43 protein-coding genes and 1 pseudogene are annotated in these 46,649 nt (G+C 63.0%); 20 read left to right on the forward strand and 24 right to left on the reverse strand.

Going from position 1 to position 46,649, the window contains the following annotated elements:
- From Q1V51_RS05865 to gmk, 5 genes and pseudogenes are all read left to right on the forward strand, one after another.
- Positions 1–96: pseudogene (locus Q1V51_RS05865) on the forward strand (acyl carrier protein); the annotation flags it as partial.
- A gap of 11 nt (positions 97–107) precedes the next feature.
- Positions 108–1,391: a beta-ketoacyl-ACP synthase II gene (gene fabF, locus Q1V51_RS05870; RefSeq protein ID WP_300554104.1), complete on the forward strand. Its 1,284-nt coding sequence runs from the start codon at positions 108–110 to the stop codon at positions 1,389–1,391.
- A gap of 18 nt (positions 1,392–1,409) precedes the next feature.
- Positions 1,410–2,450 carry an endolytic transglycosylase MltG gene (gene mltG / locus Q1V51_RS05875; protein WP_300554105.1) on the forward strand — a complete coding sequence of 347 codons (1,041 nt, stop codon included), beginning with the start codon at positions 1,410–1,412 and terminating at the stop codon, positions 2,448–2,450.
- Positions 2,450–3,331 (forward strand): YicC/YloC family endoribonuclease, encoded by an 882-nt coding sequence (locus Q1V51_RS05880; RefSeq protein WP_300554107.1) that lies wholly within the window; start codon positions 2,450–2,452, stop codon positions 3,329–3,331. The genes mltG and Q1V51_RS05880 overlap by 1 nt, the downstream gene beginning before the upstream one ends.
- Entirely contained in the window at positions 3,321–3,977 is a 657-nt protein-coding gene (gene gmk / locus Q1V51_RS05885; protein WP_300554108.1) for a guanylate kinase, read from the forward strand. The genes Q1V51_RS05880 and gmk overlap by 11 nt, the downstream gene beginning before the upstream one ends.
- Here gmk and rsmA read toward each other — a convergent pair.
- From rsmA to Q1V51_RS05915, 6 genes are all read right to left on the reverse strand, one after another.
- Complete coding sequence (gene rsmA / locus Q1V51_RS05890) at positions 3,964–4,821, reverse strand: 16S rRNA (adenine(1518)-N(6)/adenine(1519)-N(6))-dimethyltransferase RsmA (RefSeq protein ID WP_300554110.1); 858 nt, start codon at positions 4,819–4,821, stop codon at positions 3,964–3,966. The two genes, gmk and rsmA, sit on opposite strands and share 14 nt — an antisense overlap.
- Complete coding sequence (pdxA, locus tag Q1V51_RS05895) at positions 4,818–5,837, reverse strand: 4-hydroxythreonine-4-phosphate dehydrogenase PdxA (protein WP_300554112.1); 1,020 nt, start codon at positions 5,835–5,837, stop codon at positions 4,818–4,820. Before pdxA ends, rsmA begins: the two co-directional genes overlap by 4 nt.
- Positions 5,837–7,105 (reverse strand): peptidylprolyl isomerase, encoded by a 1,269-nt coding sequence (locus Q1V51_RS05900; protein WP_300554114.1) that lies wholly within the window; start codon positions 7,103–7,105, stop codon positions 5,837–5,839. Before Q1V51_RS05900 ends, pdxA begins: the two co-directional genes overlap by 1 nt.
- Before the next feature lie 72 nt (positions 7,106–7,177).
- Positions 7,178–9,364 (reverse strand): LPS assembly protein LptD, encoded by a 2,187-nt coding sequence (gene lptD, locus Q1V51_RS05905; protein WP_300554117.1) that lies wholly within the window; start codon positions 9,362–9,364, stop codon positions 7,178–7,180.
- Positions 9,365–9,444: 80 nt separating this feature from the next.
- Positions 9,445–10,539 (reverse strand): LptF/LptG family permease, encoded by a 1,095-nt coding sequence (locus Q1V51_RS05910; RefSeq protein WP_300554120.1) that lies wholly within the window; start codon positions 10,537–10,539, stop codon positions 9,445–9,447.
- The gene (locus Q1V51_RS05915; RefSeq protein WP_300554123.1) at positions 10,536–11,663 is read right to left on the reverse strand and encodes an LptF/LptG family permease; all 1,128 of its coding nucleotides are present in this window, start codon (positions 11,661–11,663) and stop codon (positions 10,536–10,538) included. Before Q1V51_RS05915 ends, Q1V51_RS05910 begins: the two co-directional genes overlap by 4 nt.
- 124 nt (positions 11,664–11,787) lie before the next feature.
- Between Q1V51_RS05915 and Q1V51_RS05920 the strand changes: the two genes are divergently transcribed.
- The 3 genes from Q1V51_RS05920 to Q1V51_RS05930 all read left to right on the forward strand — a co-directional run bounded on the left by Q1V51_RS05920 (position 11,788) and on the right by Q1V51_RS05930 (position 14,236).
- On the forward strand, positions 11,788–13,266 hold the full coding sequence (locus Q1V51_RS05920) for a leucyl aminopeptidase (RefSeq protein ID WP_300554126.1): 1,479 nt from the start codon (positions 11,788–11,790) through the stop codon (positions 13,264–13,266).
- Positions 13,267–13,317: 51 nt separating this feature from the next.
- Positions 13,318–13,770, forward strand: coding sequence for a DNA polymerase III subunit chi (locus Q1V51_RS05925; protein ID WP_300554129.1), 453 nt, complete (start codon positions 13,318–13,320; stop codon positions 13,768–13,770).
- 67 nt (positions 13,771–13,837) lie between these two features.
- A complete protein-coding gene (locus tag Q1V51_RS05930) occupies positions 13,838–14,236 on the forward strand; it encodes a hypothetical protein (protein WP_300554131.1) in 399 nt (132 codons plus the stop codon).
- A gap of 59 nt (positions 14,237–14,295) precedes the next feature.
- Here the strand turns inward: Q1V51_RS05930 and Q1V51_RS05935 are convergent, their stop codons facing one another.
- Positions 14,296–16,173, reverse strand: coding sequence for an ABC-F family ATP-binding cassette domain-containing protein (locus Q1V51_RS05935; RefSeq protein ID WP_300554134.1), 1,878 nt, complete (start codon positions 16,171–16,173; stop codon positions 14,296–14,298).
- 164 nt (positions 16,174–16,337) lie between these two features.
- Between Q1V51_RS05935 and Q1V51_RS05940 the strand changes: the two genes are divergently transcribed.
- Together Q1V51_RS05940 and ndk are read left to right on the forward strand one after the other, a co-directional pair.
- Positions 16,338–17,063 (forward strand): DUF2268 domain-containing putative Zn-dependent protease, encoded by a 726-nt coding sequence (locus Q1V51_RS05940; protein ID WP_300554136.1) that lies wholly within the window; start codon positions 16,338–16,340, stop codon positions 17,061–17,063.
- A 121-nt stretch (positions 17,064–17,184) separates the two neighbouring features.
- The gene (gene ndk / locus Q1V51_RS05945) at positions 17,185–17,607 is read left to right on the forward strand and encodes a nucleoside-diphosphate kinase (protein WP_300554138.1); all 423 of its coding nucleotides are present in this window, start codon (positions 17,185–17,187) and stop codon (positions 17,605–17,607) included.
- 197 nt (positions 17,608–17,804) lie between these two features.
- Here ndk and Q1V51_RS05950 read toward each other — a convergent pair whose 3' ends face one another.
- On the reverse strand, positions 17,805–19,235 hold the full coding sequence (locus Q1V51_RS05950; protein ID WP_300554140.1) for a S41 family peptidase: 1,431 nt from the start codon (positions 19,233–19,235) through the stop codon (positions 17,805–17,807).
- Positions 19,236–19,361: 126 nt separating this feature from the next.
- Between Q1V51_RS05950 and Q1V51_RS05955 the strand changes: the two genes are divergently transcribed.
- The 3 genes from Q1V51_RS05955 to Q1V51_RS05965 all read left to right on the forward strand — a co-directional run bounded on the left by Q1V51_RS05955 (position 19,362) and on the right by Q1V51_RS05965 (position 22,431).
- A complete protein-coding gene (locus Q1V51_RS05955; RefSeq protein WP_300554143.1) occupies positions 19,362–20,585 on the forward strand; it encodes a winged helix-turn-helix domain-containing protein in 1,224 nt (407 codons plus the stop codon).
- A 63-nt stretch (positions 20,586–20,648) separates the two neighbouring features.
- Positions 20,649–21,350, forward strand: a complete 702-nt coding sequence (locus Q1V51_RS05960) for a DUF4197 domain-containing protein (protein WP_300554145.1) — start codon at positions 20,649–20,651, stop codon at positions 21,348–21,350.
- 67 nt (positions 21,351–21,417) lie between these two features.
- Entirely contained in the window at positions 21,418–22,431 is a 1,014-nt protein-coding gene (locus Q1V51_RS05965) for an adenosine deaminase (RefSeq protein ID WP_300554150.1), read from the forward strand.
- Here Q1V51_RS05965 and arfB read toward each other — a convergent pair.
- From arfB to purM, 3 genes are read right to left on the reverse strand one after another with little or no spacing between them, the layout of a single operon-like run.
- On the reverse strand, positions 22,428–22,847 hold the full coding sequence (arfB, locus tag Q1V51_RS05970; RefSeq protein ID WP_300554153.1) for an alternative ribosome rescue aminoacyl-tRNA hydrolase ArfB: 420 nt from the start codon (positions 22,845–22,847) through the stop codon (positions 22,428–22,430). The genes Q1V51_RS05965 and arfB overlap by 4 nt on opposite strands.
- Positions 22,848–22,854: 7 nt before the next feature.
- Entirely contained in the window at positions 22,855–23,505 is a 651-nt protein-coding gene (purN, locus tag Q1V51_RS05975) for a phosphoribosylglycinamide formyltransferase (RefSeq protein ID WP_300554156.1), read from the reverse strand.
- A gap of 17 nt (positions 23,506–23,522) precedes the next feature.
- Positions 23,523–24,563 (reverse strand): phosphoribosylformylglycinamidine cyclo-ligase, encoded by a 1,041-nt coding sequence (purM, locus tag Q1V51_RS05980; RefSeq protein ID WP_300554159.1) that lies wholly within the window; start codon positions 24,561–24,563, stop codon positions 23,523–23,525.
- Between the two features lie 135 nt (positions 24,564–24,698).
- Here purM and Q1V51_RS05985 point away from each other — a divergent pair, with 135 nt between their 5' ends.
- From Q1V51_RS05985 to Q1V51_RS06000, 4 genes are read left to right on the forward strand one after another with little or no spacing between them, the layout of a single operon-like run.
- Complete coding sequence (locus tag Q1V51_RS05985) at positions 24,699–25,796, forward strand: DUF2066 domain-containing protein (RefSeq protein WP_300554162.1); 1,098 nt, start codon at positions 24,699–24,701, stop codon at positions 25,794–25,796.
- 25 nt (positions 25,797–25,821) lie between these two features.
- Positions 25,822–26,514: a hypothetical protein gene (locus tag Q1V51_RS05990; RefSeq protein WP_300554165.1), complete on the forward strand. Its 693-nt coding sequence runs from the start codon at positions 25,822–25,824 to the stop codon at positions 26,512–26,514.
- On the forward strand, positions 26,511–28,685 hold the full coding sequence (locus Q1V51_RS05995; protein WP_300554168.1) for an RNA degradosome polyphosphate kinase: 2,175 nt from the start codon (positions 26,511–26,513) through the stop codon (positions 28,683–28,685). Before Q1V51_RS05990 ends, Q1V51_RS05995 begins: the two co-directional genes overlap by 4 nt.
- A 3-nt stretch (positions 28,686–28,688) precedes the next feature.
- Complete coding sequence (locus Q1V51_RS06000; protein ID WP_300554170.1) at positions 28,689–30,212, forward strand: Ppx/GppA family phosphatase; 1,524 nt, start codon at positions 28,689–28,691, stop codon at positions 30,210–30,212.
- Here Q1V51_RS06000 and rnd read toward each other — a convergent pair.
- The 6 genes from rnd to Q1V51_RS06030 form a co-directional block, all read right to left on the reverse strand.
- Positions 30,209–31,366, reverse strand: a complete 1,158-nt coding sequence (rnd, locus tag Q1V51_RS06005) for a ribonuclease D (RefSeq protein ID WP_300554172.1) — start codon at positions 31,364–31,366, stop codon at positions 30,209–30,211. The two genes, Q1V51_RS06000 and rnd, sit on opposite strands and share 4 nt — an antisense overlap.
- A 37-nt stretch (positions 31,367–31,403) precedes the next feature.
- Complete coding sequence (locus tag Q1V51_RS06010; protein ID WP_300554174.1) at positions 31,404–32,708, reverse strand: MFS transporter; 1,305 nt, start codon at positions 32,706–32,708, stop codon at positions 31,404–31,406.
- On the reverse strand, positions 32,705–33,430 hold the full coding sequence (locus Q1V51_RS06015; RefSeq protein WP_300554176.1) for a lysophospholipid acyltransferase family protein: 726 nt from the start codon (positions 33,428–33,430) through the stop codon (positions 32,705–32,707). Before Q1V51_RS06015 ends, Q1V51_RS06010 begins: the two co-directional genes overlap by 4 nt.
- Before the next feature lie 45 nt (positions 33,431–33,475).
- On the reverse strand, positions 33,476–34,246 hold the full coding sequence (locus tag Q1V51_RS06020) for a lysophospholipid acyltransferase family protein (protein WP_300554178.1): 771 nt from the start codon (positions 34,244–34,246) through the stop codon (positions 33,476–33,478).
- A 47-nt stretch (positions 34,247–34,293) separates the two neighbouring features.
- Positions 34,294–34,923 carry a TetR/AcrR family transcriptional regulator gene (locus Q1V51_RS06025; RefSeq protein ID WP_300554180.1) on the reverse strand — a complete coding sequence of 210 codons (630 nt, stop codon included), beginning with the start codon at positions 34,921–34,923 and terminating at the stop codon, positions 34,294–34,296.
- Between the two features lie 340 nt (positions 34,924–35,263).
- Entirely contained in the window at positions 35,264–35,686 is a 423-nt protein-coding gene (locus Q1V51_RS06030) for a hypothetical protein (RefSeq protein ID WP_300554183.1), read from the reverse strand.
- Between the two features lie 173 nt (positions 35,687–35,859).
- On the opposite strand from Q1V51_RS06030, the gene aspS reads away from it, so the two are divergent.
- A complete protein-coding gene (gene aspS / locus Q1V51_RS06035) occupies positions 35,860–37,671 on the forward strand; it encodes an aspartate--tRNA ligase (protein WP_366522714.1) in 1,812 nt (603 codons plus the stop codon).
- 76 nt (positions 37,672–37,747) lie between these two features.
- Here aspS and Q1V51_RS06040 read toward each other — a convergent pair whose 3' ends face one another.
- The 4 genes from Q1V51_RS06040 to Q1V51_RS06055 form a co-directional block, all read right to left on the reverse strand.
- Complete coding sequence (locus Q1V51_RS06040; RefSeq protein WP_300554188.1) at positions 37,748–39,154, reverse strand: pentapeptide repeat-containing protein; 1,407 nt, start codon at positions 39,152–39,154, stop codon at positions 37,748–37,750.
- A gap of 63 nt (positions 39,155–39,217) precedes the next feature.
- Positions 39,218–39,712, reverse strand: coding sequence for a pentapeptide repeat-containing protein (locus Q1V51_RS06045; RefSeq protein ID WP_300554191.1), 495 nt, complete (start codon positions 39,710–39,712; stop codon positions 39,218–39,220).
- 61 nt (positions 39,713–39,773) lie between these two features.
- Positions 39,774–39,959: a hypothetical protein gene (locus tag Q1V51_RS06050; RefSeq protein WP_300554194.1), complete on the reverse strand. Its 186-nt coding sequence runs from the start codon at positions 39,957–39,959 to the stop codon at positions 39,774–39,776.
- Positions 39,960–39,973: 14 nt separating this feature from the next.
- Positions 39,974–42,916, reverse strand: a complete 2,943-nt coding sequence (locus Q1V51_RS06055) for a hypothetical protein (RefSeq protein ID WP_300554197.1) — start codon at positions 42,914–42,916, stop codon at positions 39,974–39,976.
- Between the two features lie 154 nt (positions 42,917–43,070).
- Between Q1V51_RS06055 and Q1V51_RS06060 the strand changes: the two genes are divergently transcribed.
- The gene (locus tag Q1V51_RS06060) at positions 43,071–43,481 is read left to right on the forward strand and encodes an NADH:ubiquinone oxidoreductase subunit NDUFA12 (RefSeq protein WP_300554200.1); all 411 of its coding nucleotides are present in this window, start codon (positions 43,071–43,073) and stop codon (positions 43,479–43,481) included.
- A gap of 75 nt (positions 43,482–43,556) precedes the next feature.
- Complete coding sequence (locus Q1V51_RS06065; protein WP_300554202.1) at positions 43,557–44,015, forward strand: DUF2155 domain-containing protein; 459 nt, start codon at positions 43,557–43,559, stop codon at positions 44,013–44,015.
- On the opposite strand, the gene aat is transcribed toward Q1V51_RS06065, so the two are convergent.
- From aat to accB, 3 genes are read right to left on the reverse strand one after another with little or no spacing between them, the layout of a single operon-like run.
- Positions 44,012–44,659 (reverse strand): leucyl/phenylalanyl-tRNA--protein transferase, encoded by a 648-nt coding sequence (gene aat, locus Q1V51_RS06070; RefSeq protein ID WP_300554205.1) that lies wholly within the window; start codon positions 44,657–44,659, stop codon positions 44,012–44,014. The two genes, Q1V51_RS06065 and aat, sit on opposite strands and share 4 nt — an antisense overlap.
- 15 nt (positions 44,660–44,674) lie before the next feature.
- Entirely contained in the window at positions 44,675–46,021 is a 1,347-nt protein-coding gene (gene accC / locus Q1V51_RS06075; protein ID WP_300554207.1) for an acetyl-CoA carboxylase biotin carboxylase subunit, read from the reverse strand.
- A 30-nt stretch (positions 46,022–46,051) separates the two neighbouring features.
- Entirely contained in the window at positions 46,052–46,552 is a 501-nt protein-coding gene (accB, locus tag Q1V51_RS06080; RefSeq protein WP_300554209.1) for an acetyl-CoA carboxylase biotin carboxyl carrier protein, read from the reverse strand.
- Between the last annotated feature and the right edge of the window lie 97 nt (positions 46,553–46,649).

The raw sequence follows: 46,649 nt of genomic DNA on the forward strand, positions 1-46,649 counted from the left end.
GAAGAAGAATTCGACATCGAAATTCCGGACGACGCAGCTGAACACATCCAGACGGTCGGTGCTGCCGTCAAGTTTATCTCCGAGAAGGTCGGCTAAAGACTTTTTCGATGCGCCGTGTCGTTGTAACGGGCATCGGTCTGGTCACACCGCTTGGCACCGGTCAGGAAACGGTCTGGAACCGTCTTCTGGCCGGCGATAGCGGTCTCGGCCTGATCGAGCACTTCGAGACCGAGGATCTGGCCTGCCGGATCGCGGGTCTGGTTCCACGTGTCGACGGCCGCGGCGGCGGGCATGCTGATATGCCCGGCGTCTTCGATCCTGACGAGACCATGTCTCCGCGGGATCAAAAGCGCGTAGACGATTTCATCATCTACGGCATTGCAGCTGCCGATCAGGCGATCGCGGACAGCGGTTGGACCGCTGCTGACGTAGAGGCGCAGGAACGCGCCGGCGTGCTGATCGGATCAGGTATTGGTGGTCTTCAGACCACTTATGACGCCTCCATCCTGCTGCATGAGAAGGGCCCCAAGCGCCTCTCTCCCTTTATTATCCCCGGCATGCTGATCAACCTCGTTTCGGGGCAGGTTTCGATCAAGCATGGCCTGAAAGGGCCCAACCACGCCGTGGTCACGGCCTGTTCAACCGGAGCACATGCCATCGGTGACGCTGCGCGCCTGGTGGCCCGCGGCGATGCCGACATGATGGTCGCCGGCGGCGCAGAAGCCGCTGTCTGCCGCCTGGGCTTTGGCTGTTTCATCGCAACGCGTGCCCTGTCGACGGGTTTCAATGACAATCCGCAAGCTGCCTCGCGGCCCTATGACAAGGACCGTGATGGTTTCGTCATGGGCGAGGGCGCCGGTGTCGTCATTCTGGAAGAATACGGGGCCGCCAAGGCTCGCGGTGCCAAAATCTATGCCGAAGTGAAGGGTTATGGCCTGTCCGGGGACGCCTTCCACATCACCGCGCCGGCCGATGATGGTGATGGCGGTTTCCGCTCCATGCGCGCCGCGCTCAAGGATGCGGGCCTCGCGCCCTCCGATATCGGCTATGTCAATGCGCACGGCACGTCGACGCCCAAGGGTGACGAAATCGAGCTGCGAGCGGTCGAGCGCTTGTTTGGTGATGCTGCGGATGGGCTGGTCATGTCCTCAACCAAATCGGCAATCGGCCACCTTCTGGGCGCCGCCGGTGCGGTGGAGGCAATCTTCTCCATCCTCGCCATGCGTGACGGCGAATGTCCGCCGACGCTGAATCTCGACAATCCGTCGGTTGAAACGGCGATCAACCTGGCCGCCAACACGTCGGTGAAGAAAGACGTCGACGCTGTATTGTCCAACTCGTTTGGATTCGGCGGCACGAATGCTTCCGTGGTATTCGTCGCAGCAGACTAACAAACCGGGGAATTGGGTATGAGTGAGCCAGAGGCACAAAAAGCGCCCGGCGGCTGGCAGCGTATTCTGCTTTGGATCGGCCTTGCCATTATCACCCTCGCACTGATCGGTGCGGGCGCGCTCTATGGCGGCTATCGCTGGCTGCAAAACGAGTTCGCAGCACCGGGGCCGAGCCTTGCTGCCGAAACCGTGCTTTTACCGCGCGGCGCCGGCCTTATCCGTATCGGCGAGCAGCTGGAAAGCGAAGGCCTGATTTCCGACGCGCGCATTTTCCGCGTCATGATCACGCTGGACGAAGGCGACCGGTCCCTGCGCGCGGGAGAGTATGAAATCCCTGCCGAAGCCTCCATGGCACAGATCTATGAACTCCTCAGGTCCGGCCGCACGGTGCAGCATCCGATCACCTTCGCCGAGGGTCTGACCAGCGCGATGATCGTGCGTACGTTGGAAGGCGCGGACGTGCTGTCCGGCGAAATCGCCAATGTGCCGCCCGAAGGTTCGCTTCTGCCGGAAACCTATCTCGTTACCCGAGACACCGACCGCCAGAGCCTGGTCGACCGCATGACGCGGGCCCAGGAAGAGCTGCTCGATGAGCTCTGGCCCCTGCGCCAGGACAATCTGCCCTTCGAGACCCGCGAAGAAGCCATCATCCTGGCCTCTATCGTCGAGAAGGAGACCGGTGTGGCGGCGGAGCGTCCGGAAGTCGCAGCCGTCTTCGTCAATCGCCTGCGCCGCGGCATGCGGCTGGAGAGCGATCCGACCATTATCTACGGTATTTCCCAGGGCGAGCCGCTGGGTCGGGGCCTGCGTCGCTCGGAAATCGACAATGAAAACAATGCCTGGAACACGTATCAGATCCCGCGTCTGCCCCCGACGCCGATCGCCAATCCGGGGCGTGAAAGCATCGCGGCCGTGCTCAATCCGGCCGACATTACCGCGCTCTTCTTCGTCGCGGACGGCACGGGCGGCCATGCCTTCGCCGAGACCTATGCCGAGCATCGCCGCAATGTGGCGCGCTGGCGCCGTATTGAACGCGAACGCCGTCAGGCGGGCCGTTAATGGCTGCTGTGATGGGCATGACCGGCTTCGGCCGGTCCTCCGGCAGTGCATCGGGAATGGTGTGGAGCTGGGAGGTCCGCTCGGTCAATGGCCGCGGGCTGGAACTGCGCCTGCGCCTGCCTTCGGGCTATGACCGACTCGACATTCCGGCACGCGACAAGCTGAAAAAGGCGCTGTCGCGCGGCAATGTGCAGGCGTCGCTGACTTTGAAGAGTGAGGCCGGCGCCATGCCGGCCGGGCTCAATTCGGAGCGGATCAATGGCTTGCTCGACGCGGCAAGCCCATGGCTGGCCAATGGCAGCATCGCCGCACCACGGTTGGACGGGCTGCTGGCGGTGGATGGGGTTCTGGAAGGCCAGGCCGAGCGCTCCGAGAGCGAACAGGCGGTGCTAGACAAGGCCTGCGTGGACGGGCTCGGCGAGGCGATTGATAGCCTGCTTGAGGCCCGTGCCGTCGAGGGCCAGGCCATGGCCGCGCTATTGGCCGGTCATGTCGACGAGATTGAACGGCTGACCGGTGAGGCGGCGTCCAATGACAGCGTCCGCCTTGAGGCCATCCGGGACCGGCTGGCGGTGAAGTTCGAGGAGCTGGTCGACGGCGGGATTGATCCGGAACGGCTGGCCACGGAGGCGGCTGTGATGGCTGTGAAGATGGATGTCCGCGAGGAGCTGGACCGGCTGCGGGCCCATATCGAGGCGGCCCGCGAACTGCTCGCCAAGGGCTCGCCGGTGGGGCGCAAACTCGACTTCCTGTCACAAGAGTTTAATCGTGAGGCGAACACCTTATGTTCGAAGTCCTCCGATTCTTCTCTGACCCAGACGGGCTTGGCCTTGAAGAACACCATCGATCAGTTCAGGGAGCAGATCCAGAATGTCGAGTGACGGTTATTCCGGTCCGATTTTCCGGGGCCGCCGGCGTGGCGTTCTGATCGCATTGTCCAGCCCGTCCGGCGCCGGCAAAACGACTCTGTCCAAACGCCTGTTGAGCCAGAATCCCGATGTCGTGCTCTCGGTGAGCGCAACGACGCGGCCGGCCCGGCCGGGTGAGATCAATGGCCAGGATTATGACTTCGTCAGTGTCGACGAGTTCAAACAGCGCTGCGAGGAAGATTATTTCTTCGAGTGGGCGGAAGTCTTCGGCCGTTATTACGGCACGCCGAAAACCCCGGTCATGGAAGCCATTGATGAAGGTCGCGATGTGATCTTCGATATCGACTGGCAGGGCGCCCAGAAAGTTGCGGCCCAGGCGCCGGACGATACTGTGCGCATCTTCATCCTGCCTCCTTCGCTCGAGCTTCTGGAAGACCGTCTGCGCAAGCGCGGACAGGATACCGAGGAAGTCATCAAGAGCCGTATGGACCGGGCCAAGGACGAGATCTCGCACTGGCACGAATATGACTATGTCATCGTCAATGATGATTTCGCCCGGGCGCTGGAAAAGCTCAACGAGATTCTCCATGCCGAGCGCCTGAAGCGCAATCGTCACCCCTGGCTGGGCGATTTCGTCGACGCGCTTATGGATGAGTAGCGCGGCGCCAGGCCTGCGCTAGCTCCTGAAACGCCTCAATCCCCACGGTTTCCGCACGTACGCCGGGGTCGATACCGGCTTCGGCCAGCAGCTCTTCGCTGCTTTGGCTGGTTTGTGACGCGGCCTGGGCCAGGCTTTTGCGCAGCGTCTTGCGGCGTTGGCCGAAAGCCGATCCGGTAACGATGCCCAGCGCCTTGAGATCCTCGAAACGCTCCGCTTCCGGCTTCGGCGTCAGCACCACCACGGCACTGTCCACCTTGGGCGGCGGGGTAAAGGCGCGGGCCGGCACTTTCAGCCCCATACGGGCCTCACAGACCGATTGAGCGAGGATGGCGAGGCGGCCATAGGCCTTCTCGCCCGGCTGGGCCACGACCCGATCGGCAACTTCGCGCTGGAACATCAACACGGCGCGAGACCACCAGAGCGGGGTCGCTTCAAGCCATTTTATGAGTAGGAGTGTGCCGACATTATAGGGCAGGTTGGAAAGGATCACCCGGCGACCTTCGGCCAGGGTCTCGGTTTCACGAACCTCAAGGGCGTCGGCTTCAACAATATCCATCTGCCCGGGATAGGCCGCGCGGATATCCTCCAGGGCGCCCAGAAAACGGGCATCCTTCTCGACTACGGTGAGGTGTTTGACCCCGTGCTCAAGAATACCGCGCGTCAGGCCACCGGGGCCCGGACCGATCTCAATGGCCTGGGCCTCGCTCATATCCCCGGCGAGGCTCGCAATCTTGCGAGTCAGGTTGAGGTCGAGCAGGAAATGCTGGCCGAAGCTCTTCTTGGCGCCCAGATCATGCGCGGCGATGACCTCGCGCAGGGGAGGAAGCCGGTCCGCACTCATGCGGCCCGGTGTTCGGCGATCTCGCCGGCTGTGCGAATAGCTGCGATCAGGCTGTCGGGCCTGGCGGTCATGGAGGCGGCAATATCGAAGGCGGTGCCGTGATCGGGCGAGGTGCGCACGACAGGCAGGCCAAGGGTGATATTCACCCCGCCGTGGAAGTCGAGCGTCTTCACCGGGATCAGGCCCTGGTCATGATAGAGGCAGATCGCCGCGTCATAGCTTTCGCGGGCTTCAGCGTGGAACATTGTATCCGGCGGTAGCGGGCCGGCGATCATCAAGCCCTCCGCCCGCAATGTCTCGGTCAACGGCTTGAGCAGGTTTTCCTCCTCGTCTCCGAGTGTCCCGCCTTCGCCGGCATGCGGGTTGAGACCGGCCAGGGCAAGGCGCGGCGCGCTGAGCCCGAAATCACGCTTGAGCGCGGCATGGGTGAGGCGGGCAATCTCTTCCACCCGGTCCGCCGAGAGCTCTTCGATCGCTTGTCGGAGCGGCACATGGATCGAGGTCAGAACCACGCGCAGTCCGCCCCCGGCCAACATCATGGCCGGACCGCGCGGGCCCGTGACTTCCGCCGTTGCGGTCAGGGCCGCGAGGAATTCGGTGTGGCCGGGAAAGTCGAACCCGGCTTCATACATCACCGATTTGGCGATCGGTGCGGTCACCAGGGCACGGGCCTGGCCTGACAGGCACAACCTGACGCCATCCTCGATCGCCGCCTTGACCGCCGGTGCATTGGCGCTGTCGGGCTGACCGGCAATGGCCGGGCGGTTAAGGTCTGTGTGGGCCGGAAACACGGTCAGGCGATGCGGGAAGATCTCCTCGGGACCCGGTGGCCCCTCGGCAATATAGGGCAGGGCCAGGCCTAGATCGCGGGCGCGCCGGGTGAAGACGTCCGGCGAGCCAATGGCGAAAAAGGGTGGCAGGTCGGCGCGGGCATAGGCCCAGGCACGCAAGATGATTTCCGGCCCGATGCCGGCCGGATCCCCCATGGTGACACCGACCGGAGCGGGCTGTGTCATCAGTTACGGATCTCGATCGTGCTTTCCCGGCGCAGATCTCGCAGCCAGCGGCGCGAGAGCAGGGAGAGTTGCTGGCCGCGCAGCTGGAATTCCAGGTCTTCGCGCGAAGGCACGCCCGGACCGGCAATGCGGCGGTCACATACGACCATGGCCTGCAGGCCGATGGCGGACTCGATAACGCCGGTATTCTCGCCGCTGTTGAGCGGAGCGAGGGCTTCACGGATTGCCGGAAGCAGGGCGTCAGAGGCGATCGAACCCAGCGGGGTCACAATGGAACCCGGGATCTCGGCCGCGATCGCGTCGAGGGCCTCACAGGTTGGCTGTACGTTCATCGCATCCGCCAGGTCGCTGCGCGTGGTCTCGGTCAGGGCGCTGGACGGGATGGAAATCTGCGACAGGTCGTATTGCAGCGACGTCGTACCATCGCGGACGCCGACAAGGGCCACAACCATGAAGCCGCCCGGTACGCGGATCGGCCGCGACAGGGCGCCGCGATTGCCGCTATTGGTATATTCCTGTGCCAGTTGCGGGATGATGGCCGCGACTTCCGGCTGCAGCTGCGAAGCGACGATCCAGCCCATATCACCGCCATTGGCAGCGGAGGGCGCGTCGGAGAATTGGCGCGCCAGTTCCGGGAAAGCGCCGCCCTGCTGCAAGCGGTCCATCACGCCGATGACACGCTGGATGGTGGCGTTCTCGGCGGAGGCATTAGGCAGTTCGAAGAAAATCTCGAACATGCGGAATTGCGGTTGCGATGCGCTGGCTGCAAGGCGTTCGAGCGCCAGGTCGATCTGCTGTTCGGAAACACGAACGCGCGATCCATAGCGGCCATTGACGATAATGCCCCAAGCCGTCTCGGACTCGATCTGGTGACGCAGGGTGGAGATGTCGACACCGGAACGCTCCAGGTCGGCGATCACCTCGTCGATGGTGGAATTGTTGCGGGAGGCGAGGTCCAGCAGGTTCTGATTGATCTCGTCTTCCTCGACGACCACTTCGTATTCGCGGGCGGCCTGCAGCTGCAGGTGCTCGTCGATCAGGCCTCGGATGGCCTGGTCTCGGATCTGCTCAAGAGCGGCTTCGTCAAGCTGCACCAGGCCGGTCGAGGCGATGATCAGACGCATGCGATTACGCACATCCACCGTCGTGATCGGCTCGTCATTGACCAACGCGGCAACGCCTTCCGTGGTCTGTGCGGAGGCCTGCGGCGCGACGAGGCCGACCAGGCCGATCAGCGCCGAGATAACAAGATTACGGGTCAGTTTCATGGGCATCATGCTTCCGTTCCGGCCGGAACATTACTCAAACTCGCCGCGTGCGCAATCATGCGGCACCGTTACTTACTCTTCCGCCACACTGCCGAGGGTGAACAAGGCGATACGGAACTGGATCGACTCCGAGGGACCGAGGCGGTCAATGCCCAGATCCTGGCGCTCGTAGACGATCTCCATCCGGGTGCAATCATCCTCATAGCGGAAGCCGGTTTCCTGGCGCCGCGAGGTGTCGATATCGAGATCGCGGACGACATTGGCCACCATACTCCAACGTTCAGTCAGCTGGTAGGCGAATTCAGCCGTGATCTCGCGTTGCGGGGCGCGCGGGCTGTCATCATCGCTGACATCGACATAACGCAGTCCGGCGCTGACCCGCCCGCCGGTGTAGTAGGCGGAGGCGTCGATCCGGTCGACATCGTAATCCGCGCTGTCGAGACGCGCCTGCATCTCGCTCCGGAAGGCGCCCCAATTTAGCTGCCCGGAGACGACATAGTCACTGTCCTCGGTCGCCAGGCCGCTGGACGGGTCATAGGGATTTTCACCGTCGATACGGTGGCTTTGCCCCAGGAAAATGCCGGCGCTGTTATCTTCACCCCAATAGGCGGTCGTGCGCATGCCGTAGCTGATGCGCTGGCCTTCTTCCCACAGATCATAGCCCGGAGTCCGGATCGGGTTGAACAGCCAGCTCTCATCGAGGTCGAAAGACAGGCTGTCTTCGTTGATCAGGCGGTTCTTGACCGGATCATCCGTGGCGATTACCGCGGAAACCACCGGCTCTAGGACGATATCGAAACGCTCGCCACCGCGATGCAGCGGCCAGCTGACTTCCGTCCCGGCGAGACCGAGCTGGCGATCAAACCCGTCGCTGCCCGTGCCACCGCCCGTCAGCGGAATATCGCTCAGGTGATAGGCGTCGACACGGCCATAGGCGAACGGCTCGACGACAATGCCAGCCGGTCCGATCCAGCGGGTGCGCCAGTCAAACGTGGTGCTCAGACGCTGGTAGTCACTGCCCTGTTTGCGATCCAGGAAAACACCGTTGACGTCGAGATTGACGCGGCCCCAGCCCTCCGGTGCATTGAAGACGCGGCGGTATTGCAGCATGGGCAGGATATCGGGGATGGTGTCGTCGTTCTCATTGGTCCGCAGAGACTGGTAGGACGCGGTGATGATGGAGCCGTAGCTGTTGGGCGTACGGCCCTCGACATAAAGCTGGCTGACCAGCCGGCGTGTGTCGGCTTCGAGCGGGGTGCCGCGGTCATCATCGATCTCGGAGAAGTCGTAGCGCCGCAGATGCAGATCATCGGAGGTGCGCTGCACGCCGAAACCCCAGCGCCACTCGTCGGAAATGTCGAAACGGCCACCACCGAACAGGTGCCAGCGGTTTTCCTTCTCGCCGAAGCGCTCGCCATCACTGTCGATTTCGAATTCGTCGGTCCAGCTGCCTTCCAGCGCCATGGTGCCGGACCAGAACCGCTTGCGGTAATCTGCATAGAGCAGCGGATTGACATTGGTCATTACGCGCGGGGCAACAACCAGGTCCTGTGAAGGCGAAATCGCCCAGAGATAGGGTTGCTGATAGACTCCGCCGAGGCGGGAGGACGCGCCGACATCGGGGAAGAGGAAGCCGGAACGGCGCTCGGAAGAGGGGTCCGGATGGGCGAATACCGGCGCGTAGAGCACGGGCAGACCGAGCACTTCGAGCTGGGCGTCGCGGTAATAGATCATCTGGTCATCCGCATCCTGGATGACCTCGCGGGCGCGGACGCGCCAGGTTGGCTCGTCTTCACCATCCTCGCACAAGGGGCAGGCGGTGTAGTAGGCATTTTCCAGCTGCACCGAGCCATTGGCCTGGCGGATCGCTGAGGCGGCTGCCATACGGCCGTCATTTTCCAGCATGGTGGCGAAACCGAGCGCGATTCCGGTGGAAAGTTCCGAATCAAGCTCGATCTCGTCGGCGTATTGCGGATAGGCGCCGGGGCCGTGGATCTGCACATTTCCGCGCGCGATGACGCGGTTGATGGCCGGGCGGTATTCCACCTCGTCGGCGAAAAGCGTTCGCTCGCCCTGCTGGGCGCGAACCCCGCCACGAGCCAGGTAACCGTCCGCATCACCCAGCTCTACAACGCTATCTGCTTCCAGATAGACCGGTAGCGTCTCCGGCGCGGTGTCCTGAGCCAAGGCCGGTGCGGCCAAGAAGAGTGCTGTTGTGCTGATTAACGCGGCCGCGAAACGGCTGAACTGCGACGCCATACGCGTCACTCCCTCACTGATCCGGGCCCCACCCGTTAAGCATCAATCACTAGCGGATGCGGGCTCCGCCGTCCACGGTCTCATCCGTCTTCGGTTGAGGCGATATAGGTCAGCGCCAGGAGTGCGGTGATGGCCGGGGCAGACCAGGCCGCGGTCGCCGGGGGCAGCGAGCCCGCGGCGCCCACTGAAGAGAGCAATTCCTGCAGGAAGAACATGATGAAACCGGCGAGCCCGCCGGCTGCGGCAAAGCCGGCCGCACCACCCAGCCTGTGCAGGCGCATGGTCGCCGCTGCAGCAATCAGCGTTGCCGCCAGAAGTGTCAGCGGCAGGGCCATAAGACTGTGAAAGCGCAGTTCATAGCGCTCGGTCGCCAGACCGGCCTCGCGGGCGGAGGCGATCAGCGCCGGGAAATCCCAGAAGGACACACCGTCGGGCGAACGGGCCCGTTCAAACAGGGCCTGGCGATTAATTCCGGTGGGAATGGTGACGCGGCCGAGATTGGTTGCTGCGGCTTCCGGCACACGTTCGACTGCCTCTTCCATATCCCAATAACCGTCGTGCAAAGAGGCGGTAGGCGCATCGATACGGCGCGACATGGAGGGCACACCGTCCGGGCCGACATCGAAATAGAGGAAGGCTGTCTCGATCAGCAATTGCTGATTTTCGCGCAGATCCTCGGCGACAATCACCGTGTAGCCGTCGACATTGGCTTCGCGCAGCCAGACCGGCTGCACACTGTCCTGGTCGCGTTCGACATTCATAAGGATATCGCGCTCGCGCTCAAACACCGCATTGCCGGCAGCGCCGAGCGGGTTGAGCACCATCGCACCAAAAAGCCCGATGACGACAGACAACACCATCGGGGCCGCCAAAATACGCCAGGCCGACACCCCAGAGCCGCGCATCACCACGATCTCGCTTTGCCGGTTGAGACGGAAGAGCGAGGTCAGAACGCCGAACAGCAGAATGAAGGGCAGGGTGGTTTCGATCAGAGAGGGCGCCCGAAACGAGGTCAGCCGGATCAGTTCCAGCGCGGAGATGTCGACGCGGGTTGAGATGTCGCGCGTCTGCTCCACGAAATCGACCAGCAGGATGACGCTGGAAATGATCGCGGTAGCGACTCCGAGGCCGGCCAGCGTCTGGGTCAGCATGTAGCGCTGCAGGATACTGATCATGCCGTCACCGCCTTGCCGTCCTCGGCCGGTCCGGTCGGGCGCGCGCGGCGCGGCCAGTAGATATAGGCGATGGCAGCCGCGATCCCGGCGATCGGGACCAGGTACTGCATGGCATTGAGCTCGGGTACGTCGGTTGCGGCCGATTGCATGGAGAAGCCGAGCAGGCGCAAGCCGCCGCCGATCGCCGAGGCCAGCATGACGCGTCGGCCATAACCCATGCGGGAATAATCGCCGGCAAAATAGGTCGCGCCCGCGATCAGGACGAACATCAAGAGGTAGAGCGGGGCCGAGAGGCGGTAATGCGCTTCGGCCTGGGCCCGTTCATAGCCGTCGATGCGGGCCCGCAAGACACTGTCCGGCCAGATCAGCTCGTGCAGGAAGCGGTCGCTTTCCTTGAAGAAGATCGCGTCGATCGGGCCGACAAAGGCTGCTAGGTCGAATTCATAGCGGTCGAAGACGCCGTAATTGAGCTCACCGGTCTCGTCGACCTGCTGCAGATTGCCGTCAATCATCACCATGGCCGAGCGTTCCTCGCTGCGCACGATCACGCCTTCGCGGGCGGTATAGGTCGTCGCGCCGGAGGCGTTCTGCTCGTCATGGATGAGGATGTCGCGCATGCGGCCATCGCTGGTGCGTTCGCGTGCATAGATGGTGACACCATCGCCCAGCTCGGTGAAGGCCCCGGGCGTGACCAGATTCGCAGCAATGTCCGAGCGCAGGGCATACACGCTTTCGCGCATTTCCCGGTAGGACAGGGGCTGGATGATGAGATTAATGGCGAGGTTGGCGATGATGGCATAGAGCGCCAGCCGCACGAGCGGCGCCAACAGACCCCAGCGGGTCATGCCGGATGTCATGGTCACGACAATCTCGCTATCGCTGGTCAGTCGGCCCAAGGCATTGAGAGTCGCGATAAAAAGCGCGATCGGCAACAGCAATGCCGTGAGGTGAGGCAGCGCCAGCAAGGTCACTTTCAGGAAGGTCAGCGCGGTCTCGGAATAGCCTGAAATCAGGTCAATATTCGACAGCGACTGGGTCAGCAGGGCCAGCCCGGCAAAGGCCGCGATCGCGGTCACGAACGGCCAGAACAACTGTCTGAAAATATAACGTTGGACGAGATTCATACGATCGGGTTTGAGCTGCGCGTTCAGCCTTCTATCTCACGTCAGTATCGGATACCACTTCTCCGACCCATCTTTCTCGCCTCAATGACAGGCGACCGCTCAGTTCCATAGACGAGGTTTTGCCATGAAGATCGAATTTGTCGCGCCGGGTTCCGTATCCGGATCACTTGCACTCCCGGTTTTCGCCGATGCCGAGTTCTCCGCTGTTGCTGCAGCTGCAGACGAAACCGCCGGTGGCGCCTTGCGCCGCGCCATCGAAGCCTCGCGCTTTGACGGCAAGCCGGGTCAGACGCTTGAAGTCCTGGCTCCGGCTGGGCTGGATGCGCCGCGCGTTGTACTCTTCGGTCTCGGTGCCAAGGACAAGGCCGATTCCGGTGTTATCGAGAAAGCTGCTGCTGCCGTGACCGGCAAGGTCCTCCTGAGCGGCGAGACGGCCATCACCCTGCGCCTGGACGGTGTCACCGATGCCGAGGGAGCCGCCCGAGCTGGCCTCGGTGCGCGTCTGGCGTCATACCGCTTCGACGACTACCGCACCAAGCTGACCGCAGATAAGCGCCCGTCGCTGGAGACGGTTGTGATCGCGGCTGACGATACCGCTGCCGCTAGCGCGGCCTGGGAGAGCTGGGGCGCGGTGGCAGCCGGTGTCGACCTGGCGCGCGACGTTACCAACCTGCCGCCCAACGTGCTGCATCCGGAGACCTACGCCAAGAAAATCGAGGGCCTGGCCGAGCATGGCCTGGAAATCGAGATCCTCGACGAAGCCAAAATGTCCGAACTGGGCATGGATATGCTGCTCGCCGTGGGTCAGGGCTCGGACAAGGAAAGCCACATCGCCATCATGAAGTGGAGCGGCGGTCCTGAAGGTGAAAAGCCGCTGCTCTTCGTCGGCAAGGGCCTGACCTTTGACAGTGGCGGTATCTCGCTCAAGCCGGGCGCCGGCATGGACGAGATGAAGGGCGATATGGGCGGTTCTGCTGCCGTGGTCGGCCTGATGCGCGCGCTTGCCGGCCGCAAGGCCAAGGTCAATGCCATCGGTATTGTCGGCCTGGTCGAGAACATGCCGGACGGTAATGCCCAGCGCCCGGGCGATATCGTCACCTCCATGTCCGGCCAGACAGTCGAGATCCTCAACACGGACGCTGAGGGGCGCCTGGTTTTGGGTGATGTGCTCTGGTATTCGCAGGGCCGTTTTGATCCGAAGCTGATCATCGATCTGGCCACGCTGACCGGTGCGATGCTGATCGCGCTCGGCAATACCCGCGCCGGCATCTTCTCCAATGATGACGACATCGCGACCCAGCTCTCCGCTGCTGGCGATGCCTCCGGTGAGCCGGTCTGGCGGATGCCGCTTGGTGCGGATTATGAAAAGCATATCGAGACCAAGAATGCCGATATCCGCAATGTCGGCGAAGGCCGTCTGGCCGGTTCGATCTCGGCGGCGGAATTCCTCAAATGCTTCGTCAATGACAAGCCCTGGTGCCATATCGACATTGCAGGCACGGCGATGGGCGGCATGAAGGATGATCCGCGCCAGCCGAGCTGGGGCACGGGCTGGGGCGTACGCATCCTCGACCGCTTCGTGCGCGATAATTACGAGGGCTAAGCCCTTAGCGACAAGGAGAGGCGGCGCTTACCGGCGCCGCCTTTTATCTTCATGGCCGGAGAGCTTTGGTTCTATCACCTGGAACGCTCCAGCGTTGACGAGGTCCTTCCCGAACTCGTTGAGAAGACGCTTTCGCGGGGCTGGCGGGCCCTGATCCGCTCGCCGGAGGAAGACCGGTTGAAATCTCTCGACCAGCTGTTATGGACCTGGCGCGATGACAGTTTCACGCCGCATGCCTTGGCCGGTGAGGGGGATGATACGCGTCAGCCGGTGCTGCTCTCATCCGGTGCAAACAATCCCAACAAGGCCGAGTGCTGTTTCCTGCTCGACCGGGCCGAGTCCGGCGGGTTTGCCGATTTCGAGCGCACCATCGTGCTGTTTGACGGACATGATGAGAGTGCGGTCGTCGCGGCGCGCGGCTTGTGGAAACGGGCATCCGGTGAAGGGGCCAGCGTGTCCTACTGGCGCCAGTCCGAAGCCGGTCGCTGGGAAAAGAAAGCCTGATTTTGGCTTGAGCTTCGCTGAGCGCGCGCTAGGCTGCGCGGCGGTTGCCCCGAGAAAGACCCAAGCGATGATGCGTTCGACCCTTCTTGCCGGTTTCGTCATTTTGACGGGCTGCGCCACTGTTGACGGCTTCCTGCCCGGACCGCAGGCGCAAGCGGCTGTCGCGGTTCCTGCGCAGAGCGCGGTCCCGGCCCAGAACCCGGGCACAGTCAATGGCATGCCGCCTCTGGATATGGTCGAAGATGTCGAGCTGTCTGAAGTCCAGCGTCCGATCACCGGAACCTGCGGCATGGAAGACCTGCAGCATCTGGTCGGCAGACGCCGCACTTCTGTCTCCGTGCGCGATATACCAGACAACTTCCTTGTCCTGGGGCCGCAAAGTCCGGATCCCCTAGTGTATCAGTCCGATCGTCTGACCATCCGCATTGATGCGCGTGACCGGATTGAAAGCCTGATCTGCGGTTAGGCCGGGGCGTCGCGGTTTAACGCAACAGAATTCACCGATGGGGATTGCAGGCGCGGGGCTCAGCCCTGAGCGTCCTCGAGCTTTTCTTCCGCTTCCAGCCATTTCGTCTCGGCCGTGTCGAGCAGTTCGACGGCCTTGGCGCGCTTGATCTGCAGGTCGGTGGCGGTCTTGGGGTCTTTTTCGTACAGGCCCGGCGCGGCCAGGCCCTTGTCGATGACCTCGATGACCCCGCGCAGGCGGTCGGCTTCCTTCTCCCAGCGGCTGACCTCGTCCCTCAGCGGCTTGAGCTGCTTGCGCTGTTCGGCGGCGGAGCGCCGGGCGACGGATTTCTCGTCGGTGGCCGGGCCCTTGCGCTTGGAGCCATCCTTGGGGCCACGCCCGAGTAGGGACTGGCGGTAGGTTTCAATATCGTCGTCATAGGGCTTCACCGTGCCGTCTGCCACGAGCCAGAGCCGGTCGACACAGGCCTCGATGAGGTAGCGGTCGTGAGAGATCAGCACCACGGCGCCGTCATAGGCGTTGATGGCGTTGATAAGCTCGGCCCGGCTGTCCATGTCGAGGTGGTTGGTGGGCTCGTCGAGGATCAGCAGGTGCGGGCCTTCAAAGGTGATCAGGTTGAACAGGAGGCGTGCCTTCTCGCCGCCGGAGAGGGATTTGGCCGGCGTTTCCTGGCGGTCACCGGGCAGGCCGAAACGGGCCAGACGAGAGCGGCGCTGGGCCTCGGTGGCGTCTTCCATGAGCTCGACGACGTGCTGATAGGCGGAGACTTCCGGTGACAACAGGTCGATCTGGTGCTGGGCGAAATAGGCGATGTCGAGCTTCTTGTGTTTGCGCAGGAAGCCTTCGCTCGGGTCGAGCTTGTCGCACAGGAGTTTGGCCAGGGTGGATTTGCCCGCACCATTGCGGCCGAGAATGCCGATACGATCGTCCGGGTCGACATTGAGATTGACGTCGCGGAGGACATGCTTGTCTGGCTCATAGCCGGCCTTGAGGTCAAGCATGCGGATAATCGGCGGCGCCATACGACGCTGCGGGCTGGGGAAATCGAACGGTGCGACCGGATCATCGACAATCGTCGCCACCGGCTTCATGCGTTCAAGCATTTTGACCCGGCTCTGGGCCTGTTTCGCCTTCGAGGCCTTGGCCTTGAAACGGTCGACAAAGCTCTGCAGATGGCGGCGCTGGGCGTCCTGCTTTTCCAGGAGCTTCATCTGCAGGCGTTGCTTTTCCCGTAGCGCCTTCTCGAAATCATCATAGCCGCCTTCCCAGACGGAAATCTTGCCGTCCTTGAGATGGGCGATGGAATTGACCGCGCCGTTGAGTAGGTCGCGGTCGTGCGAGATCAGCAGCACCGCGCCAGGATAGGAGCGCAGGTAATTCTCCAGCCAGATCACGCCTTCCAGGTCGAGATAGTTGGTTGGCTCGTCGAGCAGGAGCAGATCCGGCCGCGCGAAGAGTGTTGCGGCGAGGGCGACGCGCATGCGCCAGCCGCCGGAAAACTCGCGGCAGGCGCGGCGTTGGTCAGTGCCGGAAAAGCCCAGCCCGGCGAGAATGGAGCCGGCGCGGGCTTCAGCGCTGTGACTTTCAATATCAGCGAGCCGGGTCTGGATTTCCGCAATCCGGTTGGGCTCGGTCGCTGTTTCTGCTTCCTCCAGAAGGGCTGTACGTTCCAGGTCGGCGGCCAGGACGACATCGATAAGGCTGTCCTCACCGCCGGGGGCTTCCTGCGCCACCCAGCCCAGCTTGGCGCCTTTTTGTACCCGCACATCGCCGCTCTCGGCCGAGATCTCACCGCGGATCAGCCGGAAGAGGGTGGATTTGCCCGTCCCGTTACGGCCGATCAGCCCCATCTTGCCCTTGGCTGGCAGAAAGAGCGTCGCCTGGTCGAACAGCATCCGGCCTTCGATGCGATAGGTGAGGTCATTGACGTGCAGCATGGGAGGCGCGGGGTAGCCTCTCGGGCCGCCCCGCGCAAGCTCCTCTGCGTGTCTTCATACCGGAAGGGGACTAGGTGCTGCCGCGTCCCGCTTGCCGAAAGTTCGCAGCATGGGCATTCCCGCAAGAACGCTGGGGAGCGTGATCATGGGACTTAAGACAAAAAATGCTAACCCTGATTGCCGCCGTAGCGGCCCTGACACCCCAAACTGCCGATCCGGTCTCGGCGAGTTTCACCAGTAATGAACATCACCAGTTCTCCGATGCGGAGATGGCGCTCATCAATGACCGGCTGGATGAGATTCATGCCACGGTCGACGCCTGGCTGCCCCACGTCTCCGATGACGTGAATGTACGCGTGGAGCCGGTGAACCGGCCTATTCTCGACACGATCGGCGGCGTTACTGGGCGTGCCGACCAGGCGGACGAGGTTTTGATCGAGATTTCCGTCACCTATCCCGGTGGAATCGAAGCCGCGGTGGATGCCGGGCTGGCCTCGACTTTCGCTCACGAGCTGCATCATACAGCCCATGGCTGGACCATGCAGGGCAATCACTTTGGCTATGGCATCCAGATCGCCGTTATCAGTGAGGGCCTCGCCTCCGTCTTCGCGGAGGAAATGCTGGGCGAGACGGTAGCGGAAGCGATGCAACCGCCGGCGGAAGTGGAAGACTGGGCGCTCGAAATCCTGGCCCTGCCGCAGGCCGCCAATTACGGCGAGTGGATGTTTTCGCACCCGGATGGGCGGCAGGCGGTCGGTTATCGCACCGGCCTGTGGGTAGTACGCCGGGCTATGGAGCGTTCAGGGCTTTCCATTGTCGAGTTGAGCGAGCGGACTCCATCGACGATCTGGCGCCTGGCCGGGTTTGAATGGGACCGCAAAATGCCCTGATCTGATCAAGACCACCTTGTGAGCTATGCAAGGCGGTCTTCCCCCGCTATAAGCCCGCGCAAATACCGCCCCGGAAGAGTTCCGGGGCTTTTTGCAAGCCCTTGAATTCAGGAAACACGTCATGGCGATCCAGCGCACTTTCTCCATCATCAAGCCCGACGCAACCGCTCGTAACCTCACCGGCGCCATCAACGCCAAGATCGAGGAAGCCGGTCTGCGCATCATCGCGCAAAAGCGCATCCGCATGACCAAGGAGCAGGCTGAAGGCTTCTACGGCGTGCACAAAGAGCGTCCGTTCTTCAACGACCTCGTCAACTTCATGATTTCCGGCCCGGTCGTCGTCCAGGCTCTGGAAGGTGAAGATGCCATCGCCAAGTATCGCGAAGTCATGGGCGCCACCAATCCGGAACAGGCCGCAGAAGGCACCATCCGCAAGGAGTTCGCTGAATCCATCGAAGCCAACTCCGTGCACGGTTCCGACGCTCCGGAAACCGCTGCCGAGGAAATCCCGTTCTTCTTCTCCGACGATGAGATCGTGGGTTAAGGAAACAGGGTTTGATGGCGGCGTCGCCGTGACGCGTATAGCGAAGCCGAGCCGCCATTAGCTGCACCATCCCACGCCCCCGGCCCAACCACCCGCAAGGGTACCATCATGGGGGGGCTGGGCCGGGGGCGTGGGACGGCACAGACTTCAGACTAAAAACACCCCGGCCTGGCGGTCGGGGTGTTTTTGTTTGCGTATCAGTCAGCGCGGATTCGCTCGACAAGCTGGTCGAGAGCGGCGTCAGTTTCGCCTCTAAGGAGCGGCAGGCTGAGCTCGATATCCGGCGTCACCGGGTGGGGATGATCATCGCCATTGGGGCGGATGATATGCGCCTTGGGATAACCAACCCGGATACCTGTGGCCGGCAGGGTGAAATATTCCATGGCACCATAGGTGGTCGACATGTCCGCCGTCGCTTCACCGGCAATAATGCCAAAGCCGTAATCCTGGACCAGCGCCGCGGTCGTCACCGCGTTGGAGTAGGAATAGCGGTTGATGAGAACATAGACCTCGCCCTGGAAACGCTCCCCCTCGCGCGGTTCAGCCTGGGGGAAGTCATAGAGGATGGTGTCGCCATTCTGGGCATTGGCAAACAGCTCGGCATATTGCGCGCTGACCTCGCCGCCGCCTTCGGCCAGCCGGGCCGCATTGGACGCGGTCGTGGTCTCGCTGACCAGGAGGCGGAACTCGGAGGCGAACCGCCAGGCTTCATCGGCAAACCAGGCAATGATCGGGTCGGAGAAGGTGTTGTTGCCGCCGGGATTGTCGCGCAGGTCGAGGATAAGCGTGTCAGCATCGGCTGCGATGAATGCCCCAAAGGCGGTATCCACCCGGGCGACATAGCTCGTCGGGTCCCAGGGATTGCCGCCTTCATCGGTATTGTAGAACGGGCCCGGGCGCAGATAGCCGATATCCTCGCCGATCATGCGGGCATCGAAGAGCGGTAGTTGGAAGGATTGCATAGGGGCTTCCGGTAGGGTCGCCATAGCGTCGCTGGACAGTAGCGGGACGTTGATACGATGATCACGGCCATCGCCGCGGCGCACGGTTATGCTCAGGCTTTCGGCCTGCGGGTATTCCAGCCAGACCACAGCCGGGAAATAGCTTTCCAGCAGGGTATAGGCGAATTCGGGTGTGTCTGCCGACAGGTGCGCGGTCATGCGGTCGAGCCAGAGCGCATTGGGCTGCCCGTTGATGGCAATAATCTCGTCACCGCGTACCAGTCCGTTTTCCAGAGGCAGGACGCTCTCGACCAGAACACGGCCATCGCGGATGCGAATATCAAAGGGCACCGCTCCGCCTCCGTTATCGCGCCAAGCGAACCAGTCGCTCACCGGAAAATCGATGCGCGTATGGGCAATTCGGATTTCAGACAGGAAGGTCTGGAAATAGACCGAGGCCTCAAACGCAGACATCGAGTTGTCGATTTCGTGCAGCATTTCAGCATGGCGCTGATCAAGCACGGATTGCGGGGTGGCAGAGTAGAGCCCCGGCTGGGCTGATTGCAGTGTGGTGTAGAGATGCCTGAAATCGCGCCGCAGCGCGTCCGCTGTGAAGCTGTCGCTTGATTGCGCGGGGGCCGGGGCTGCCATCAGGTTGAGGGCGAGGGCAATGAAAGTCAGACGCATGGCAATTCCTTAAGTCACATCATCGATCAACCGCTAGCCTTGTGTGCGCTTCCATTTCACGCCATGACCGGACTATCCTTTTGACCTGACCTTTTTCTGACCCTTGAGTTCGTCCGGAGTAGAGTCTTGAATTTGCAGGCAGGCTTCCAGCTAGAAAATATCAGGGTTGAGCCGGGAAATGGCCGCCTCTTCCGTGATGGCGAGATCATCGAGGTGGAGCCCAAGGTGATGGGCCTGTTATGCCTTCTGGCCGAGGCCGCCGGGGACACGGTGAGCCGCGACAGGATCGGTGAGAAGGTCTGGCCCGGTGTCACGGTGAATGAAGACGCCCTGTCGCGCGCGGTGTGGAAACTGCGCCGGGCGCTGGGGGATGAAGCGCGCGCCGCAAGATTTGTGGTCACTGTGCCCAAGCGTGGTTACCGGTTGGGCGTCGCAGTTGAACCTCTGGCCAGCGATGAAACCGGCCTGCCGCTCTGGCTGCCCTTTGCTGGAATTGGTGCGGCGCTGGTCCTGGCTGCCGTGGTCGCGCTGCTGCTCATACTGCCGGCGGATAGCCCTCAAAACGAGCCTGCGGCGGATTTGATCGCCCGGGCCGATGATTTCTATGCCCAGATGACCCGAAGCGAGAATGAGGCGGCCCTGCGCCTGTATCAGCGCGCGCTGGAAATCGACCCGGCCAGTGCCCAGGCCCAGGCGGGTCTTGCCAATGCCATCACCCAGAGTGTAGTGCGCTGGTCGCCGGGCGACTGGCCCGAGGTGGGGCTGAATTCGCGGATCCAGACCGCCCTGACCAATGGCCGGACGGCGACGCCGGAGGCACGCCAGCAATTGCAGCGGGCTTTGGGGCATGCCCGCCAGGCGCTTGAGATCGATCCGGGCTATGCCCCGGGCTATCGCGCGCTAGGGCTGGCAAGCTCGGCGATGGGAGATATCAGCGGGGCGATGCGCGCTTATGACCGGGCCGTGACCATTGATCCGGATAACTGGGAAAGCCTGATGAACCTGTCCGACCTCTATGGCTATCAGGGACAGTCTGAACTCTCGCTGCGCTATCTGGAACAATCCTTTGAAGCCATGACCCGGCGCTATGACGATGAGACCGCGCGAATCCGGCCCTGGCATTCCGGAGCCGGGCTGATGATCGCGCGCCGGCACGTCGAACAGGATCGGGTTGAGGAGGCCGAGCGCTGGTATCGCCGTGTCCTGCACTGGGACCCGTTCAATGCCGAAGCGATCCCGGAACTGGCGGCTATCCTGATCGCCCGTGGCGAGATGCGTGCGGCGCGGGAATTGTGTGCCGGCTTGTCGACCGCTGCGGCTGTTGCCGCCTGTTCATCTGAAACGCCGTAAAATGGGCGGCAGGTTCAATTGATTAGGCCACATATTGCTGGCCGATCCATTCTGGGGGGAAACATGCAGAGACGGATTTTCATCGCCGGGGCCTTGGCCACGATGGCAACGGCCGGCGCACAAGCCCAGAGCTTCGGCCGTTCACAGGCCGCCGATGGTGTGCGTGAAGCGCTCGATCAGGCGGCGCGCCTCGCAACCCGCCGTCTGGGCGTGGTCGATGGCTATTGGGGCGATCCCCAGGTCCGCATTGATCTGCCGCGCTCCGTCAGCCGGCTGCAATCGACCCTGCGCCCGCTGGGAATGTCCGGACAGCTCGACACGCTCGAGCTGGGCCTCAATCGTGCCGCCGAGAGCGCCATGCCGCAGGCACGCGAGATTTTCCTTTCCGTTATTCGAGGCATGACCGTGCGCGATGCCGTCGACATTGTCGGCGGCTCCGATACGGCCGCTACGGAATATCTGCGCCGCCGATCCGGATCGCGCCTGGCAAGCTTGCTCGAGCCACCGATGGAAAATGCCATGGGCGATGCCGGAGTGTATCGCACGCTCGATCGCATCGAGCCGCATGTGAACCGGGGCAATGACTTGCTGTCGCGCTTTGGCCTGGGCTCGGTGTCCTCGGACAACCTGGCCGGCTCGCTGCGTGATCATGCGGTCGAGAAGACGCTGGACGGGGTCTTCTATTACATCGGTGAGGAAGAGCGTGCCATTCGACGCGACCCGCTGGGGCAGGCCTCCTCGCTCCTGCGGCGGGTATTCGGCTGACGGGGTTGCACGCTTGCGGCAAGGGAAGCATTGCGGGATCATGGCGGCATATTCGCCGGAGCCCGCCATGACCGACCTCAACGCCCTGATCGACCGCCTGCCCAAGGCGGAGTTGCACCTGCATCTGGAAGGCTCGCTGGAGCCGGAGCTGATGTTTGAAATGGCGCGGCGCAATCAGGTCGAGATCCCGTTCAAGACGGTCGATGAGGTCCGCGCGGCCTATGAATTCGCCAATCTCCAGGAATTCCTCGACATCTATTATGTCGGCATGAATGTGCTTATTACCGAGCAGGATTTCTTCGATCTGACCTGGGCTTATCTCGAACGTGCGCACGCCGACACGGTGCGCCATGTCGAGGTCTTCTTCGACCCGCAGGGCCATACCGGCCGCGGTGTCGCCTTTGAGACCGTGATCACCGGCATCACCCGGGCCCTGGCCAAGGCGGAGGCCGAGTGGGGGCTGACCTCGCGGCTGATCCTTTGCTTCCTGCGCCATCTGAGCGAGGAGGCGGCGTTTGAAACCTTGGAGCAAGCCAAACCCTATCTCGCCCAGATCGAGGCTGTCGGGCTGGACAGTTCGGAGTTGGGCCATCCGCCCTCCAAATTCGAGCGCGTGTTTGCGGCGGCGGCCGAGCTCGGGCTCAAGCGCGTTGCCCATGCCGGTGAGGAGGGCCCGCCGGAGTATGTCTATGAGGCCCTCGACCTGCTCAAGATCGACCGGCTCGATCATGGCAACCGGGCGCTGGAGGATGAGGCCCTGGTCAACCGACTGGCGGGCGAGGGCATGACCTTCACCGTCTGTCCGCTCTCCAACCTCAAGCTCTGCGGCGTTCCTGACCTGCGCCAGCACCCGCTCAAGCGCATGCTGGAGTTGGGGCTGAAAGTAACGGTGAACTCCGATGACCCGTCCTATTTCGGCGGTTATGTGAATGAGAATTTCAAGCAGACCGCGGTCGCTGTCGGCTTGAACGAGGCCGACATTATCGCATTGGCCCGGAACAGCTTTACCGGATCCTTTCTGCCGCAAGCCGAGATCGACCGGCGCCTGGCCGAGATCGACGCGCTGGTTGAGGCCGCCTAGTCCTCGGCGCCCGGCTTTTTGCGCGCCGCCTTCTTGGCGCTGATCCGTGCCTTGGCTTCCTTGGTGCGGCGGACGGCGGCGAGCGAGGGACGCGATTTCTTGCGCGGTTTCGGCGCCACCAGCGCGCGTTCGATGAGGGCTTTGAGGCGGGAGCGGGCGTCGATCCGGTTGCGTTCGCGCGCCCTTTGCGTGTCGGCCCGGATCACCAGCACGCCCTCCTTGGTCAGGCGCGAGCCGGCCAGGCGTTTGAGCCTCGCCTTGACCTCTGGCGTAAGCCGCGAACAGGCCTCGACATCAAAGCGAAGCTGAACGGCGCTGTCGGTCGTGTTGACGTGCTGGCCGCCGGGGCCGGAGGCGCGGATGAAACGCTCCTCGATCTCGGCCTCGTCTATGACCAGCTCGTCGGTGATGCGCATGACCGTGTCAGTCGTGCGGGTTCATCAAGAGGTCGGCCCCGAATTCGCGCACCTGCAATCGCACCCGTTCACCGGCAACGCGGGCCTTGCCCTCGCAAGCCAGGGCGATGCATTGGGGGTAGAGCTGATGCTCGGCCTCGAGCACACGGGCGGCCAGCGTGTCCGGCGTATCTCCATGCAGGACCGGAACAGCCGCCTGGCCGATGATCGGGCCATCATCCATTTCCGGGCGTACATAGTGCACCGTGCAGCCATGAATGCGCACGCCCGCTTCCAGCGCCCGCTCATGCGTATGCAGGCCCTTGAAGGCCGGCAGCAAGGAGGGGTGGATATTGATCAGCAGATCACGCCATTTCTCGGTGAAGAAGGGGGTCAGGATGCGCATGAACCCGGCCAGGCAGACAATGCGGGCGCCGTACAGACGGATCAGCGTGTCCAGCGCCTGTTCGAAATCCTCGCGGGTTTCGTATTCGCGGTGATCGATCACTTCGGTCTCGATCCCCGCGGCTTCCGCCACGGCGAGGCCCGGCGCATCGGGCTTGTTGGACGCAACGAGGACGATCTCGGCGGGGTAGTCCTCCGCCTTGGCCGCTTCGATGATTGCCTGCATGTTGGAGCCGCGCCCGGAGATGAGCACAGCGATCTTAGTTTTCGCCATCAGGTCTGTGTCCTGGGTCAGGCTGCTTGAAGTTCACCGACAATGATGCCGGTCTCACCGTTTTCGGCAAGCATGGAAAGCGCCTGGTCGACGTCCTCGCGAGCGACGGACAGGAGCATGCCGATGCCGCAATTGAAGGTGCGGTGCATTTCGCTCTCGGCAATGCCGCCGGTCTCCGCCAGCCACTTGAATACCGGTGGCAGCTCAAAGGCACCGTAATCAATCACTGGATTGAGCGATTTCGGGGTCATGCGCGGCGGGTTTTCAACCAGGCCACCGCCGGTGATGTGGGCCAGACCATTCACCAGGCCCGCCTTGATCAGCGGCAGGCAGGCTTTGACATAAAGCCGCGTCGGCGCAAGCAGGGCATCGCCCAGGCTCTGTTGCGGTGCGAACGGGGCCGGGTCGGGCCAGTCCAGGCCGGCCACCTCGACGACTTTGCGGACCAGGGAATAGCCATTGGAGTGCACGCCGGAAGAGGCGAGGCCGATGAGGACATCGCCGGCCGACATACGATCATGGTCGGGCAGGAGGCGTCCGCGTTCGGCCGCACCGACGACGAAGCCGGCAAGGTCGAAATCCTCGCCTTCATACATGCCAGGCATTTCTGCCGTTTCGCCGCCGATCAAGGCGCAGCCGCTTTCCCGGCAGCCGGCCGCGATACCGGCGACGATGTCGGCGCCGCGCTCCGGGTCGAGCTTCGAGGTCGCCAGGTAATCGAGGAAGAAGAGCGGCTCGGCACCCTGGGCCAGGATGTCGTTGACGCACATGGCCACGAGATCAATGCCAACCGTGTCGACCTTGCCGGTGGCGATGGCGAGTTTCAGCTTGGTGCCGACGCCATCCGTGCCGGAAATCAGGATCGGATCATCATAGCCTGCGGCCTTGAGATCAAAGGCGCCACCGAAACCGCCCAGGTCTGCTGCCGCGCCAGGACGACGGGTCGAAGCCGCCAGCGGCTTGATGCGATCGACCAGCGCATCGCCGGCATCAATATCGACACCGCTATCGGCATAGGTCAGCCCGTTAGCCGGAGCGCCCGTTTCCTTGTTCGCCATCGCGAATCCCTCAGCCCGTGGAAAAAAAGAGCGCGGAGTACAGTGCAAACGCCGGTGCAACGCAAGTCGCGGGCTTCACGCCAGCTGCGGGGCAGCTATAGTGGCGGTCAAATCGCGCCACCAGGAGTTCTGCCCGTGCGTTCCTTTATTGCCGCCCTGAGCCTGTCGATCCTTGCTGTTGCCAGTGTTCAGGCCGACGACCCCTATACGGTGGAGAATGTCTCCATCGATGCCAGTGCTGATAATGCGCTGGAAGCTCAGACCGCCGCCATGCGTCAGGGCCAGGAAGATGCGGCGCGGGTCCTGATCGAGCGTTTGACGCTGCAGGAAGACCGTGCTGGCACAGGTTTCGATTTCGAGCCGCACATGAACGAGTTCGGTGAGATGGTGACCAGCGCCGATCTGGACGCGTCGGTTGTCGCGGAAATGATTTCCGGCCTGGAAATCCAGAACGAGCAGCGCAGCGCGACGCGCTACCTGGCCGAACTGACAATCAGCTTCGATCCGCGGGCCGTTGAGCGCGTGTTCGGTGCCTATGGCATCCCCTATGTCTCCGCTCAGTCGCGGCCCACCCTGGTCCTGCCAATCCTCGACGGCGCGACCGATTTTCGGCTTTGGGACAATAATCCCTGGCGCCAGGCCTGGACGAGCCAGTCCTTCGCCAACTCTCTGACCCCGATGTTTGTGCCCGGCAACGGGGAGGGCGCGGCCCTGATCTCGGCACGCGATGCGCTGAGCCTGAATGAAGAAGCACTGCGCGCGGCAGGGGCCTATTACGGTGTCAACCGGATCGCGGTGCTGCGCGCCCAGGAGCGCGGCGGTATCCGCCGCGTCGGTGGCTATCTCGTCAATCTCGACAATGTCGAGGAGCTGACAGTCGAGACCTGGGGGCCGCAGACGGTATTCGGCGGCTGGAGCAATGCGGCGCAGCAATTTGTTCTGGATCGCGAGGCCGAGTGGAAGCGTCAGTCGGTCGTTCGCGGCGGCGAGACCCAAGAATTCCGCGTCACTGTGCTTTATGGTGGCCTCGAGGAATGGCGCCGCCTGCAAATGGCCCTGACCGGAACATCACTGATCGAGGATGCGCGTCTGGACGCCATGTCGCGCGATGGTGCGCTGATGACGGTGAATTATCGCGGTGCCCTGGAACAGCTGGTGTCCGAACTGGCTGAACGCGGCGCTGCCCTGGAAGAGTATCCGGACCTCGGCTGGGTCGTCCGGACAGAATTCTGATCCCGGTTACGGGGCTGACACAAGCATGACGCAGCAATTGGCGCTGGATCTGCCCAACCGGGTCGATTTCAGCGCAGACAGCTTTATTCTCGGCGCTGCCAATCGAGAGGCCACAACGGCGCTCGAGCGCTGGCGCGACTGGCCGGCGGGGGCCTTTGCCCTGATCGGACCACCGGGCAGCGGCAAATCGCATCTGGCTTCGATCTGGGCGCGGCGATCGGGTGCGCGGGTGACGTCGATCGATGAGCTGGGCGCAGCGCTCGACCAGATCGAGCCGGGCGCCGCGCTGGTGGTCGAAGATACCGAGCATGGCGGAAGCGACACGGCGCTGTTCCATGCCTTCAACCGGGCGGCCAAGGGCGAGCTTCCGGCTTTGCTGATGACGGCGCGGGTGCCGCCAGCACAATGGGGAGCGGGTTTGCCGGACCTGGTTTCGCGGCTGCGGGCCTTGCCGCAGGTTGCCCTGCATGAGCCCGATGATGCGCTGCTGACCCAGTTGATCCGCAAACAGCTCAATGACCGGCATGCGCCGATCAAGCCGGGCGTGATTGAATACCTGCTGCCGCGCATGGAACGCTCGGTGGCTGCGGCAAGGACACTCGTTGACTTGCTAGACAAACGGGCGCTGGTAAAGCAGAGCCCGATCACACGCGTTGTTGCGCGTGAAGTGCTTGCAGAACTTAATCCGGACAGCCCTGATCCAGGAGACGGCGAATGACCGCGGACCTTACCCCGGTGCCCGAAATCGAGCAGCTCAAGACCAGCCCCTCGCGCTTTCTTAATCGCGAGCTGTCCTGGTTGCGTTTCAACATGCGTGTCATCGAGGAAGCGGAGAACCTGCGTCACCCGGTTTTCGAACGTCTGCGCTTCCTGTCGATCTCGGCCTCGAACCTGGACGAATTCTTCATGGTGCGGGTCGCGGGTTTGCGGGCCCTGGTGCGCAATGGTGTTACCGCGACGAGTATTGATGGCCTGACTCCGGCCGAGCAGCTCGAGCAGATCCATGTTCTCGCCAGCGAGCTGATGGGCAAGCAGCAGGCCCTGTGGGATTCGCTGAGCCGCGAGATTGCAGAGCACGGTGTTTCCGTTCTGGACGCGGACCAGTTGTCGAAGACCGATGCGGCCTGGCTGCATGGCGATTTCCTGTCCCACACCCTGCCGGTGATCACGCCGCTGGCCATCGATCCGGCGCATCCATTCCCATTTATTCCCAATCTCGGCTTCGCTCTGGCGCTGCACCTGCGCAATAAGGAAGACGGCAAGGAAATGTATGGCCTCATCCCGATGCCGCTCGGGGTGAAGCGTTTTGTCGAACTGCCTGCCCGTGCCAGCGAGACACCGGGGCGGCCCGAGCGCCGTTTCATTGCGCTGGAAACCGTGCTGGCGATGTATGTGGACACGCTGTTCCCGGGCCATGAAGTGGTCGGGCAGGGCGCCTTCCGGGTTATTCGCGACAGCGATATCGAGATCGAGGAAGAGAGCGAGGACTTGGTCCTCGAGTTTGAAAACCTGCTCAAACAGCGCCGCCGCGGCGTCATTGTCCGGTTGAAGCTCGAGGCGAGCATGCCCGACCAGCTGCGCAATTTCATCATCGCCCATCTTCATGCCGAGGATCAGGACGTGGTGCCGATCTCGGGGATTCTCGGCCTGGCCCAGGCGAGCGAGCTGATCCCTGACGACCGCCCCGAATTGCTCTTCCCGGCCTATGAGCCGCGTTATCCCGAGCGTATCCGCGATCATGGCGGGGATTGCTTCGCCGCGATCCGGGAAAAGGACATCGTCATCCAGCACCCCTATGAGAGTTTCGACGTGGTCGTCGCTTTCCTGCGCCAGGCGGTGGCCGATCCCGACGTGGTCGCGATCAAGCAGACGTTGTACCGCACCTCGAAGAACTCACCCATCGTCGCCGCCCTGATCGAGGCGGCCGAGGCGGGCAAGAATGTCACCGCCCTGGTCGAGCTCAAGGCGCGCTTTGACGAGGAAGCCAATCTGAAATGGGCGCGTGATCTGGAGCGTGCCGGCGTTCAGGTCGTCTATGGCTTCATCGAGTACAAGACCCACGCCAAGGTCTCGCTGGTGGTCCGCCGCGAGGGCAGCGAGCTGCGCACCTATGCGCATTTTGGCACCGGCAATTACCACCCGATCACGGCGCGGGTTTATACCGACCTGTCGCTGTTCACCGCCGATCCGGCCTTTGGCCGTGATGCCGGTCGGGTGTTCAACTACATCACCGGTTATGCGCGGCCGCAGAATCTCGAGCGCCTGGCGCTGTCGCCGATCAATCTCAAGCAGACGCTGATCGACAGCATCGAGAATGAGATCAAGAACGCCAAGGCCGGCAAGCCGGCGGCGGTCTGGGTCAAGCTCAACGCGCTGGTGCATCCGGAAATCATCGACGCGCTCTACGCGGCCAGCCAGGCCGGTGTGAAGGTCGATCTCGTGGTGCGCGGTATTTGCTGTCTGCGTCCGGGGATACTGGGCTTGTCGGAGAATATCCGGGTGAAGAGCATTGTCGGACGCTTCCTCGAGCACACCCGTATCGTGGCCTTTGCCAATGGTCACGCCATGCCGTCGCCGCATGCCAAGATCTATATCTCTTCGGCCGACTGGATGCCGCGCAATCTGGATCGCCGGGTTGAGCATCTCTGCCCGATCCAGAACCCGACCGTACACCGCCAGGTGCTCGATCAGATCATGGTCGCCAACCTCAATGACGAGGCCAATAGCTGGTATATGGACGGCGATGGCGATTATCGCCGGGTCGATGTCTCTGCCATTGAGGAGCCGTTCTCGGCCCATGCCTATTTCATGACCAACCCGTCCCTGTCCGGACGCGGAGAGGCCCTGTCGGGCGATACTCCGCCGGTGCTGACCGGGAATGGCGGCTAGGTCTTGGTTTTGGGGGCGGAAGATCCGGGGCTGATCGCGGAGAATGCGATTGAACGCGATGTCGCCGTCATCGATGTCGGCTCGAATTCCGTGCGTCTGGTGCATTTCCGTCTCGAGGGCCGCGCCCTCTGGCCAATCTATAATGAAAAGGTCATGGCCGGGCTGGGCGAGGGTGTGCGTGAGACCGGGCGTCTCAATCCGGCGGGCGTCGAGATCGCCCTGCGTGCGCTGAAGCGGTTCCGGCGTCTGCTTGATGCCAAGGCTGTTTCCGACCGTTACGTCGTCGCCACCGCTGCGGTGCGCAATGCCACGGACGGTCCGGATTTCGTCGAGCAGGTCGCCGAGCGCTCCGGGCTGGAAGTCCAGGTACTCTCCGGGGCACAAGAGGGCGAAATGTCGGCTCTGGGACTGGTTGCCGGCATCCCCGATGCGCATGGCATGACCGGGGATCTCGGCGGGTCGAGTCTCGAGATCACGCCCCTGGTCAATGGTCGTCCGCAAGCCGGCAAGACCTTTCCGCTTGGGCCCCAGGAAGTGATCGGGGCCAAGGGCTGGGATTACTCCCGCGCCAAGCGCAAGATTGAAAAAGGCCTCGACGGGATTGATTTCTCCGGGACCAAAGGCACGACCTTCTATGCCGTCGGGGGGGCGTGGCGGGCGCTGGCCCAGCTGGCCTTTGCCCGGTCAGGTTATCCGTTGCGCGTAGTGCACCAGTTTGGCCTCGACGAGAAACAGGTGCGCCAGTTGACGCGCCTGGCGGCGCGGCTGAGCCCCGCCTCGCTGGAAGGTATTCCGGGCATTGGCCGCCGGCGGGCCGCGACCTTGCCCTATGCCGCGCTCTTGCTGCGGCGGCTGGTCAAGCGCGGTGGTTTTGGTCGTATCGTGTTTTCTGCCTATGGTCTGCGCGAAGGCGTGATCATGGCCGGGCAGCCGGAAAGCCTGCTCGATCAGGACCCGCTGGTCGCCGGCGCCGAGGCGCTAGCCCGGCCGGCCGCCCCGGCGCCCTCATTCGGCCGCGCGCTCGCGGTTTGGCTGCGGCCGGTGATGGAACCGCTCGCGCCGGTCTTCTCACCGCGCCGGGACTGGCTCTTGCTGGAAGCGGCCTGTCGCCTCGCCGATATGGGCGCGCGCATGCATCCCGATCATCGCACGGACCTCGCCCGCGAGACTGTGCTCTATGCGCCCTTTGCCGGGATTGAGCATGCCGAGCGGGCCTTCCTCGCCGCGGTCACGCATTACCGTCATGGTGGTTCCGTTCACGCCATGGACGTGATGGATGCCCCGCATCTGATGAGTGAAGCGCAGCATGAGCGCGCGCAATTCCTGGGGCTGGCCCTACGCCTGGCCGCCAAGCTCTCAGGCCGCTCGGAAGTCTTGCTCGGGCGCTTTACCCTAAGCACGCAAGCGGACCGCCTCCTGCTGCAAGTCGATGACAGCGTGCGCGATCTCTATGTTGAGCGGTCGATTTCCCAGCTCGGCGGCCTGGCCGGTATTATCGGCCGGGACGCGGTCGTGGAGTATCGCTAGCCCTTCACATCCTGCATCACCACGCGGCCATCCTTGAGCGCCAGGGCGATCTCGCCCTGCATCAAGCGCACCGCGGGTTCGCCGAACACCTCGCGGCGCCAGCCCTTATTGGCCGGGATGTCCGCTTTGGGGTCGGCGGCGAGTTTTTCCAGGTCCGGCACGGTCGCGATCAGGCGGGTGGCGACACCGGCCTCTTCAGCGACGCGCTTGAGATAGACTTTGAGGAGCTCGACCGTCGGGCCAACATTGGAGGGCGGCGGGGCGGGTTTTTCCACCTTCGGCGCGTAATTCTCCGCATCGGCCATGGCCGCCCGCATCGCCTCGTAGAGGCGTTCAGCCGGGCGCGAGCGTTCAAAGCCTTTCGGCACGGCGCGCAGGCCCTGCAGCTCGCTCGCCTGGGTTGGCGCGGTCGCAGCGATCTCGTAAAGCGCGTCGTCCTTCATCACCCGCTGACGCGGCATGTCGCGGGTCTGGGCCTCGCGTTCACGCCAGGCGGCGGCACAGCGCAGACCGGCCAGCCATTGCGGCGTCATCTTGCGCAGCTTCAGACGCTTCCAGGCGTCTTCCGGGTTGAGTTCATAGGTCGCCGGGCGGGTGAGGATCCCCATTTCTTCCGACAGCCAGTCCTCGCGGCCCTTGCGGTCGAGCTTTTCGCGCATGATCGGGTAGAGGTCACGCAGATGGGTGACGTCGGCCATGGCGTATTTGAGCTGTTTGTCGCTCAAGGGGCGGCGCGACCAGTCGGTAAAGCGCGGGCCCTTGTCGATGGGGCGCTTGAGGAGGGCGCGGACGAGGCCGTCATAGGCGATGGAATCGCCCAGTCCGAGCGCCATGGCGCCGACCTGGGTGTCAAACAGCGGTGCCGGGATGAGGCCTTCGCCCTGGTGGAAGAAAATCTCCAGGTCCTGGCGTGCGGCGTGGAAGACTTTCATCACGCGATCATCGGCCATCAGCTCCCAGAAGGGCTCGAGGTCGAGGCCTTCAGCGAGCGGGTCGATGATGATTTCCGTGTCATGGCCGGCGGCCTGGATCAGGCACAGGGCCGGCCAGTACACGGTCTCACGCATAAACTCGGTGTCGACGGCGACGAAATCGCTTTGCAGGAGCGCATCACAGGCGCGGGTCAGCTCTGCTGTCGTGGTAATCATGGTCATGGGTGGGGTTGTTACCCCCACCCGATTTAATTTTCCATCACGAAGGGCTGTAGGGCCGGTTGGGTGATCCGACATAGCGCATGCTGGCCAGGGCGATTAGCCCGGTGCCGACGCCGACGAAGACGAACACCCACCAGATCGGCAGCGCAAACGTGCTCAGGGCGAGCAGGCCGAGCTGGCCGATCGAGGCGCCCAGCGCGTTGAGCAGGGTACCGGCGGCGAGCAGGCGAGCCCGCTTTTCCACCGGGGCCCGGCGCTGGGCCATGGCCTGCAGCGGCACGATGTAGAGACCGGCAAAAACCGCCGAGGCGAAGAAGGCAATCAGCAAGTGCCAGTTGTCCGGGTTCTGGGCGAAAGCGATAGGGCCGACCGGTTCCGGCGTCGGCACCCAGGTCGCCACCTGCCAGCCGATATAGAGATTGATCGCCAAGAGACCGAAACCGCCCAAAACGGTGAAGATGATGGCATCGCGGCCCTTGGTCAGCGCGCCGACGGCCAGCGAACCGGTGGCGGCACCGATAACGAAGAGGACGGAGAACAGGGTCACCAGGCCCGCGCCTTCTCCCATGACCTCGCGCACGAGGAGCGGCATCAAGGTCATCAGTCCGGCGGTGAAGAGATAGAACCAGGCCATGCCCAGGAGCGGGCGCAGGACCTGCGGCAATTGCGTTGCGAAATAGATGATACGCCCGGTCTCGATGATGAAATTCCAGCGGATTTTCAGATCCGGATTGGCGGCCGGCGAGGGCGGTGTGGGCACGATACTGGCAAAGCCGGCAATCGCGAACACGATCAGGATACCCGCCACAATCTGCGGCCCGTTGGGCATGGCGGCGAGCAATTGCCCGCCAGCCTGGCCTAAAAGGAGGCAGAGGAAGAAAACGGCGCCGAACAGGGCATTACCCGCCACCAGCTCCTCCGGTTTGAGATAATGCGGCATGGAGGAGACGCGTGAAGGGGCATAGAAGGCCGACTGAGCGCCCATCAGGAACAGGGTCAGGATCAGGATCCAGCCATTGTTGAGGAGGAAGCCGGCCGCCGCGACCAGCATCAGGATGATCTCGGCAAACTTGGCCCGGCGCATCAGCGTGGCGCGGTCATATCGATCCGCGATCTGGCCGGAGATGGCCGAGAATAGAAACAGCGGCAGGGTGAAGGCCGTGGCCGCGATCGGCACCACGGTTTCTGACGGCAAATCGGCCACGGTGAGACCGGAGAAGGTCGCCATGATGATCAGCGCGTTCTTGAACATATTGTCGTTGAACGTGCCCAGCGCCGAGGCGGTGAGGATCGGCGTGAAGCGTTTCGTGCCGATCAAGGAGAGGGAGGATTTCAGGCTCATGCCATTTCCTCCTGGAAGGTCTGGCCTTCCGCTTCCAAAGCCCGCGTGCGCGTTTCCACTGCGTCCTGCAGGCGTTGCATGAAAATTTCCCGGGGCAGGCCTGGCGGCAGCGGGTCGAGGAATTCGATCACCGCCTTGCCGGGGCTTTTCTCCCAGTCTTCCTGCTGCCAGCGCAGGCCCAGATTGGTCGCCACGGGGATCACGGGGCGCTCGAGCGTCTGGTAGATCTTGTAGACGCCCTTGCGATATCTCTTGGTTTCACCGATCGCAGCCAGCCCGCCTTCCGGATAGATCAGGATCGGGCGGTTCTCGCCATGTGAGCGCGCGATCGCGTCTTCCAGCGCCCCCGGGGCGGTGGTGTTGCCCTGGCTGTTGACCATGGTGGCGCCAGCGATGCGAACGATGCGGTTGATCAGCGGAAATTTTTCGATGCCATTGCCGATGACGAAATTGATGTCGCCGGAGATGGCCAGCATCAGCGGACCGTCGGCATAGGATTGGTGCTTGGCGGCGAGGATAACCGGCTGGCCCTTGGGCGGGGTGCCGCGGACCTCGATCTTGATGCCGGCGACCCAGTGCATGGTGAAGCGGATGGTATGGGCATAGCCGATCATCGTCTTCACCAGCGGCGTGCGCCAGGGCAGCCAGGACAGGCCATAGCAGGTCAGCGCAAAGACCGCCGAGATACCCCAGAACAGGCCGTTAAAGATAAAGGACCGCATGGTCATTTCCTCCCCGGGGCGCGTTGGCCCCGCCGGCGGGCGTGTCTAGATGCACGCCTCTGCCCGGCTTTCATTATTGTCGACACAGTGCAGTGCTTGGTGCTGGTGCGCAAATTCTGCTTCCAGGGCACGCGATTTGGCTTCCACATCACGCTCCAGCTTGGCCAGGAAGGCGTCGCGATCGGCGCTCGGTTGCATCGGTTCAAGGAATTCGATCACGGCCGTACCCTTGAACTTGGACCATTTCTGCTGCGGCCAGCACTGACCCAGATTGGTGGCGACCGGCACCACCGGACGATCCAGTTGGTGCGACATGCGCCAGGCACCCGAGCGATAGCGCATGCCGGTGCCCACCTCGGTCAGATGACCTTCCGGGTAGATCAGGATCGGACGCGGCGCGCCTTCACCCTGGCTGCGGGCCATGCCGTCTTTCAGGCTCTGAGCGGCTTTCTCGCCGCCCTGGGTGTTGACCACAATGGCGCCGCACCGAGTGAGCACCCAGCCGATCAGCGGGAATTTCAGCATGTGGTCGCCACATACGAAGTTCACATCACCGGTCTTGGCCATCATGACGATGCCATCGCCCCAGGACTGGTGCTTGGCCGCGATGACGACCGGCTGGTTCTTCGGCGGGGTGCCGCGGACCTCGACCTTGATGCCGCAGATGACACGCATCAGGATCACGGTTGCGCGCGAATAGGAGCGGATGCCGTGCATCAGCGCCCATCGGCCGGGCAGGAGCGCCAGCAGGGCGCAGACGATGGCGTAGACGCCGGACAGGGACCAATAGGCAATATTGAAGATGAAGGACCGCATGACGGGCTCCTTTGCTCAATGAAAACTTGTGTGGGGTTGAGGTCGGATCAGGCCGAGTGCAGCACGGCCATGATGGCGCGGGTAAAGGCCTCGACATGAGCCGATAGCGGGCGCTTGATACGGCCATAGAGGCTGTATTCCGCGCTCTGCATGACCACGCCCAGCGCCATGCCGGAGTAAAGCTCCGGATCGGCCTTGGGGATTTCGCCGCGCTCCATCGCCTGGGACACGACCTCGGTCATGAAGTCCGACGGGTCGGCACCGCCATCGCCTGAGGCGGCGATGAAGTTGTTGCGATGGGTGAGGTGATAGGTGAATTGCGCCGGATCGCTGTCGGCCAGTTCGCAATAGGCTTTGACCAGCGCGCGGGCGGTCTCTTCCATATTCGCGTCCGGCACCAGGTGGGAGATAACAAGGTCCTGAAGCTTATGGTGAATAGCCTCGAACATCAGTCGCGCCAGCTCGTCCTTGGAGCGGAAATGGCGATACATGGCGCCATCGGAAATGGTGCAGGCATCAGCGATCTGCTTGATAGAGACCCCGTCCAGCCCGTGCTCGGCAAACAGTTTCAGCGCCGCCCGCTCAATGCGGGCCTTGGTCGTCCCATAGCGCGCCGTGACGCCCTCATTGGGATCCATATCGTCGAAAATGTCCGTTTTCAGCATTCCGGTTTTCATCGCTCGCGCTCCCCAGGGTGTAAGTAAACGATCATTCACATGCTTTATGGCGTGGGCTTTAGGGGAATGCAAGTGAATAGTTACTTACATGGCGCAAAAATGATCTGGTAGTGGGTTAAGACGTTGTTCTGGGGCGGTATTCAATTCGCTCGAAACCTCCAACGCCCCCTCATCCTGACGCAAGTCAGGACCCCGAAAGGGCGAGTTCGTCCATGATCTCATTGTGTCTGACGAGGCGGTTCTGGGCTTCACACCGGCGCTGTGATGGCGAGGTTCAGCCAAGAAAAAAGACGCTCCTGTCCGGAGCGTCTTTTGTGTTCAGGATGTGGTGGGTTTCGAGCTAGCCGTCGCAGCCATACTCACCATCGACATTCGAGGTCCACCAGCTGCCGTTCTCGCCGCAAGGGTTGGCGAGGATCATGTTCTTGCAGTCATTGGCATCCTCATTCCAGTTGCACCAGCAAGACACGCTGTTCTCGCCGTGCTCGCAGTTATAGCGCGGTTCATAGGCCGCGCCGGATAGACGGGTCGCCGGATTCTCATAGATCCGGTCTTCCCGTGGGGTCGCCCGCGACATCGGCTCGGCTTGCAAGGTCCGGCGCAGGACCTGGCGCAATCGTTGTGGCGTAGCGTCTTGGACGGCCGCATAATTCAGGGTGAACTCCTCCTGCGACGGCGCGTCCTGCGTCGATTGGGCAAGGACGGGTGTAGCGAAGGCGGCCAGCAACACGGCCAGGCAAGTCAAGATGGATTTGAGGCTCATTATATCTCCCCCTGAGTGAATTCGCCTGCACAGGCTATCGCGACAGGCGAGCGGGGGCAAACATGATGGCGTGCGGGTGAACTGCAGCTGAACCCCCACAATCCTTGACATTCCACCCCGCAAACCGGCATGTCGCGGCGACCTGTTTCATGTTCTTTTCGGACGACGCACCCATGCACGCTTATCGCTCCCATACCTGCGCTGAACTGCGCCCGGATCATGTCGGCCAGACGGCCCGTATTTCCGGCTGGATCCACCGCAAGCGCGACCATGGCGGTCTCTTGTTCATCGACCTGCGCGATCACTACGGCTTGACCCAGTGTGTGCTGGAGCCGGAGAGCGAGCATTTCGAAACGCTCGAGCGTCTGCGCGTGGAAAGCGTCGTGACCATTACCGGTGAGGTGATTGCCCGCTCCGCCGACACTGTGAACGAGAACCTGCCGACCGGCGGCGTCGAGCTGCGGGTGAAGGGGCTGGAGATCCAGTCCGAAGCGGAAGAGCTGCCGCTGCCGGTCTTCGGTGAGCCGGAATGGTCCGAGGAAGTCCGCCTCAAGCACCGCTATATCGACCTGCGCCGCGAAAGCCTGCATGCGCGTATCATCAAGCGCTCGCAGATCATCGACTCGATCCGCCGCCGCATGGTCGAAGAGGGCTTTACCGAATACCAGACGCCGATCCTGACGGCCTCGTCGCCGGAAGGCGCGCGTGACTTCCTGGTGCCGGCTCGCCTGCACCCGGGCAAGTTCTACGCCCTGCCTCAGGCGCCGCAGCAGTTCAAACAGCTGATCATGGTTTCCGGTTTCGACCGCTATTTCCAGATCGCGCCCTGCTTCCGTGACGAGGACGCGCGCGCTGACCGCGCCCCGGGCGAGTTCTACCAGCTCGACATGGAAATGAGCTTCGCCACCCAGGAAGACGTGTTCAACGTCATCGAGCCGGTAATGAAGGGCCTGTTCGAGGAGTTTTCCGAAGGCTGGGCCGTTCCGGACGAGCACTTCCCGCACATCGCCTACAAGGACGCCATGCAGTGGTATGGCTCCGACAAGCCGGACCTGCGTAACCCGATCAAGATGTCCGACGTGTCCGACACTTTCCGCGGCTCGGGCTTCAAGGTCTTCGCCGGCATGCTCGAGCGCAATCCGAAGATCCAGGTCTGGGCCATCCCGGCCAAGACCGGTGGTTCGCGCGCCTTCTGCGACCGGATGAATTCCTGGGCCCAGAAAGAGGGCCAGCCGGGCATGGGCTATATCTTCTGGCGCGAGACCGAGGGCGGTCTCGAGGCCGCTGGCCCGATCGCCAAGAATATCGGCGAGGAGCGCACTGAGGCGCTGCGCGTCGAGCTCGGCCTGGAAGCCGGTGATGCCGTCTTCTTCGCCGCCGGTGACCCGAGCGAGTTCGCCGGCTTTGCCGGTCGGGCCCGCGATGTCGTCGGTACCGAGCTGGACCTGTGCGAGAAAGACACCTTCCGCTTCTGCTGGATTGTCGACTTCCCGATGTATGAGTGGGATGAGGACAACAAGAAGGTCGAGTTCTCCCACAACCCGTTCTCCATGCCGCAGATGACGGCCGAGGAATTCCTGGCGCTGGACAACCCGTCTGACGACGAGCTCCTCGCCATGAAGGCCTGGCAGTACGACATCGTTTGTAACGGTGTGGAACTGTCCTCCGGCGCGGTGCGGAACCACCGTCCGGACGTCATGCTGAAGGCCTTCTCCTATGCCGGCTACGGCCAGGACGTGGTCGAGGAAGAGTTCGGCGGCATGCTCAACGCCTTCCGCTATGGCGCGCCGCCGCACGCCGGTATCGCTCCGGGTGTCGACCGCATCGTCATGCTGTTGTGCAACCAGGAAAACCTGCGCGAAGTCGTCATGTTCCCGAAAGACCAGCAGGCCCGCGACCTGATGATGAACGCGCCGGGTACGGCCGAGAACAAGCATCTGCGCGAGCTGCACATCCGCACCGTGGTGCCGGAAGAAAAGAAATAGGCGCGGCTTGCCGCCCAGAAATGCGAAGAGCCGCCCGGTTGGGCGGCTCTTTTCGTTTTGCCGGACGCCAGGATGGCTATTGCGGGCTTTCCGGTTCTGGCGGGATGGCCGGCTTGGGCACGATCACATCGCCATTATGGCGCAGGATAAAGATGTTCTCGCCGTCTTCATCCGACATATCGTAGGAAAACCATTCTGACTGTTGGGCGGAGAGCGAGTGCCCTGGCTCCCCGGCGAGGCGGGCTTCGGTTTCCGCCTCAATCAATTCGCGTTCCAGTTCGCGACGTTCCCGGGCGATCTCGGCCTCGACTTCGCGATGAGCCTCGGCGATTTCCCGTTCAGCGTCCCGCAGCTCCGCCGCGGCCTCGCGTTCCATCACCCGGATCTCAAACCTTTGCTCGCGCTCATCGCGACGCCGGTCACGGGCATGGTCACGCCCATCGCGCTCGGCATCGCGCAAAACGCGGCGGATTTCCCGTTCGGCGCGGGCGATCTCGCGCATGGCTTCGCGGGTGGCGTGTTGCACGGCTTCGCGATCGAGATCCTCGGCATGCTCTTCAAGGGCGAGACCGACCTCGGCCAGGATCTCGACCCGCAAGCCTTCCAGCGCCTCGATTTCGGACAGCGTTTCAGAGACCTCGACCAGCTGGCTCCGGGACAAGCGGGGCAGGGAGGCGGTGTTGATCTCGTAGTGCGAGAGATGTTCCTGCGGGCAGGCCCGCAGATTGACCGTGTGCTCACCCAGACGGGTCTGTTCATCGCCACAGGCATTGGCCAGGGCCGCCTTGTTGAGGCCGCGGACGCGCTCGAACACGGCGGCGCTCAGATTGACCCCGGTCAGGTCGGCATCGCGGAAATCGACCTCTTGCAGATGCGCGCCCTCAAAGCTGGCATCGGTCAGGTCAGCATCACGGAAATCGGCCTTGCCGCCGGTCACCTCGGCGAAATTGGCGTGACGCAATTCGGCCTGGCGGAACACGGTGTCGTCCAGCTGGGCGCGCAGGAAATTGACCTGGTGCAATTGCGCATCGACGAAACGGGTGGACGCCAGGCGGCTGCCGATAAAGGTCACGAAGACCATATCAGAGCGGCTGAAATTGGCGTCGCTGAGATCGGCGCTGGAGAAATTGACGCGCTCGATATGGGCTTCAGACAGATTGGCGTCGGACAGGTTGGCGCGGCTGAAGGAAACCCCGGTCATCCGGGTCTGAACCATTTGCGTGTCGGAAAAATCCGTGCCGGTGAAGCGGCATTCCACGAAGGTGGAATTGAGCAGGTTGGAACCGGAAAAGCTCGACCCCTCGAAATCGGCGCCGATGAAGTTCGCACCGGCCAGATTCTGGTCGGCGAAATTACAGCCTTCACACTCCCCGCCAATGGCGAGGCCACGGCGCGGCGTATCCCTTTCCCCGGCCCAGACGGGCGCGACGAGAGTGGCGCTCGCGGCAAGCAGTGCAAGAATGGAAACGGCGGTGTTTCGCATAACTCCCTCGATACGGCACCTGAGGAGGAATTGCGACTTAAATCACAGTAATTAAGGATGGCCCTAGAGCAGGCGGCAATCGGCGATGCGCAGGCCCGGCGGCAACAGCGTCTCGGCATCGCCGCAGGCGCGGTCGAGCTGGCGCTGGGTCAGCCCGTGGGCATCGCGCAGATAGGCGCCGGACAGGTTTGCCCCGGTCAGATTGGCGCCGGCCATGTTGGAGGCGTTGAAATAGGTACCGACAAGCACGGCGTCGGTGAAGTCGACATTGCGGAAGCTGGCACCGACAAAGCGCGCCCCGAACAGGTTGGCGACGGAGAGGTTGGCGCCATCAAAACGTCCGCCATCCATGATGGCCAGAGACAAATTGGCCTGGCGCAGGCGTGAGCCGGACAGGTCGAGATTGCGCAGGTCATGATAGGACAGATCGGCCTGGAACAGGTTGCAGCCCGAGCAGGACTGGCCCGCCTGCACGCGTGCGATCTGCGCCGCGTTTTGCGCCAGCGCCGGCGTGCCCACGGACAGGGCAATCAGGATGGTAAGAAAAAACCGTGCCATTTTGGTGCACTCCGCAGACTGTCCCCGCACGCGCTGCAAGCGCGGGGCCGTGCGCGATCGGCTAGGCCAGGAGACTGACACCGCCCGCCACGAGAGCGAGGCCTGCGATCGCTGAGATCGCTGCCAGCGCGATGAAACGGTCCAGCCTGGGTCCGCTGGCGGCGCGGGCGATATGGACAATCAGACCGATGGCGCCGGCATGAAAGGCGATCACGCCTACTATGATCAGTGCGAGGCCGAGTCCCATCGTCAATCGCGCGGTCAGCTGTTCCAGTTACAGGCGTCGCAATTCAGCCCGCTTTCGCTCTTCGCCACGGTGAAATGGCCGCATTCCGGGCAGGGGTCGCCGGTATAAGCGCTGGCTTCGCTCACCGGGCGGGTGATGCTGTGATCCTCTATCTGGGTGTATTCGGTCTCGATCGGAGCATCAGTGTCATTGGCATTGGCGGCCTTTTTCGAGGCGCCGGCGAACATCAGGATATTATTGGGCACCTGGCCGCGGCTGAACCCGCGCGAAATGAAGCGGGCCGCGTCTTCCTGCGACAGCTTTTCTTCCTCGACACCCTTGCCGATCCCGCCCGGATCCGCCTTGTCCGGCGAGATTTCCGCCAGATCTTCGCGGCCGAGATAGGACACGCCCAGCTCGCGGAAAAGATAATCCAGGATCGAGGTCGCGTGCTGGATCTGGTCATTGCCCTCTACCGGGCCAGCCGGCTCGAAGCGGGTGAAGACGAAGGCATCAACAAACTCTTCCAGCGGCACGCCGTATTGCAGGCCAATGGAGATGGCGATGGCGAAATTGTTCATAAGCGAACGAAACGCCGCGCCTTCCTTGTGCATGTCGATGAAGATCTCGCCGAGCTCGCCATCATCGAACTCGCCGGTGTGCAGATAGACCTTGTGGCCGCCCACAGTGGCCTTCTGGATATAGCCCTTGCGGCGATCAGGCAGTTTGCGCCGGGCGGCCGGGCGTTCGACGACGCGCTCGACTTCAACCGTACGCTCGACCACGCGTTCGCGTACCGTGTCGGCGGTGTAGTCCCCCTTGTCGAAATCGATCGAGGGCAGCATGTCGAACAGGCTGGAGCCCGTGCGCGACATGGCCAGATCGCGCAGGCCAAGCTGGCTGGCGTGATCGAACAGCGCGGCGACATCATCGATGGCGGCTTCAGCGCTGAGCTCGATATTGAGCGCCACATGCCCGGAAATCTGTTGCTCGACTGCATGGGCGAGATCAAGCTGGGCCTCGGCGGAGGGATAAGCGAAAACGGCCCGGGTATCAGCCGGGATGGTCTCGATCGCATCAAGGGTTGCCGTACCATGAGCATGTCTGTCGGCCAGTTCGACATCATGATCGCTATAGCCCAGCGCCAGGCACAGGGACTGGCCCTCGGCCTCGATGACATCACTGGTCAGGCCGAGAATGTCACGGCAGACGCGGTCGCCCAGCGTCCAGCGATTGAGCGCGAAGCGCACCGAGGCGCCTTCGCCGATGGAATCATCGAGCCGTTCCAGCGTGTCCAGCGGAATGCCGCGCAGCATCAGGTCTTCAAACGAGATTGCCGGAGCGCCGCGCAGCGTGCCATGGCCCGCCGCATGGTCCTCGGCCTGTTCGATCGCGGTGGCATCCAGCCCCAGTCGTGACAGACCGCTGCGCACACAATCGCGCAGGCGACGACCGCCGATATCGTCGCGGTCGGCGGTGACGGCATTGACGACTGGGCTGCAGCCTCCGGCTGCGCCCTCGATCAGGCCGGCCAGTTCGGTTGGCAGGTCGAGGGCGCAGACCAGCGGTCCGGGCCGGGTGAGGGCGGAGCGGGCGGAAAACCGGCTGTCATGACGCTGCAGCGTGCCGGCAATCGAAGCCAGCCCGGCGGGCAGGCTCTTCGGCGAGATCTCCATGCCCAGAGAGGGAGCGATGGCCCCGCATTCCGCGCAGCTTTCACGCACAGCCATGGTGACGAGGCGGGCGATGGCGGCGGCGGTGAGGCGGCCCTCATCACTGTCATAGGCGAGGCCCAGCGCCATCAGGACCGGTGCCATCCCGGTTAGCGACATCGTGCCGGCATTGGCCGCGTCGGGATGGGCACTGAAGATCAGCGCCTTGGACCAGCAGCGCGCGGTGTCCATCAGCAGCTCGGCATTAAGGCCGGCGGTGTCATCCATAAAGGCGGGCAGGTTGAGATACACGGCCGGGCCGGCCTGCTGCGGGCTTTCCTGGAAGGCCAGGCGCGGCGCACCAAAGCTCCACACGGTACGGGCCACGGCATTGCGGAACTGGCGGGCGCGAACGGTGCCGCCGGTTTCGCCAAAGCTCCAGGCCTCGTCCGCAGCGACGGCGGAGGCGAAATCGGAGGGTGTGTGCAGCACGGTTTCCGGCACGATCGAGCGCTCCGGCGCCAGCGCGGCGAGGGCATCATCATCCGCGCCCTGGCGGGCCATGGCGAGGGCGCGTTCCACGGCTACCTCCGGCACACCATCCTTCAGCGCATGGCGCATGGCGCGGGCGAGGGCGGCGTTCTGGCGCGGATCGAAACAGACCTCGCCCTCACCGGAACAACGCCGGATGGCTTCCCCGATCGCCTTGAGTCGCGTTTCGGTGACCCGGGCGCCGGTTTCCAGAATTGATTCGCGCAGGGCCTCGGCCGCCACCAGACGCAGGGCTTCCGGCGCATCCTCGGCATCGGCGCGAATATGGCGACGCAGCACATCGTCCTGCGGGCCGGAGAGGTCGTCCCCATAAGCCCAGTCCGCACCGCCCTCGCGCCACAGCTCGGCATCGGGCAGGGCGAGACGGGCAATCAGGCTGGCGGACAGGCCGGCATAAAACAGATTGGCTTCCTCAACCGCGGCAAAGGCCTTTTGACGTCCGGCTGCCCAGGTCAGCGATCCGGCCAAGCGCGCTGCAGCCTTGTCGATCCCGTCTTCCAGCGCACGCTCCTCACCGGCCGGGATTTGCGGGGCCAGGCCGGCATAGGCGGTCATTCCGGGTTTGGGGCGCGTCTTCAGCGGGCGTGGTGTGTCGAGCAGATCTCCCAGCGTCATCGCCGCGGTATCACTCCAGGCCGGCGGTACACGCAAGGTGCGAACATCGCCCAGGCCATCATCATCTGCATCGATGGCGCACCTGAGTTCGCGCACCTCCAATGAAAGATCAAAATGTTCCGAGGCTGCCAGATCGGCCAAGCTTGCCGGATTAGTCATTTGTCCACCCTTTTGCCCGCCGAATCGGTCGGTAATCGCAAAAGTCTACCCCTCCGGAGGCAGGGCCTGAACCCCGCCGCGCTCGAGACTGGACCGGATGGCGCGAGGAAGGCATATACGGCTGTGAATAACCCTACCGACTCGGAGCCCGCTCATGCTCGGACTGATTTCGAAGATTTTCATCTGGTGGAAAGACGCCACGCCCGGCACGCTTCTGACCCTGCGTAATCGTGGTGCCCAGCAAGTGGGCGAGGATGAGTTCGGGAATCGCTATTTCGAGGAGAAGGGCAAGACCGGCCCGGATGGAAACAAGCGCCGCTGGGTGCTCTACGAGGGCTATGCCGACGCCTCGCGCGTGCCGTCTGACTGGCATGGCTGGCTGCACCACACGTTTGACGAGCCGCCGACCGAGGCGCCGCTCAAGCGCCAGGTCTGGGAAAAGGATCACCATCCCAACCTGACCGGCACGGTGCATGCCTATCGTCCGACCGGTTCGCTGGCCTCGCCGGAGAAGCGTCAGTCCACGGCCGGCGACTACGAAGCCTGGTCGCCGGACCAGGGCTAACCCGTGCCTGTCTTGTCGCCTGTGCGGGGAACCGCCTCGACACGGTCATAATCTCTCGGCAGCTTGGCTCCCATGATGCGTTCTCTGACAGCTCTCGTTCTGGCCTGTAGTGTGATGGCCCCCGCCATGGCGCAGGATATCGATGACTTCATGCGCGGCGATGACCCGCTTGAGACGCGCGACCCTGATGCGCGTGCGAACCAGCCGCTGTCCAGCCGTCCAGGCAATGTCGCCGTCCTGCGTGGCCTCGACAAGGTCACGGCCCGCACGCGTGATTTCGATGTCGTCATCGGTGAAAGCGTTGAGTTCGGCCCGTTGACCATCACCGCGCAATATTGCCGCAAGCGCCCGCCGGAAGAGACGCCGGAAACCTACGCCTTCCTGCAGATCGCTGATCGCCGCACGGACGGTTTCGGCGTGGATGTCGAGGGCGAGACAATCTTTTCCGGCTGGATGTTCGCTTCCCGCCCGGCCCAGAATCCGCTCGAGCATCCGGTGTATGATGTGTGGGTGCTGGACTGCCGCACGGACTAGGTCTTGAGCGCCCGTGCCAACACATCCTCCGCGCCCACATCCATCCCCATCGCATAGAAATCCGCCGTCTTGCCCAGGGCCTCTTGTAGCCGCTCATGATAGGCATCGCGCGTGATGGTTTCCACGCCCAGGCTTTCCAGATGCTCGGTGGTGAACTGGGTGTCGAGCAAGCTGTAGCCACCGGTATTCAGGCGGGCGACGAGGTGGACGAGGGCGATTTTGCTGGCATCGGTTTTTACTGAGAACATGCTCTCACCGAAGAACGCGCCGCCGAGCGAGACGCCATAAAGCCCGCCGGCCAGCTCTTCGCCATCCCAGCATTCCACACTATGGGCGAAGCCGTCGCGATGCAGCTCGTTGTAGAGGCCAAGAATACCGTCATTGATCCAGGTTTCCTCGCGCCCCGGGCCCGGCTCGGCGCACAGGCGCACCACCGTGTCGAAGGCGGTATCGATCTTCACCTGGAACGGGGCCTGTTTCACCGTGCGCTTGAGGCGCCGCGGGATGTGCAGGCCGTTGAGAGGCAGCACGCCTCGCTCATCCGGGTCGAGGAGATAGATGCGCGGGTCGTCGCGCGCTTCCGCCATGGGGAAGACGCCGCGCGCATAACAGTTCAGCAATTCTGCCGTCCCGAAGACCCGCATATCACCCTTGGCCGATCAGGCCTCCCGGTTGGCGAGCCACTCCTCAAGCCAGCGGATGTGGTAGTCGCCGTTCACAAACTCGGGCTCTTCCAGCAGGGCCAGGAAAATCGGGATCGAGGTTTCAACACCGCCGACGACCATTTCTTCCAGCGACCGGCGCAGGCGCAGCAGCGCTTCCGTCCGGGTCCGCCCGTGCACGATGAGCTTGCCGATCAGGCTGTCATAATACGGGGGAATTTTATAGCCCGCATAAAGCGCTGAATCGAGGCGGACACCGAGACCGCCCGGAGCGTGGAAATCGGTGATCGTGCCCGGCGAGGGGGCGAAATTCCTCGGGTTTTCCGCGTTGATGCGGCACTCGATCGACCAGCCGTCCAACGTGATGTCTTCCTGCTTGATGTCGAGCGGCGCGCCATCGGCGACGCGGATCTGTTCGCGCACCAAGTCGATACCGGTGATCATCTCGGTCACCGGGTGCTCCACCTGTAGGCGGGTATTCATTTCGATGAAGTAGAACTCACCGTTTTCCCACAGGAACTCGATCGTACCGACGCCGCGATAGCCAATCGCACCAATGGCCTTGCGGACGGTCTCACCGATCTTGGCGCGGTCCGCGGCATTGAGCGCCGGAGAGGGGGCTTCCTCGAGGATTTTCTGGTGTCGGCGCTGCAGCGAACAATCGCGCTCACCGAGGTGAACCACATTGCCATGTGTATCGGCCAGGATCTGGATCTCGATATGGCGCGGGCGGCCGAGATATTTCTCGATATAGACGGTGCCATCGCCGAAGGCAGCCTTGGCCTCGGTCGATGCAGTGTCCATCGCCTCTTTGAGGTCGGCTGCTGTTTCGGCCACCTTCATGCCGCGACCGCCACCGCCGGACGCGGCCTTGATCAGCACCGGATAACCGATTCTCTCGGCCACCGGGATCGCATCCTCATAGCTGTCGACGCCGCCTTCAGAGCCCGGAACAACCGGAATGCCGGCATCCATCACAGTCTGTTTGGCGGTGATCTTGTCCCCCATGACGCGGATATGCTCCGCTGTCGGGCCGATGAAGGTGAAGCCGTGCGCTTCGACGATCTCGGCAAAGCGGGCGTTTTCCGACAGAAAGCCATAGCCCGGGTGGATAGCCTGGGCGCCGGTCACTTCGGCCGCGGCGATAATGGCCGGGACGTTGAGATAGCTCTTGGCTGCTGCCGGCGGACCGACACAGACGCTTTCATCAGCCAGGCGGACATGCATCGCATCGGCGTCGGCCTCGGAATGGATGGCGACGGTGCGTATGCCCATCTCGCGGCAGGCGCGGTGGACACGAAGGGCAATTTCGCCGCGATTGGCGATCAGGATCTTGTCGAACATTCGGGGCGCTCGCGCGTTAAAGGGTGAGCGTTAGACGAGAATGAAGAGCGGCTCGCCGTACTCGACGGGCTGGCCGTCCTGCACCAGGATTTCTGCGATCTTGCCGGATTTCTCCGCCGTGATCGGATTGAAGGTCTTCATCGCCTCAACGAGGAGGATCGTGTCGCCCTGGGAGACATTGGAGCCGACCTCGACGAAATTGTCCGCTTCCGGATTGGCCTTGAGATAGACCGTGCCGACCATGGGCGACTTTACCACGCCCGGATGAGCGGAGAGGTCGGTCGCGTCCTGGGCCGCCGGGGTTTCCGGCGGCGCGGCGGCCGGGACCGGGGCCGGGGCTGCTGCAACCGGCGCAGGCGCTGCGGCGACGGCCTGCACAACCGGTGCGGCGGTCAGCTGGCGCGCAATACGCAGTTTCAGTTCGCCATGTTCCACTTCGATTTCGGTCAGCTCGGTATCGCGCAGGATCTTCGCCAGATCGCGAACGAGGCGGGTGTTGAGCGGGGCACCGGATTTGGAATCAGAACTCATGGAGATGGGCCTTTGATTGTTTTCAGGTGTTCAGGCTTTGAACGGCGGCATCAATCCCCAGCAAATAACTGGCCAGACCGAAGCCGGTAATGCTGCC

This window comes from Maricaulis sp., from assembly GCF_030149235.1.
Lineage (GTDB): Bacteria > Pseudomonadota > Alphaproteobacteria > Caulobacterales > Maricaulaceae > Maricaulis.

Coding starts and splice junctions, on each gene's coding strand:
- Q1V51_RS05940 (WP_300554136.1), top strand. CDS start 16,338: ATGCTAACCCTGATTGCCGCCGTAGCGGCCCTGACACCCCAAACTGCC.
- arfB (WP_300554153.1), bottom strand. CDS start 22,847: ATGCGCATCACCGACGAGCTGGTCATAGACGAGGCCGAGATCGAGGAG.
- Q1V51_RS06045 (WP_300554191.1), bottom strand. CDS start 39,712: ATGGCACGGTTTTTTCTTACCATCCTGATTGCCCTGTCCGTGGGCACG.
- mltG (WP_300554105.1), top strand. CDS start 1,410: ATGAGTGAGCCAGAGGCACAAAAAGCGCCCGGCGGCTGGCAGCGTATT.
- purM (WP_300554159.1), bottom strand. CDS start 24,563: ATGGCGAACAAGGAAACGGGCGCTCCGGCTAACGGGCTGACCTATGCC.
- fabF (WP_300554104.1), top strand. CDS start 108: ATGCGCCGTGTCGTTGTAACGGGCATCGGTCTGGTCACACCGCTTGGC.
- Q1V51_RS06010 (WP_300554174.1), bottom strand. CDS start 32,708: ATGAGCCTGAAATCCTCCCTCTCCTTGATCGGCACGAAACGCTTCACG.
- Q1V51_RS05995 (WP_300554168.1), top strand. CDS start 26,511: ATGACCGCGGACCTTACCCCGGTGCCCGAAATCGAGCAGCTCAAGACC.
- Q1V51_RS05965 (WP_300554150.1), top strand. CDS start 21,418: ATGACCGACCTCAACGCCCTGATCGACCGCCTGCCCAAGGCGGAGTTG.
- Q1V51_RS06015 (WP_300554176.1), bottom strand. CDS start 33,430: ATGCGGTCCTTTATCTTTAACGGCCTGTTCTGGGGTATCTCGGCGGTC.
- Q1V51_RS05900 (WP_300554114.1), bottom strand. CDS start 7,105: ATGAAACTGACCCGTAATCTTGTTATCTCGGCGCTGATCGGCCTGGTC.
- Q1V51_RS05990 (WP_300554165.1), top strand. CDS start 25,822: ATGACGCAGCAATTGGCGCTGGATCTGCCCAACCGGGTCGATTTCAGC.
- Q1V51_RS05950 (WP_300554140.1), bottom strand. CDS start 19,235: ATGCGTCTGACTTTCATTGCCCTCGCCCTCAACCTGATGGCAGCCCCG.
- rnd (WP_300554172.1), bottom strand. CDS start 31,366: ATGACCATGATTACCACGACAGCAGAGCTGACCCGCGCCTGTGATGCG.
- Q1V51_RS05920 (WP_300554126.1), top strand. CDS start 11,788: ATGAAGATCGAATTTGTCGCGCCGGGTTCCGTATCCGGATCACTTGCA.
- aat (WP_300554205.1), bottom strand. CDS start 44,659: ATGCGGGTCTTCGGGACGGCAGAATTGCTGAACTGTTATGCGCGCGGC.
- Q1V51_RS06050 (WP_300554194.1), bottom strand. CDS start 39,959: ATGGGACTCGGCCTCGCACTGATCATAGTAGGCGTGATCGCCTTTCAT.
- purN (WP_300554156.1), bottom strand. CDS start 23,505: ATGGCGAAAACTAAGATCGCTGTGCTCATCTCCGGGCGCGGCTCCAAC.
- Q1V51_RS05880 (WP_300554107.1), top strand. CDS start 2,450: ATGGCTGCTGTGATGGGCATGACCGGCTTCGGCCGGTCCTCCGGCAGT.
- Q1V51_RS05915 (WP_300554123.1), bottom strand. CDS start 11,663: ATGAATCTCGTCCAACGTTATATTTTCAGACAGTTGTTCTGGCCGTTC.
- Q1V51_RS06040 (WP_300554188.1), bottom strand. CDS start 39,154: ATGCGAAACACCGCCGTTTCCATTCTTGCACTGCTTGCCGCGAGCGCC.
- Q1V51_RS05960 (WP_300554145.1), top strand. CDS start 20,649: ATGCAGAGACGGATTTTCATCGCCGGGGCCTTGGCCACGATGGCAACG.
- accB (WP_300554209.1), bottom strand. CDS start 46,552: ATGAGTTCTGATTCCAAATCCGGTGCCCCGCTCAACACCCGCCTCGTT.
- Q1V51_RS05935 (WP_300554134.1), bottom strand. CDS start 16,173: ATGCTGCACGTCAATGACCTCACCTATCGCATCGAAGGCCGGATGCTG.
- Q1V51_RS06030 (WP_300554183.1), bottom strand. CDS start 35,686: ATGAGCCTCAAATCCATCTTGACTTGCCTGGCCGTGTTGCTGGCCGCC.
- Q1V51_RS06060 (WP_300554200.1), top strand. CDS start 43,071: ATGCTCGGACTGATTTCGAAGATTTTCATCTGGTGGAAAGACGCCACG.
- accC (WP_300554207.1), bottom strand. CDS start 46,021: ATGTTCGACAAGATCCTGATCGCCAATCGCGGCGAAATTGCCCTTCGT.
- Q1V51_RS05910 (WP_300554120.1), bottom strand. CDS start 10,539: ATGATCAGTATCCTGCAGCGCTACATGCTGACCCAGACGCTGGCCGGC.
- gmk (WP_300554108.1), top strand. CDS start 3,321: ATGTCGAGTGACGGTTATTCCGGTCCGATTTTCCGGGGCCGCCGGCGT.
- pdxA (WP_300554112.1), bottom strand. CDS start 5,837: ATGACACAGCCCGCTCCGGTCGGTGTCACCATGGGGGATCCGGCCGGC.
- Q1V51_RS06065 (WP_300554202.1), top strand. CDS start 43,557: ATGCGTTCTCTGACAGCTCTCGTTCTGGCCTGTAGTGTGATGGCCCCC.
- Q1V51_RS05925 (WP_300554129.1), top strand. CDS start 13,318: ATGGCCGGAGAGCTTTGGTTCTATCACCTGGAACGCTCCAGCGTTGAC.
- Q1V51_RS06055 (WP_300554197.1), bottom strand. CDS start 42,916: ATGACTAATCCGGCAAGCTTGGCCGATCTGGCAGCCTCGGAACATTTT.
- rsmA (WP_300554110.1), bottom strand. CDS start 4,821: ATGAGTGCGGACCGGCTTCCTCCCCTGCGCGAGGTCATCGCCGCGCAT.
- aspS (WP_366522714.1), top strand. CDS start 35,860: ATGCACGCTTATCGCTCCCATACCTGCGCTGAACTGCGCCCGGATCAT.
- lptD (WP_300554117.1), bottom strand. CDS start 9,364: ATGGCGTCGCAGTTCAGCCGTTTCGCGGCCGCGTTAATCAGCACAACA.
- Q1V51_RS06025 (WP_300554180.1), bottom strand. CDS start 34,923: ATGAAAACCGGAATGCTGAAAACGGACATTTTCGACGATATGGATCCC.
- Q1V51_RS05930 (WP_300554131.1), top strand. CDS start 13,838: ATGATGCGTTCGACCCTTCTTGCCGGTTTCGTCATTTTGACGGGCTGC.
- ndk (WP_300554138.1), top strand. CDS start 17,185: ATGGCGATCCAGCGCACTTTCTCCATCATCAAGCCCGACGCAACCGCT.
- Q1V51_RS06020 (WP_300554178.1), bottom strand. CDS start 34,246: ATGCGGTCCTTCATCTTCAATATTGCCTATTGGTCCCTGTCCGGCGTC.